Origin of the sequence: Geminocystis sp. M7585_C2015_104, from assembly GCA_015295805.1 — a bacterium.
Lineage (GTDB): Bacteria > Cyanobacteriota > Cyanobacteriia > Cyanobacteriales > Cyanobacteriaceae > DVEF01.
Genome location: DVEF01000052.1, coordinates 1 through 57,671, shown reverse-complemented (window position 1 = coordinate 57,671; position 57,671 = coordinate 1). Strand labels below are relative to the sequence as shown.

Annotated in this window: 45 protein-coding genes, 2 tRNA genes and 1 pseudogene (1 of these 48 running past the window's edge); 20 read left to right on the top strand and 28 right to left on the bottom strand. The window is 44.0% G+C overall.

Annotated elements, in window-relative coordinates; genetic code table 11:
• The 3 genes in view from IGQ44_05965 to IGQ44_05955 are tightly spaced (at most 18 nt apart) and all read left to right on the top strand, a layout consistent with a single transcriptional unit that may run on beyond the window.
• Positions 1-81, top strand: the 3' portion of a protein-coding gene (locus tag IGQ44_05965; protein ID HIK37516.1) for a HEAT repeat domain-containing protein. Its footprint begins 549 nt before the window's first position; only the last 81 of its 630 coding nucleotides appear in the window; its start codon lies beyond the left edge, outside the window; it ends in the stop codon at positions 79-81.
• Positions 82-90: 9 nt separating this feature from the next.
• Positions 91-1,371, top strand: coding sequence for a HEAT repeat domain-containing protein (locus IGQ44_05960; protein HIK37515.1), 1,281 nt, complete (start codon positions 91-93; stop codon positions 1,369-1,371).
• 18 nt (positions 1,372-1,389) lie between these two features.
• Positions 1,390-1,965 (top strand): phycobilisome protein, encoded by a 576-nt coding sequence (locus IGQ44_05955; GenBank protein HIK37514.1) that lies wholly within the window; start codon positions 1,390-1,392, stop codon positions 1,963-1,965.
• 77 nt (positions 1,966-2,042) lie between these two features.
• On the opposite strand, the gene IGQ44_05950 is transcribed toward IGQ44_05955, so the two are convergent.
• The 6 genes from IGQ44_05950 to IGQ44_05925 form a co-directional block, all read right to left on the bottom strand.
• Entirely contained in the window at positions 2,043-3,791 is a 1,749-nt protein-coding gene (locus IGQ44_05950; protein ID HIK37513.1) for a diflavin flavoprotein, read from the bottom strand.
• Positions 3,792-6,123: 2,332 nt separating this feature from the next.
• Positions 6,124-6,783 (bottom strand): Na(+)/H(+) antiporter subunit B, encoded by a 660-nt coding sequence (locus IGQ44_05945; protein HIK37512.1) that lies wholly within the window; start codon positions 6,781-6,783, stop codon positions 6,124-6,126.
• Complete coding sequence (locus tag IGQ44_05940; GenBank protein HIK37511.1) at positions 6,719-7,291, bottom strand: DUF4040 domain-containing protein; 573 nt, start codon at positions 7,289-7,291, stop codon at positions 6,719-6,721. The genes IGQ44_05945 and IGQ44_05940 overlap by 65 nt, the downstream gene beginning before the upstream one ends.
• On the bottom strand, positions 7,284-7,571 hold the full coding sequence (locus IGQ44_05935) for a monovalent cation/H(+) antiporter subunit G (GenBank protein HIK37510.1): 288 nt from the start codon (positions 7,569-7,571) through the stop codon (positions 7,284-7,286). Before IGQ44_05935 ends, IGQ44_05940 begins: the two co-directional genes overlap by 8 nt.
• A 122-nt stretch (positions 7,572-7,693) precedes the next feature.
• Complete coding sequence (locus IGQ44_05930) at positions 7,694-7,942, bottom strand: hypothetical protein (GenBank protein HIK37509.1); 249 nt, start codon at positions 7,940-7,942, stop codon at positions 7,694-7,696.
• Entirely contained in the window at positions 7,939-8,337 is a 399-nt protein-coding gene (locus IGQ44_05925) for a cation:proton antiporter (GenBank protein ID HIK37508.1), read from the bottom strand. The genes IGQ44_05930 and IGQ44_05925 overlap by 4 nt, the downstream gene beginning before the upstream one ends.
• A gap of 19 nt (positions 8,338-8,356) precedes the next feature.
• Between IGQ44_05925 and IGQ44_05920 the strand changes: the two genes are divergently transcribed.
• Together IGQ44_05920 and gshA are read left to right on the top strand one after the other, a co-directional pair.
• Positions 8,357-8,500 carry a hypothetical protein gene (locus IGQ44_05920; protein ID HIK37507.1) on the top strand — a complete coding sequence of 48 codons (144 nt, stop codon included), beginning with the start codon at positions 8,357-8,359 and terminating at the stop codon, positions 8,498-8,500.
• Positions 8,478-9,632, top strand: a complete 1,155-nt coding sequence (gshA, locus tag IGQ44_05915) for a glutamate--cysteine ligase (protein HIK37506.1) — start codon at positions 8,478-8,480, stop codon at positions 9,630-9,632. Before IGQ44_05920 ends, gshA begins: the two co-directional genes overlap by 23 nt.
• A 551-nt stretch (positions 9,633-10,183) precedes the next feature.
• Here the strand turns inward: gshA and IGQ44_05910 are convergent.
• Positions 10,184-11,521, bottom strand: a complete 1,338-nt coding sequence (locus IGQ44_05910; GenBank protein HIK37505.1) for a TRAP transporter large permease subunit — start codon at positions 11,519-11,521, stop codon at positions 10,184-10,186.
• 6 nt (positions 11,522-11,527) lie between these two features.
• Positions 11,528-12,199, bottom strand: a complete 672-nt coding sequence (locus IGQ44_05905) for a HEAT repeat domain-containing protein (protein ID HIK37504.1) — start codon at positions 12,197-12,199, stop codon at positions 11,528-11,530.
• A gap of 93 nt (positions 12,200-12,292) precedes the next feature.
• Here IGQ44_05905 and IGQ44_05900 point away from each other — a divergent pair, with 93 nt between their 5' ends.
• From IGQ44_05900 to IGQ44_05880, 5 genes and pseudogenes are all read left to right on the top strand, one after another.
• Complete coding sequence (locus tag IGQ44_05900) at positions 12,293-12,511, top strand: acetyltransferase (protein ID HIK37503.1); 219 nt, start codon at positions 12,293-12,295, stop codon at positions 12,509-12,511.
• A gap of 1,079 nt (positions 12,512-13,590) precedes the next feature.
• A complete protein-coding gene (gene mreD / locus IGQ44_05895) occupies positions 13,591-14,151 on the top strand; it encodes a rod shape-determining protein MreD (GenBank protein ID HIK37502.1) in 561 nt (186 codons plus the stop codon).
• A gap of 77 nt (positions 14,152-14,228) precedes the next feature.
• The gene (locus IGQ44_05890) at positions 14,229-14,513 is read left to right on the top strand and encodes a hypothetical protein (protein HIK37501.1); all 285 of its coding nucleotides are present in this window, start codon (positions 14,229-14,231) and stop codon (positions 14,511-14,513) included.
• 128 nt (positions 14,514-14,641) lie between these two features.
• Positions 14,642-17,839, top strand: coding sequence for a valine--tRNA ligase (locus IGQ44_05885; protein HIK37500.1), 3,198 nt, complete (start codon positions 14,642-14,644; stop codon positions 17,837-17,839).
• A 61-nt stretch (positions 17,840-17,900) separates the two neighbouring features.
• Positions 17,901-18,326, top strand: a pseudogene (locus tag IGQ44_05880) (hypothetical protein).
• A gap of 2,290 nt (positions 18,327-20,616) precedes the next feature.
• On the opposite strand, the gene IGQ44_05875 reads toward IGQ44_05880, so the two are convergent.
• Positions 20,617-20,787 carry a hypothetical protein gene (locus IGQ44_05875; GenBank protein ID HIK37499.1) on the bottom strand — a complete coding sequence of 57 codons (171 nt, stop codon included), beginning with the start codon at positions 20,785-20,787 and terminating at the stop codon, positions 20,617-20,619.
• Positions 20,788-21,389: 602 nt separating this feature from the next.
• Between IGQ44_05875 and IGQ44_05870 the strand changes: the two genes are divergently transcribed.
• Both IGQ44_05870 and IGQ44_05865 read left to right on the top strand, forming a co-directional pair.
• Positions 21,390-21,608, top strand: coding sequence for a hypothetical protein (locus IGQ44_05870; protein HIK37498.1), 219 nt, complete (start codon positions 21,390-21,392; stop codon positions 21,606-21,608).
• Positions 21,609-23,302: 1,694 nt separating this feature from the next.
• Positions 23,303-25,738 carry a glycosyltransferase family 39 protein gene (locus IGQ44_05865; GenBank protein ID HIK37497.1) on the top strand — a complete coding sequence of 812 codons (2,436 nt, stop codon included), beginning with the start codon at positions 23,303-23,305 and terminating at the stop codon, positions 25,736-25,738.
• 209 nt (positions 25,739-25,947) lie between these two features.
• Here the strand turns inward: IGQ44_05865 and IGQ44_05860 are convergent, their stop codons facing one another.
• The 3 genes from IGQ44_05860 to IGQ44_05850 all read right to left on the bottom strand — a co-directional run bounded on the left by IGQ44_05860 (position 25,948) and on the right by IGQ44_05850 (position 29,134).
• Complete coding sequence (locus tag IGQ44_05860) at positions 25,948-26,685, bottom strand: hypothetical protein (protein HIK37496.1); 738 nt, start codon at positions 26,683-26,685, stop codon at positions 25,948-25,950.
• Positions 26,686-27,054: 369 nt separating this feature from the next.
• A complete protein-coding gene (locus IGQ44_05855; protein ID HIK37495.1) occupies positions 27,055-27,873 on the bottom strand; it encodes a pentapeptide repeat-containing protein in 819 nt (272 codons plus the stop codon).
• A 28-nt stretch (positions 27,874-27,901) separates the two neighbouring features.
• Complete coding sequence (locus IGQ44_05850; GenBank protein ID HIK37494.1) at positions 27,902-29,134, bottom strand: hypothetical protein; 1,233 nt, start codon at positions 29,132-29,134, stop codon at positions 27,902-27,904.
• A gap of 62 nt (positions 29,135-29,196) precedes the next feature.
• On the opposite strand from IGQ44_05850, the gene plsY reads away from it, so the two are divergent.
• Positions 29,197-29,841: a glycerol-3-phosphate 1-O-acyltransferase PlsY gene (gene plsY / locus IGQ44_05845; GenBank protein HIK37493.1), complete on the top strand. Its 645-nt coding sequence runs from the start codon at positions 29,197-29,199 to the stop codon at positions 29,839-29,841.
• Here plsY and IGQ44_05840 read toward each other — a convergent pair.
• The 7 genes from IGQ44_05840 to IGQ44_05810 form a co-directional block, all read right to left on the bottom strand.
• Complete coding sequence (locus IGQ44_05840) at positions 29,838-30,344, bottom strand: hypothetical protein (protein HIK37492.1); 507 nt, start codon at positions 30,342-30,344, stop codon at positions 29,838-29,840. The genes plsY and IGQ44_05840 overlap by 4 nt on opposite strands.
• Before the next feature lie 31 nt (positions 30,345-30,375).
• Positions 30,376-32,268 (bottom strand): S9 family peptidase, encoded by a 1,893-nt coding sequence (locus IGQ44_05835; GenBank protein HIK37491.1) that lies wholly within the window; start codon positions 32,266-32,268, stop codon positions 30,376-30,378.
• 815 nt (positions 32,269-33,083) lie between these two features.
• Positions 33,084-33,157 (bottom strand) — tRNA-Met (locus IGQ44_05830).
• A 56-nt stretch (positions 33,158-33,213) separates the two neighbouring features.
• Positions 33,214-34,329: a Gfo/Idh/MocA family oxidoreductase gene (locus IGQ44_05825; protein ID HIK37490.1), complete on the bottom strand. Its 1,116-nt coding sequence runs from the start codon at positions 34,327-34,329 to the stop codon at positions 33,214-33,216.
• Positions 34,330-34,345: 16 nt separating this feature from the next.
• Positions 34,346-35,350 carry a c-type cytochrome biogenesis protein CcsB gene (gene ccsB, locus IGQ44_05820; protein ID HIK37489.1) on the bottom strand — a complete coding sequence of 335 codons (1,005 nt, stop codon included), beginning with the start codon at positions 35,348-35,350 and terminating at the stop codon, positions 34,346-34,348.
• Between the two features lie 31 nt (positions 35,351-35,381).
• A complete protein-coding gene (thiO, locus tag IGQ44_05815) occupies positions 35,382-37,289 on the bottom strand; it encodes a glycine oxidase ThiO (GenBank protein HIK37488.1) in 1,908 nt (635 codons plus the stop codon).
• A gap of 155 nt (positions 37,290-37,444) precedes the next feature.
• Positions 37,445-37,609: a hypothetical protein gene (locus IGQ44_05810; GenBank protein ID HIK37487.1), complete on the bottom strand. Its 165-nt coding sequence runs from the start codon at positions 37,607-37,609 to the stop codon at positions 37,445-37,447.
• Between the two features lie 411 nt (positions 37,610-38,020).
• Between IGQ44_05810 and leuB the strand changes: the two genes are divergently transcribed.
• From leuB to IGQ44_05795, 3 genes are all read left to right on the top strand, one after another.
• A complete protein-coding gene (gene leuB / locus IGQ44_05805) occupies positions 38,021-39,103 on the top strand; it encodes a 3-isopropylmalate dehydrogenase (GenBank protein ID HIK37486.1) in 1,083 nt (360 codons plus the stop codon).
• Positions 39,104-39,288: 185 nt separating this feature from the next.
• Positions 39,289-41,313 carry a magnesium chelatase ATPase subunit D gene (gene bchD / locus IGQ44_05800; GenBank protein HIK37485.1) on the top strand — a complete coding sequence of 675 codons (2,025 nt, stop codon included), beginning with the start codon at positions 39,289-39,291 and terminating at the stop codon, positions 41,311-41,313.
• Positions 41,314-41,642: 329 nt separating this feature from the next.
• On the top strand, positions 41,643-43,445 hold the full coding sequence (locus IGQ44_05795; protein ID HIK37484.1) for an ABC transporter ATP-binding protein: 1,803 nt from the start codon (positions 41,643-41,645) through the stop codon (positions 43,443-43,445).
• A 704-nt stretch (positions 43,446-44,149) separates the two neighbouring features.
• Here IGQ44_05795 and IGQ44_05790 read toward each other — a convergent pair.
• Positions 44,150-44,506, bottom strand: a complete 357-nt coding sequence (locus IGQ44_05790; GenBank protein ID HIK37483.1) for a hypothetical protein — start codon at positions 44,504-44,506, stop codon at positions 44,150-44,152.
• A gap of 952 nt (positions 44,507-45,458) precedes the next feature.
• Positions 45,459-45,531 (bottom strand) — tRNA-Phe (locus IGQ44_05785).
• Positions 45,532-45,655: 124 nt separating this feature from the next.
• Here IGQ44_05785 and glyQ point away from each other — a divergent pair.
• Both glyQ and IGQ44_05775 read left to right on the top strand, forming a co-directional pair.
• The gene (gene glyQ, locus IGQ44_05780; protein ID HIK37482.1) at positions 45,656-46,564 is read left to right on the top strand and encodes a glycine--tRNA ligase subunit alpha; all 909 of its coding nucleotides are present in this window, start codon (positions 45,656-45,658) and stop codon (positions 46,562-46,564) included.
• A 37-nt stretch (positions 46,565-46,601) separates the two neighbouring features.
• Positions 46,602-47,726: a histidinol-phosphate transaminase gene (locus IGQ44_05775; protein ID HIK37481.1), complete on the top strand. Its 1,125-nt coding sequence runs from the start codon at positions 46,602-46,604 to the stop codon at positions 47,724-47,726.
• A gap of 2 nt (positions 47,727-47,728) precedes the next feature.
• On the opposite strand, the gene IGQ44_05770 is transcribed toward IGQ44_05775, so the two are convergent.
• A complete protein-coding gene (locus IGQ44_05770) occupies positions 47,729-48,490 on the bottom strand; it encodes a phosphoadenylyl-sulfate reductase (protein HIK37480.1) in 762 nt (253 codons plus the stop codon).
• Positions 48,491-48,645: 155 nt separating this feature from the next.
• On the opposite strand from IGQ44_05770, the gene IGQ44_05765 reads away from it, so the two are divergent.
• The gene (locus tag IGQ44_05765) at positions 48,646-50,043 is read left to right on the top strand and encodes an NAD-dependent malic enzyme (protein ID HIK37479.1); all 1,398 of its coding nucleotides are present in this window, start codon (positions 48,646-48,648) and stop codon (positions 50,041-50,043) included.
• Here the strand turns inward: IGQ44_05765 and IGQ44_05760 are convergent, their stop codons facing one another.
• The 3 genes from IGQ44_05760 to IGQ44_05750 all read right to left on the bottom strand — a co-directional run bounded on the left by IGQ44_05760 (position 50,044) and on the right by IGQ44_05750 (position 53,183).
• The gene (locus IGQ44_05760; GenBank protein ID HIK37478.1) at positions 50,044-50,799 is read right to left on the bottom strand and encodes an SDR family NAD(P)-dependent oxidoreductase; all 756 of its coding nucleotides are present in this window, start codon (positions 50,797-50,799) and stop codon (positions 50,044-50,046) included.
• Between the two features lie 4 nt (positions 50,800-50,803).
• Positions 50,804-52,114: a histidinol dehydrogenase gene (hisD, locus tag IGQ44_05755; protein HIK37477.1), complete on the bottom strand. Its 1,311-nt coding sequence runs from the start codon at positions 52,112-52,114 to the stop codon at positions 50,804-50,806.
• 157 nt (positions 52,115-52,271) lie between these two features.
• Positions 52,272-53,183: an alpha/beta hydrolase gene (locus IGQ44_05750; GenBank protein HIK37476.1), complete on the bottom strand. Its 912-nt coding sequence runs from the start codon at positions 53,181-53,183 to the stop codon at positions 52,272-52,274.
• 253 nt (positions 53,184-53,436) lie between these two features.
• Here IGQ44_05750 and IGQ44_05745 point away from each other — a divergent pair, with 253 nt between their 5' ends.
• Positions 53,437-53,793, top strand: a complete 357-nt coding sequence (locus IGQ44_05745; GenBank protein ID HIK37475.1) for an ATP-binding protein — start codon at positions 53,437-53,439, stop codon at positions 53,791-53,793.
• An 11-nt stretch (positions 53,794-53,804) separates the two neighbouring features.
• Here IGQ44_05745 and IGQ44_05740 read toward each other — a convergent pair whose 3' ends face one another.
• From IGQ44_05740 to pheS, 3 genes are all read right to left on the bottom strand, one after another.
• Positions 53,805-55,133 (bottom strand): hypothetical protein, encoded by a 1,329-nt coding sequence (locus IGQ44_05740; GenBank protein HIK37474.1) that lies wholly within the window; start codon positions 55,131-55,133, stop codon positions 53,805-53,807.
• A gap of 108 nt (positions 55,134-55,241) precedes the next feature.
• Entirely contained in the window at positions 55,242-56,180 is a 939-nt protein-coding gene (locus IGQ44_05735; GenBank protein ID HIK37473.1) for a glycosyltransferase, read from the bottom strand.
• Positions 56,181-56,303: 123 nt separating this feature from the next.
• A complete protein-coding gene (gene pheS / locus IGQ44_05730) occupies positions 56,304-57,305 on the bottom strand; it encodes a phenylalanine--tRNA ligase subunit alpha (GenBank protein ID HIK37472.1) in 1,002 nt (333 codons plus the stop codon).
• Positions 57,306-57,671 lie beyond the last annotated feature (366 nt).

Below are 57,671 nucleotides of genomic sequence, written 5' to 3'. Positions count from 1 at the left end.
GAGGCTGCTAAGAGTGCTACCTCTCGTTTAGAACAGGTTATCAAATTCAAGGAGGTTAACGACGCTCGTTTTAATCGTTAGGGTGGCATTATGGATAAGCGTTTCAGCGTACTATTCAATATTACTGAGGAAGCTGCCCTCCGCCTCTTACAAACCCCCCTGGAGAAATTAGATGACCCCAGTGCCAGGTATGCTGCTGCCTGTCACCTAGTACACTTCAAAAGTCCTCGGACTATCCGGGCGCTAATAGAGGCCATTGAAAATTGTGATGACCAATTGTACAACAGGATTACCAAGAGAAAGGCCATAGAAACCCTGGGGAGGTTTAAGGCGGAAGAGGCATTGCCCGTCATTCGCAAGTGTCTGGCAGACGATGACTGTTACACGGTGGAAAACGCCGTATGGGCAATAGGGGAAATAGGGACCACCGACGACTCCTTGTTGGAGGAAATTACTGCCCTTTTGGCCAAACCTGGTCAAAATTATCGGGTAATCATCCAAACCCTAGCCCGTTTGCAGTATGAGCCAGCAGCCGACTCTATTCGTCCCTTTCTTGCCTACAATGACGACTGTGTGGTAAGTGCGGCCATTAGTGCCCTTGCCCGTCTAGAAGGGGATTATAGTCAAGTTTCCAGACTGTTGGACTTTCTCCAGTCTCCCAATGTGAATGTCAGACGGGGGGTTATTCAGGACTTGATGGACTTAAATTATTATCCCGCCATACCGGCCATTGCTTCTTGTCCAGTTTCCATTGTCTTCCGGTTGCGGGGTATTCGTCATCTTGGGGAAAATGCCATCCGTGGAGGGGTGAAATCCTTCTCAGAAGTCGAGCCCTATTTAGATCAGGTGATCTATGATGATCCCAACACCCTGGAACTGGTACATGAATATGATGCCCCTCCTAGTGTCGATTTCCTCATCCAGGAATTGTATCACACCGACTTTGGCCGCTGTTATCTTGCCGTCAAGACTCTCCAACAATACCACCGTCAGGGGTTAGGGGAGATTCTAATGGACACTTGGCAACGGGAGGCTCATAACGACTATGGAGCCCATTATCATGTTATCAGATTGTGGGGGAGACTTAAATACCAACCCGCTTTTGACTTGTTGGTAGAAGCCTTGGAAAACACTGCCCCTCAATTTCAAAAATCCCGTGCTGCTGCTGCCTTGGCCCTAGCCAATTTTGGTGGCTATAATGTCCTCCATTTACTCAGAAAAAATATACACACAGATATTTTCGATTTAAAATACGCTTGTTTGTTAGCACTTTCTCAGCTGGGTGACTGGGAGACTATATCTCAATTTCGTGACGACCCTGACCTCTTAATTAGAGAAAAAGCTAAGAGCATTTTCCAGAAAAAATCTTAAACATTTACGGAAATTATTATGTTAACAGAAAGAGCAAAAGAACTAATACCAAAAGCCAGAATTTTTAGTTTGGAAACTGTGAAAAATATCTATCCGGAGAGGGTGATTAGTATATTCCAAGAAGCAGACGATGAGGGGAAATACCTCAGCGATTCTGATATGGAAGAAATAGCAAATCTGGTGCCTTTTCTCAGGGAAAGTCTGGAAAATAGCAAAACAATCCGAGACAAGGCCCAGGAAATTGTAGAGGGAGCCAGAAAGGAAGTATTAAAAGCTTTTCCGGAAATTACCGGCCCAGGTGGGGAACTTTATCCCCCCAATAGGGCAGAAGCCTGTTGGCGCGACCTCTGGCATTTTCTCCGCTGTATAAGTTACGCCATCGCGGGGAAAATTGAACAATTCACCAGCGATTTTGGTTTAGCAAATATGGAGTTGCTTTATCAAGAATTAAAAGTCCCCCTGCCGGCAATGGTATTGGGACTGGAGAAGGTGAAAACCTATAGTTTGTACTATTTTTCTGAGGAACAAAAATCGTTCCTTTCCCCCTATTTTGACCATTTAATTGAACGCCTAAAACAGTTTAAATCAGGGTGAGGGTATTGGGGAATAGGGATTAGAGACTAGGGAATGTTGGAGCCCTTAGGGACCCCCTATCCCCTACCCCCCACACCCTAGTAGTGGGCGCCGGATTTGCGGTGATGCACGGCAGTAATGCCGGATTCTGACAGGACTTTCCCTTTGTGGGCAAGGGCATATAATACCCAATGATCCCCACACTCTAGACGATTCTTCACCTCACATTCTAAATAGGCTAGGGCAGACTTCAAGATGGGACAACCGTTACTACCTTCCTCCCAGTCTATGCCAACAAAACGATCTTCCCCGGGGGCGAAGGGTTTTAAAAAGTGTTTCATCAGGTCGGCATGTTCCCCCTCTTGTAGTATATTTAAAACAAAATGAGCCCCAATGGGTAAGAGGGATTCAATGGCCCTCTCTTTGGCCACTGCCACGGTTATGCCGGGAGGATTAAAACTGGCCTGAGAAACCCAGGAAGCTACCATGGCCCCCTTCAAATCCCCCCTCTTGGTGGTGACTATACAAAGGGAGCCAACAATCCTTCCCAGGGCTTGAGATGCCCTTGGGGTGGTGGTTTCTTCTATGCCCTTGTCCTTGGCCTTTAGGGATTTCTTGTATTTTCTCAAAGCCTGGGCAAAGTCAGTGCCAGCCTCTTCACAGGTTTTTAACACTTCCTCTGTGGGCTTAAATTTTACCCGAATAGTCTCAAAACCGAAACGATAACCCCCATCCCTCAATTTCGATTCTAGCAAATCAATAGCCTCCCCACTCCAACCATAGGAGCCAAACACCCCCACCAGTTTATTTCCCTCGGCAGTGGTTAGGGCTATCCCCAGGGCCTTTTGGATTTGGGAGGGGGCATGTCCACCTAGGGTGGGGGAGCCAAATATAAATCCATCACATTGGGCTATGGCTGTCTTAATCTCTTCATCACTGGCATACTCGGCATTGATAGACTCAACCCTTACCCCCGCCTTGGTTATTCCCCGGGCAATGGCAGAGGCTATCTGGGCCGTATTACCGTAGGCTGAGGCGTAAATCAGGGCTACATTTAACTCCTGACCCTGCTGTTTGGCTAACCACTGCCTGTATGAATGGACTAACTCCCTTAGACCATATTTTACCAGAGGACCATGGGCTGGGGCGTAGATGGTGGCAGGGAAATTCTGAATTTTTTCCAGTGCCTTACTGACTTGGGTTGCACAAGGAGCAATCACACAGTCAAAATAATAACGTCTATCTTCTAGATAAATCTGCCAACCTTCATCTAACACCTGTTCACCACAAACGTGTGCTCCGAATAATTTGTCGGTGTAGAGGATTTGCGTCTTGCTGTCATAAGTAAGTAATTCGTCGGGGTAACGGGGGTTGGGGGTGGGGAAGAGTACTAACTGATGCCCCTTCCCTAGGTCTAGACTATAGTCACCCTTTACTGCTACTATGTCCAAGGGCTTATTAGCAATAGTGTCCGGATAACTGTGGTTAAAAATCTCTTGTAGGGATTTTGCCCCTGTGTTAGAGACGATAATAGTTATCTGTGGCGCTTGTTGTAGTAATCGGTTTATGGTGACTGCCCTATTGGGGTTGACATGTCCTAGAATAAGATAGTCTATCCTACCTAGGTCTATCCTCTCGGCCAAGGCTGACATGTAAATTTCCGTGAATGACTCTCCCGGCGGGTCAATTACGGCAATTTTATCCCCCTCCAACAAGAAGGAATTGGCTGTGGTGCCCCTACACAACCCATATTCTACTTCAAACTTTAATCGTTCCCATGTCCTCGAACGTAATACTTTTGTCTCTGGCGCTATGGTATAAACTTGGACATCCCTCCCCTGTGTCATAATTTTTCCCCTCCTATCGTTTCATTTTTTTCTATTATCCAATAACACCTCTTCACTATCAAGGCCTATTAATTTACAAAATTAAATTGCAGATATTTTACATATTGATAAATAGAAATACCAGGGAATTCATGTCCGGCCCTCATACTAACAGATTAAATATTATCATGGGCTATATGGTTTTGCTTTAACAATAAAAATAGCAACTTGAAATATTTAACCTTATTAATGGATTTATAGGTTTCCTTTCAACTATAGTAACAATAAATTTAGATGTATTATCTTGTGTTGGTAACTCACAGGTTTACACAAACATTTACAAACAATTATCCCCCCAAATTACAAATACTTATCCTCCCTCAGTAACTCCTTGTGTCATTTGGTTTGTAGTGCCACCATTTCCTGTATTTGCCGGGCCAAGTATTTGTTTTCCACAAGTTGTATGCTATGCCTCTTTTTTTAGACAACAATTAGAATCCTCGGTATTCCCTGCCTAACTTCCTCACAAGGTTGTCCTTTTTGTTTTATAAAATTGTCTTCTTCTTTCTGCTGCTTCAATGAACAATAATTTAGAATATTCCCCCATACCTTTCACCTCCTATATTATTGCTTTTTCCAGAGAACTTATACTTTTAAATATATTTATTAATTTCCATTTATGTATTAAATTTAAGCATAATATTCTTCCATTAGCTCCGTTATTATAGAGTCTTATGGGATAAATAATATCCATTTTAATTTCACAATAATTATCAGAGCGCTGTTTTATTTGCGTCAAATTATATTTCAATATTACCCATTTTGCTGGCAGCTTTACCCATTGAACATATTTATTGTCAAAACGTTTTACTTATATTTTTCTCTCCTTTATTGGCGAAATAGCAAGCATCTATTCCCCCTAGGTAATATAGAGCTTTCTTTCGTTTTGAGTAATTATCACTGTGGGCAGAAATTGAAAATATTCATCCATTGTTGATTGCCAGTATTGTTTGTTTTCTAGAGAGTGTAAATCGAGATATTGGTTAATAACTAGTTGGCTGTTGCACCTTTATTTGTCTCGTCTTTTGGTTGTTTTTAGTAACTATTATTTGCCCTTAGGGAAGTATAAATCCAAAATACTCTTATCTGGCCGATTGTACACCTCTTACTCTTTCATTAAATCTCCCTTTTAAGACATAACAGTGTGGCAATGATTGCCATCCCCATTTTACTTCTTTTTTGTTGTTAAAAAGCAATTTATATTATGGTATTTATGCTAGCTTTTGTGGATGAATTCTCTTCAGATTCCCCTCTAAAACATTCTCCATACCTCCCGGAATTCAGTATATTTTACAGTCTTTATTGGAGACTATTAGTGTTTTTCTGAAACGTGGATGCCCAGCAACTAACGCTTTACTTACACTTTTACACGGGATTTTATAACCGTCGACTGACATTTCTATTGTATGTATATCTTGACTTCTTCATGCTATAACTTCTTGCTTTCGTGTTGGAATTCAAAAAACTTTCCCGTCTTTTATTGTTATCTGAGTGTTATACACCCGTTTATCTATCATAACTGTATTTTTTGAGTCAGTAATATCTAGTAGTTATTGTAACCGAAGAGTTAAAATCAGTTCAACAACTAGGAGAAAACCCTAAAAAAACAGAGCCATTATTATTTAGAATAGTTTTCTCAATAGGGGCTACACACCTGTTTGATCACAGGAGGGATATGGTTGGAATTGTTGGCCTCTAAAAGTTGACGAAACGGCCATCATATTCCAAGCATTGTTATTAATAATTTTGCTTCCTCGCCAAAGCAATAATTGATAAAGCAACAACTGATTAGGAGAAGATAACAAGGGGACTGAGGATAAAATAAGCTTTAAAGTTGAGCGGTATTATATGGGAAAATAGACATTGATTGTCAAATTTAAAAGGGCAACCGCCGCCACGTATAGTAGTCTGTGCAAGGGTAATCACAAGACCATATAATTCCCCCACAACCTCCTTTACTAGAAAGAATCATTTGGGCAAGGGGGTATTGTGTTTCCTCAACAGCCAAGTGTTTTGATAAAAGAAATTTGACAAAGAAAAAAGCAAAGAATTAAAGAAAAATCCTAGGCATCCCGGAATTACCCCATAAAAAGTTAGTTATTTTGTTATAATGTCATGTCAGTAGGCAAGGCAGGGAGACAAATTACAATTACAAAATACAGTTCATGGCAATTATGACAAAAAGGGGGAAGTCACTAATTGGTAGTGTTGTAAAAACCCCCCACAGTAGTTGAAATCCCAAAAGATAGGCCAGAGGATGAATTAAAGAAAGAAAAATCATTAACTGGCAGTTTTATAATAATCCCCTGTAGCGGATAAAAAGTAAAATGGCGGCCCATGAGCCCAAGGCTACCTTTAAGGCTACTATGATATTCAGTAAAGGAATCATACCACCACTGAGAAGACTGCCAAATTCGCCACGGGGTAATTCTAGTCCCATAAGATTGACTATTGCTAGGATTATAAAGGCCAATACGGACAATTTTTCTACTGTTTCTGCCTGCCAGCGTTTATAAATCTTTTCCATCCACTGGGAAGAGGAAGTTATAGCAATCAAACCAATGGCTGTGCCCCCTGCAACCCCTGCCGCAAATCCCCCCCCGGGGCTTAAGTGTCCTCTTATTGAAAGTTCAATGGTTACAAGTGCTACAATGGTTGCCCCCAGTCTTGCTAGGGTTATTGAAGGTTTATCTGTAAATTGGTGTACTACGAGAGTAGGTTTTTCATTGGCTAATAGGTGTTTAACTCCCACAATAGCGATGGTGAATACAATCACCTCAAAGATAGTATCGTAGAGACGATTGGCGAAAATAATCCCAGACACAGCATTAGGTATTCCTGTGTCTTTGACTATCATTTCCACAAATGATTCTTCCCCTTGTGCCATTTCATTTGGTAGTAATAGAATTTTTATCATTAAGGCTACTGCTGCCATTACGTACAAAATTTTTATCATATTCTCCTCCTAGAATTAAATATTCTGTTTTTATCTCCCTGCCAATTAACTCAAGTATTCCCTTTGTTCTGACATGGAGTATGTATTTTTTTTCGGGACTATATATTAAAAACCCATGGATTTGTTTTTGGCAAAATGCCTCCTGTAATGTCTCTTCATCTGGGGAGTATACTAATTCTAAACGAAGATGTATTTTCTTGATTATTTTCCTAGTTTCCTCGAGGATGTTTTTAAATTCTTCCCCATATTCCCCCTTAACAACTCCCAGACGGATTACAAAAGAGGAACGGACGGCTACTATATATAAAATAATCCCCAAGAGTGTGCCCACTAGTGCCTCTGTCAAGGCCACATCAGCTGCCCCCAAAACAATATAACTTAAAACTGCAATTGCCCCTAAAATTCCCCTTACCACCAGGGCCTGATAAGGGTTTTCTTGTAATAATTGGAGAAGAGAAGCGATGGGCAACAAGGCTACAACCAAATAAACATAAAGCTCATCCATCTAGTTTTTTACCTCCCTGTTCATTACTACAATAAGCTAAAACGTAACCCAACATTGTATTCCACAGAGCCAGAGAAATTATTGCCAAAATTAGCAGGGATAATTTATGCCCCCCTTGCAGTGCCAGCCCTATTACTATCAAAATTGAACCTAGGGTATCCGATACAGAGATACCGTGTAGTTTATACAACACTGACCTTTTCTCTAGGATAGTTATGGTACCCCATGTCCAGAATATTAAGCCCAAAATTAATAGAAAGTAACTGGCATTTGTCATCATTTTCCCTCCTGTAAAACCGCTGGTAATTCTACCTAAAAGCCTGTTAAGATTTTTCCTCATTTAATCTCCCCTGATTGCCCTTAAGTTATAAGCCACATTGCCTTTCATTTATTTCTCCCTATTTAACTACTAATTTTCCTTAGAAGATGGGCCAAAAGCATTAATCCCCCGTTACCAACAGTTAGGATTAAAACCCCCACCACTGTCATCATCTCATCATCCCTAAAAGTAGCAATTGCCAAAGTCATAACAGCCGCCTTGGTGGAGACACTGCTGGCTGCCAACATCCTCTGCCAAATGTCTTCTTCCCTTGCCGTCTGATAGATAGGAATTAAGAGCAGTAGCAGCATGCAGATTATAATATACCTCATTTTTGTTTCTCATCAATAAGGGGTTGAATTCTCCGAATTTTATGGACTTCATACCAGCCCTCTTTGTGGTATTTTATCACCACAGTTTTTGGGGTAAAAGTGATGAAAAATATGTCTAAGAATATCAGAAAATCTGGTCTACCAGGCCTAACCTTTTCCAGTTGCAAGCCCTCATAACGATGGGGGAAAATCATCATTTCTATTGCCTCCTTATAAGCCTGAGGGAGTATTAAAATACTCTTGGTGAAAACCGGCAACCACTCCCTCACAGGAAAACAGATACGTGGTTTAGGCAAAACAAAAGCAACAGCCATACCGATCATAATATTAGCGGGGCTAAAATCAGAAGTTAGAAGAAACCAGATTCCTAAACGAAAAAAAAGATGTAAAATCATGGGGTAGGGGAGAAGTAAGATGGGTTGTTTAGTACCCCATGATAACCTGCGGCAGGGAGAAATGGGGGAAGACAAAAAATCTTGTCAGGGAGACAGAGTTTACGGGATAATAGAGGGTAGCAGTAGAAAAAAGGAAAGATGTGCTACTATCAAAAGGATCTGAGGTAGAGGTATATACGGGAACTAGGGAAGGAGAAATTGTAGGACTTTCCCATAGAATAGTACAAGACTTGCGGGGATTTGTAAGAGAACCAGACAGTCGTAATGTGGAATATACTACTGCCCCTCTTTGTAATTATGATAAACTCCTGTGTGCCCTGCTGCGCCCGCGTCAGCAATTAAGGCGGTATCTGGAGACACTGGGGGACTATACCATAGTGCCAGGAAGTACACTCTCCTTGGGGGATAGTAGCACATTTTTCCGGTCAGATCCCCAAAATCCCTATCACGAGTATATAGAAAAAACCTACCACACCAACATTGTAACTGCCAGTGTCCATATTAACATAGGCATTAGTAACACAGAGAAACTTATCCAGGCATATCGTCTTATTCGCTGTGAAGCACCACTTTTGCTGGCTTTAAGTGCGTCTTCCCCCTTTCTAGACAATAGGGTTACGGGTTACCATTCCACCCGCTGGCATCTGTTTCCCCACACACCCAAACATGTGCCCCTGTTTCACAATCATAGCCATTTTATCCAATGGATGGAAAAACAACTCAGTTGCGGCACTATGCAGAATGTGAGACACCTGTGGTGTTCCGTGAGACCAAATGGGGATAATCGCCCTTATAGTTTAAATCGTCTAGAATTAAGGATATGTGATTTAGTGCTTAATCCCCTCCACCTATTAGCCATCACTGCCCTTTTGGAAGCCAGAATCACCCAGGTTTTGGCCGACGACACCCTTGATCCTTTAAAACGGAGTACTATTAGTCAAGGGGATTTAGAAACAGAATTGTTGAAAATCATTCGTCACAACGAGGAAGCCGCCAGCCGAGATAGTTTAGAGGCAAAACTATACCACTGGCAAGATGGCAGGGAGATTATCGCTCGTCACTGGCTAGAAAACCTCCTGGCAGAGTTGTATCCCCTGGCAAAACAATTGGGATTTGCCTGTTTTCTTAGCCCCGTCTATAACATCCTACGGGATGGAAACCAGGCTCAACAGTGGCTGCGACAGTATCAACAGGGCATGTCCATTAGGGAAATCATACAACAAGCCATCGATGCCGTCTATCAGGAGGAGAAGGAATTGGAGGACAAACTCTGCCAGACCATCGTCACCGCCTGAAGCTCTATTCTTCCCCTCCTTCTTCTCTCCTAACTACTTTTCAACCGGGCGGCTCTTTTGTATTGAGCTATACCATAAAAACACATGGGGAGGGCACCATTCTATTCTAGGCTAGCACGAAGAACAGATATTTAGACGCCCCCCGGGGGTATGTTAGGCGTATTTCTTGAAGAAACTGTAACATTTGTTTATACTCGGAAAAGTAATAGCAACTGAGAAGTGACAGAGATAGAAAAATTTTTTTCACCCCTGCAGTTATTGGAGAGTAGAAACTCTAATTGTTATAACTTCCCACAGTAGAAGAAAACATCTCACCCTTTTTCTCAAATCCCCTGTACTATTGTACTTCGTATGTTCTAAAAATCAGACGGGAAAGGGCCATTCTCTACGATGGTAGCACCAACATTGTATTTTCAGATGCCCCCCGGGGGGATATTTGGGCTTAATCTTGAAGAAATTGTAATAATCCTTAGTAATCGGAAACAAAAAAATTCTACCAATGGCATTTTGGACTATTTTAAGGTGGAAAAGTTGGGGCACTTGACTGCTTATTAAGTAGTAGCAGAGATGGAGGGTAAAAAAGTTGCCAATGGCGGGAAGATAATAATCAAAATTAAAACTAGTAATTGTAGGAGTATGAAGGGGATGACACCAAGATATATATCCTGAGTAGTAACTTCCTTAGGGGCGACTCCTCTTAGGTAAAATAAGGCAAAACCAAAGGGAGGCGTGAGGAAGGATGTCTGCAAGTTAGCGCCTAAAAGGACTCCGTACCATAATAAATCTATTCCCATAGTTTTGGCAACAGGGGCAAATAAGGGGACAACAATAAAGGCAATTTCAAAGAAGTCAATAAAAAAGCCTAGGAGAAAAATAACAGTCATGTTTACCGTCAAAAAACCCCATTTTCCCCCCGGCAAATTCACCAATAAGTCCTCAATAAATCTATCGCCACCTATGCCCCTGAATACCAGACTGAAGACGGTTGAGCCCAGGAGAATAAATAAAACTATAGTGGTGATTACCATGGTAGATTCACAAGCTTTTCGGAGGGTTTGCCAATTCAAACGGCCAGCCCTACCTGCTAATGCCATGGCTCCAATGGCTCCCAACGCCCCAGCTTCCGTCGGGGTTGCCACGCCAAAAAATATGCTTCCCAAAACGAGAAAAATCAGTAAAACCGGCGGCACTAGGGCTTCGCTAACTCTAATCCACAACTGTTTCCCATCTATCTTCCTCACCTCTGCAGGTAAGGCGGGGGCAATATCCGGACGTAACCAGGCAACCATCAACACGTGAATGGCAAAGGCAGCCGCCATCAACAATCCTGGGATTACTGAGGCAATGAATAAGTCTCCCACCGGTATACCTAATTGGTCTGCCAATACCACTAACACTACACTGGGGGGTATAATTTGCCCAAGGGTGCCACTGGCGGCAATCACTCCTGTGGCTAATCGCTTGTCGTAACCATACCGCAGCATTATTGGCAGGGAAATCAACCCCATTGCCACTACTGTTGCCGCTACTACCCCCGTGGTAGCCGCCAACAACGCCCCCACCACTACCACTGCCAGGGCTAATCCCCCTCGCAGACGCCCAAATAATATCCCCATTGTTTCTAATAGTCTTTCGGCAATCCCCGTGTTTTCCAGTATTGCCCCCAAAAAGATAAAGTAGGGGATAGCCAAAAGGGTATAATTTGACATAATCCCAAAGATGCGGGAGGGAATAGCCGCTAACAGCATTGGGTCAAAAATCCCCAAACCCCAGCCTATTAGGGCAAAAATCAGCCCTACCCCTCCCAAGGAAAATGCCACAGGATAGCCGGTAGCAAGAAATAATAACGCCCCGGCAAACATTAATAATCCCAACCAGTCAACAGACATAGACTTTCAACCATCCCCCATTTTAAATTCCTTTTCTAACGCCGCCGCCACCACACGATGATCTGAATCCTGTTTTAATTTATTTAGAGCCTCAGTGGCACGGGGGTTATTGTATCTACTGAGGGCGATAGCCACTTTAGCACGAATTCGCCAAGACTCGTCATCCACTAGCTGCAGTAATTGTTGTAGTGCCTCCTCTTCCTTCTCCGTCCCTGCTAATGCCCCTAGACAACTCACACATGTCTCCTTTACCGTATAGTCATCCCCTCGTATCCCACAAATACATACATCTAACAACTCATTAGGGCAGTTTAATTCCATCATTGCCCCTAGTATACTCAGACGCACCAGCCAACTGTCATCCTGATGGAAAGCCTGTTGTAGGTGGGGTATTGATACTTCCCCAAATAGGGAAAGGGAATTAGAGGCTTCTGCCCTTACATTGGTGTCTCTGTCGAATTTTAACATTTCCAATAGGGTAGCGAAAGACTCTGCCGTCTTTTGTCTCCCTAATCCCATGGCTACTAACGAGCGTACCAAAAATTGTTCATCCTCCTTTGCCTTTAACAAAAGTGGCACTGCTACCTCTGGAGTATAATTTTGTAATGCCGTCACTGCCCTTATTCTCTCTTGTATATCCTCAGAATTTAGTTGTAATTCAATCTTTTCAAGATCCATATCCCCTCCAGCTTAAAGTTTTTTTAAGTTTACTTTACGCCACACCAGTCCCTTTGGCAAGATATGAGGTTGAATTTACACTGTGGATTTGCCATGAATGAAGTTGTCAATCAACCTGTCAGCCAAGCTGAAATTGAAGCTGTAATTGTAGAGTTAGAACAGTATCGTCAAAGACTGATCAATGATATTATCAATATGGGCAAGAAGATTAAGTTGTCTCACAAGAAGGTGGAGCAGAATATCAACGAACATCCTGAGATTAATAAAATCGACCAGATTTTAAAACAACTTCGTGCCCAAATAGGCAGTTAATAAAACTCTTATAATTATCCCCTTCCACATCCTCCCAGCCAGTTAGAAATTTATCCCGTCTCCCCTCCTCTTTGTTATTTCATAATAGGTGGCCCAGGGGCCTGTAATTATAAGTACCTACCCCCAGGCACATGGTGACTCTTTTCCAGCAAGTGGGGCTTGTGGAAAAATTTCCGACTTCCCCCTCTCCAATTAATGAGATTTTTTTCGCTAGACAGAAAGAAACTACTACCAGGAGAAAAAACGCCCCAACCCAGACTTAAATTGCCAGAATCTCCTGAAATAATACTCAGGCAAGAACGGCAATGAGGGGATATGGTAGAATAAATAAGGGAACAAAAGGTCCTAAAACACCTACTTATGCAAATATTACCCACAATTTGCGGAGAAAGTGCCATGAGAATTGGGTATATGTAAAATGCGAGGGGATAGCCTGAATGCCCACCACCAAAAAACCAGGGAAAAGGGAGTTGAAGAATAGCAGCAGTTAGGCAGTAAAAAAAACATATATTCAGTGTAGTTTAAACCCTTTTTTGTACTAAATTTCCCAGAAAAATATAATCACTCCCAAACCAACTGGCAACCAGGGTTAAAGCAGCTTCCTTTCTCCCCTCCCCCCTTTTTTTTCCGGGCAATCAGTGCACTCCCTCCTGTGGCTGGTATAACACCAGTTGTTGTCTCAGGAAAAGGGAATTTGCCATAATATCATCATGAAAATAAGGTAACCCACAGAGACTCACTAGTAACAAAACTCCCAGAAACCTCCGAGGAGTTATAGGCCAAAGAGGTTGTCCCACAGGCGAAGTTTAATGGCAAAAAACCCCTGCCCATTTCTACTTGGCCAAAATGACATAAGACTGGTATAATCTGGGGGAAAAGTTAGGGAGGCAATTATTAGTCTTCCCGCAGCCAAAAAAAAGACTAAATCCCACATCTAAACCCCCAGCAGCCTCCTGTGATGAACGAATAAATATGGCGGCAAAACAGACACAAACCCCCCTCTGCAGGAGTCAGTGCCCTAAAACCCTTTCTCTCATTCGTGGCACAATCAATAACTATTTACCCCTTTCTGTTGGTATATGTACTTGAGAAAAAATACTCCCCCCTCCTTTTGGCGAGACACCCCCTGGGGAAGACGACTGGTTGTTGTCATATCAGTCATTTTCTGTTGTATCCTATTGATGGTGCGTATCCCGGGATTAGAATTAGTGGGAGTTACTCCTAACTGGCTATTGATTTGGCTGGTAACATGGAGTGTCAAACGCAACTTGTGGCATAGTATAATTGCCGCCGTTAATTTGGGTTTGCTATGGGATAGTCTTACTGGTGTCTTCCCTTCCCACCTGTTGGGATTGTTGGCTGTGGCGTTGTTAACTACTAATGTCTATAGGGATGAATATGTGAAGGAAGATGCCATTTCCATAATGTTAATCGTCTTCGGCATGGTGATTATTAATGAGACTGTTATCGCCCTACAGTACAGCCTTCTTTCTTCTATCCCCCAACTAGACATCTGGCTTAACTACCAAAAAAACTCCCTCGCCTCTGCTGTTGTTAGTAGTTTGTGGGCACCACTTGTATACTTCCCGCTAAGCCCTCTGCTTCATCCCCCCACAAGTCGCAAACCTCGTCTTCCCTAATTCCAACCAGTCTGATTGTTAAACAGGGGAAAATGGGTAACAATATAATTGGGGAAAGACTAATCGTCAGTATTATAATGAGTGATAAGAGTAACTTTGGAACTGGATTCATCCTCGGCACTATTGTTGGTGGTATACTAGGAGGTGTTATCGGCAGTATTGTTGCCAGCAAGAGTCAGTCTACCAACGCCAACACCGGTGACTTTGTGCGCAAAAAACAGTCTGACAAACCCCTAGATGAATCCCGGGAGGGGGATACTCGTCTAACCCTGGAGGAGAAGATTAACCAACTCAATCGTGCCATCGACGAAATAAAATTAGACTTGTTGGCCAACAGTCAAAGACAAAAGGAAGAAAACTAAGCTATAGTCTGTAAATATGCCCCTTTTACACCCCCCCTGGCGAAACGACAAAATTTGTTATCCTCTAACTTGATAATCAAACAGGATTCCCCACTGTCAGTTAATTTTGAGAAGACTAAGCCCATTGTATGACTATGCCCGAGTTTATTTTACCCCCTCAATATGACCCCCACAAGACGGAAGCCAAGTGGCAGGAATTTTGGTTATCCCGTGAAGTCTTTAAAGCTAACCCCCATGCCGGCGACGAAGTCTATTCCATCGTCATACCTCCGCCAAACGTCACAGGTAACTTACACATGGGGCATGCTTTTAATATATCCCTCATTGACACCCTCGTGCGTTATCACCGCATGAAGGGAAAAAATACTCTTTGTCTCCCCGGCACCGACCATGCTAGTATAGCCGTACAAACCCTCATCGAAAAACAACTAAAGGCAGAAGGCAAAACCCGCTACGACTTAGGTAGGGAAAAATTTTTGGAAAGGGCATGGCAGTGGAAACAACAGTCAGGTGATACCATCGTTAAGCAACTGAAAAGACTGGGTTTATCCGCAGACTGGAGTAGGGAAAAATTCACCCTCGATGAAGACTTGTCTTTTGCTGTCAAAACTGCCTTTATCCGTCTGTATGAAGAAGGCTTGATCTACCGGGGTAAATACATGGTAAACTGGTGTCCGGAATCCCAGTCTGCTGTCTCTGACTTGGAGGTAGAAAACAAAGAAGTCGACGGCTTTCTCTGGCACATCCGTTACCCACTCACTGATGGTAGTGGCTATATCCAGGTTGCTACCACTCGCCCAGAAACCATGTTGGGGGATACCGCCGTTGCCGTCAATCCCCATGATACCCGTTATCAGTCTCTAATTGGCAAAAGTGTTACCCTCCCCCTCGTCGGCCGCGAAATCCCCATCATTGCTGATGACTTCGTTGACCCCAATTTTGGCACTGGCTGTGTTAAAGTAACTCCAGCTCATGATCCTAACGACTTTCAAATAGGTCAACGTCACAATCTCCCCATGATCAACATTCTAAACAAAGATGGTTCCATTAATCAAGAGGGGGGGGAATTTGCAGGACAAGACAGGTTTGTGGCTAGACAGAATATAGTAAAACGTCTGGAGGCGGAGGGGTATCTGGTAAAAGTAGAACCCTATCGTCATAGTGTACCATATAGTGACCGGGGGAAAGTGCCTGTTGAGCCTCTTGTCTCCACCCAATGGTTTGTGAAAATAAAACCCCTGGCAGAGAAGGCTTTGTATGAATTAGAAAATAACCAATCCCCCCGTTTTATACCAGAAAGATGGGCCAAAGTCTATCGGGATTGGTTGCTCAGAATACAAGACTGGTGTATCTCCCGTCAACTTTGGTGGGGACATCAAATCCCCGCTTGGTATGTGGTTAGCAAAACTAATGGGGAAATTACTGATGACACCCCCTTCGTGGTGGCTTTCGACGAAGAAGAGGCTAAGAAGAAGGCCACTGCCATCTATGGAAATGATATAATCCTACAACAGGATCCTGATGTGTTGGATACCTGGTTTTCCTCCGCATTGTGGCCATTTTCTACCCTGGGATGGCCAAAGAATACCGAGGATTTCTCTGTCTACTTCCCTACCACCACCATGGTAACAGGGTTTGACATCATCTTCTTCTGGGTGGCAAGAATGACTATGATGTCTTGTCACTTTACCGGCAAAATCCCCTTCCGGGATGTCTATATCCATGGCTTGGTTAGGGATGAAAATGGCAAGAAAATGTCTAAATCTGCCAATAATGGTATTGACCCTCTACTGCTGTGCGACAAATATGGTACAGATGCTTTAAGATATACCCTGATAAGAGAAGTAGCCGGTGCGGGACAAGATATATCTTTACAGTACGATCGTAAAACGGATGAATCGAAATCAGTAGAGGCATCTAGGAATTTTGCCAACAAGCTGTGGAATGCTGCAAGATTTGTCTTGATGAATTTGGATGGGCAAACCCCGGCACAATTGGGTTATCCTAGTTTAACCGAACTGGAATTGAGTGATCGTTGGATTCTATCTCGATTTAACCGGGTGGTAAAACAAACCACTGACTACTTGGAAAATTATGGTTTAGGGGAGGCGGCCAAGGGGTTGTATGATTTCATCTGGGGGGATTTTTGTGATTGGTATATTGAGTTAGTAAAACCCCGTCTACAACAAGATGCCAATCCTACCTCTCGTAAAGTAGCACAACAAACCCTTGCCTATGTATTGGAGGGGATATTAAAACTGCTGCATCCTTTTATGCCTCACATCACTGAAGAGATTTGGCATACCCTTACCCAAAAACAAGACGACAGTTTAGCCTTACAGTCTTTCCCCGTGGTGGATGAGTTGATTACAATAACCAAGAATAATTCTTTCTTTACAGTTGCCAGGGATAATAAAACCTCTTTTGCCGATGACACTCCTCCCCACTCCAAGTCTTTATACCTTAAGTCGGTTGTTGGTTTATTAAATCAAATTCCCAAAACACTGGCAGAATACCAACAACCCCTATTAGTAGTCATTCTGCTGGTTGTCTTGCTAGTCGTCTTCCGACTTGCTGCAGCAGTGGTTTCTGCCGTTGACAGTATACCCCTTTTCCCCTCTTTCTTCCGTCTGGTTGGTTTGTTTTACATTCTCCAGTTTTCCTATAACAGTCTTCTCTTTGCCGACAAGAGAAAGGCTACTGTTGCCTCTTTTGCCAGTTTTCTGAAACAGATACCCAGCCGGCGTCAATCTCACCCCAGAATGAAAGAGACGATTACTTCCACAAAGCAACCAGAAATATCATCTCCTCCCTCCCTTATTCCCAACAGTCTCATTGACGAGGATTTGGAAAGTGAATTTCAATTGCTATTTGAAACTATTAGAGTAATACGTAATCTTCGGGCGGAGGCGGAAATCAAACCGGCGGTTAAAGTAAACGTTATACTTCAGTCGGAAAACCCTAGGGAGAGGGAAATCCTCCAGAAAACCCACCTGTTTATCCGGGATTTAGCCAAGGTGGAAAACATCCGCATTGTCTCCCGTTTGGAGGAAGAGGATACTGCTAAAACCATTGCCTCTGTTGTTGGTACAATTCAAGTCTTGATACCCCTACAGGGGGTTATAGATGTAGAAAAATTCACCGCCAAGTTGGAGAAAAAACTGGCTAAAATTGAATCGGAAATAAATTCCTTACAGGGGCGTCTTAATAATCCCAATTTTACAGAAAAGGCGCCGACGTTGGTAGTTGAAACTACACGTCACGCCTTGGAGGAAAGCCAAAAACAAAGGGAGATTCTTCGAAAACGTCTACAGCTTTTGAAATAGTGTTTATGGCGGGTAACGGCTATTTGTCGTTACTCCCACCTGTGGGGGGTTGCCTATGACGATGTTATATTTGGCTGAAGTGGTGAAAAACAAAGAAACGGGAAAGTTACAATTACATCTTTTAGCAGTGGAGGAGTCTCGTTTACAATGGACCTTATGTGATAACAAGTATCTTCCCCTAGAAAAGGATGATAATTTTACTGAGGGTTTGTTGTTACTGGTGGAGTTGAATAGGGATTATCAGATTTTGCGTTGTCAGTCGGCAAGAGACTGGGTTTTGAGTATCTTGAAGGAGTTTCTAGTGGAAGGCCATTGTAATCATAACATTAACATTCCAGAGGAACAAGCCCGTCTGGAAAAATGGCGACAGGAGTTGACTTCCCAAAGTCAGGATTTAACTAGGATGCGTTTGGAAATTGAGACTAGAAGGGAGGAGTTGCAACAATTAGAACAAAGTTTATTATGGGAGAAGGAGAGACTTAAATCCCTCCTACAGTCTCAATCTCAGTCTCAATCTCAGTCTCAGTCTCAATCCACCTCTTTTTCTCCCCCTCCTCCCCCTTCATCTTCCCCCCAATCCTCTTGTTAAGCTGCCACTGACTGTAAACAACTTCTCTAAACAACTACCCCCATCAACTACTGATTGTTTTCTTTCTCATTCCCCACCCCTTGGTGGCTTTTACACCCCGCCTTTTCGTCTTTCCTTACTCCCTCCAATTTATCTCACTTTTTGTATTTTCTCTTTCTACCCCAGTCTGATTAATCTGGTTGCCTTCCCCAATTCATATCTCATATAAACTGGCCGTTTGTATTTAAAAAATTACTTTTTTTACCTCTTTTCTCCCAGTTACTCTATTACTCTATGTGAGTCAAAAGCCTAGATTTATATTCTCTCTTTTTGTCTTCTTAAGTCTGATTATCTTGCCCCATCTTTAACTGTCTATATTGTTTATTACCATCTCTTCCCCAGCTGACCAGTCAATTTATAGTTTCTCTTGTCATCTTTTTTGAGTATAATTGACACGTCTAAACTAGCCGTCTGGGTTTGCAACCACTCTAATTTCCTTCCCGTCAGTCTAATCCCTCTCCCCTCCCAGTTATGTCATATAAACTATTGTCCGAATTTAAAACTACTCTAGTTATCTTTATTCCTCGCCAATAGGGTTATCCCATACATATCCGGTGGTTTGGGTTGACACCTTCTTCTGCTGATTGTATTTCCACATTTTTCTGTATTCATTTTCTACTTCGGTTTTATTGCTGGTAGTGTATGCGTCTATGTCAGTCTTTTTCTCCCCTAGTTACCCTTCAACCGGCTATATGGATTGATAACCATTTCTTTTATTCTTTTTAGCCTAGTAAAATTATATGACTCAGTTGTCTTGGTTTATAAGCTCTTGTTTTACCCCATATACTTTTCTCCCACTCAAATTTAAGTTGTTTGTATTATTCTTTTTTTCCTAAGCCAATCAATTTATTGATAGTCGTATCCTCTTGTCTAAACTGATACTTATCCTTTATATCTTCCCAAAGCCAGTCGTCTGAATTTAAAACCACCCCCGCTAACTATTCCAATCTGGTTTAAGCCTAATTGTCTAGTTTCATAAATCAGCTGCCTAAATTAGTATTTTCCCTTCTTGTTTTCTCTAGTGTTGTCACTCCACCCCATATCCTTCTGTGTGGAATAGTTATACCCTTTTGTCTAGACTTGTATTCCCCCTTTGTATATTCCCCCAGTCTAACCACCCCACCTACACTGGCTATAAATAACAACGACTGTTTTTGCCTGCCTCCACTGCCATTGTCTTATTAGACGTCTGAATTAGCATCATACCTTTCCTTATATTAGTCAGCCGTCTAGATTTACATTGTTTCTTCCACATGTATCTGTCTACCCCACTTGATTGCCTTTGTTTTTTGACTGTCTTTTTTTATACCGCTTCTCACTCTATTTATACTCTTTAAGTCTTGTTACCTTCCTACGGCTGTTGCTTTTTCCAAAGGAAGTCACTTCCTATAAATCAGCCGTTTTGCTGTAAACCTATTCTTATTTCTCTAAACCGACTACCTTAGCTGGTATAGCTGACATTTGATTGTCTGTATTCTATCTTTTTTCTGTCTTGCCCAACCATCTATATTTTCCGTGTAGATGTATACCTCTGTTGTTGTTTCCTCTCAGTCTGATTATTTATCCTGTAAACCGGCAGCCTGCCTTTACAATTACTCCTGTTTATCTATTTTATCTATCCTCTTATGGTTGGTTTCTAGAAATCAGTCTCCTAGACTTATAACTACTCCCGTTACCTCCTTTCATGTATTCACTCCTGATAAACCTGTAGTCTGGATTAACACTAATTTTCTTGTTATATACTCCCAAGGCGGTTACTCCATTTTATATAATACAACCACCCCTCTTACCTCCCTTTTCATCCAGTTGCTTTCCACAAATCAACCCCTTGGATTGACACTTCCTCTTGCCATCTTCCCCTGTCTCATGTAAACCAACCATCTAGACTCCCAATTCTCTTCAATATACCCTTCCCCCTTTTGACCACTCGATTCGACAAATTATACTTTATTTATTCCTCTTTTTTGCCCCACTTTGATAGTCTATTTGAGCTTATATTTAATCCTATTAATACTCTAATCCAGTTGTTTATACGACTCATTGGTTTACATTGATGACTCTTCCTAATCCCCAGTTTGATTATCTATATAAAAATCCCTTTTTCCACAACGCCTAAGTCTATTTAAGCAGATTTGTAGGTTGTTTGGAATTAACAGTTGCCTTTCTGACTTTTCTCAATCCACTCACCCTCTGGATTCATATCCCCTTTCTCCCCGCGGCAGTCTGGCGGCTTGACTAGTTGTTTTGTTATACTCCTTTTTTTACCTACCCTATTGGGGTTATTCCACCCAGCTAATTTCTTCTGGATTGACACTATCACCTGCTATTTCCTGTCAATCACTTATGGTCACTTCTGTTGTTATCTCTCCCCAGTCTATTTCCTCTACTTATCTCATTATTTCTATTCCCCTCCCAAATCCAGTTGCCACTTTTAAATAATTCTGCCTTCTGGATTTATATTTTTTTGGCTTATTCAGGCTAGTTAGTTTATTGGCACTATTACTTCATATTCTCCTATTGAATACAATTATCCTCCAATACCACTTTTGGATTTATACTTACCTTTTCTATATTTAGAGGGGTTTATATTGAGAAGGGAAATTTCAATCCAGAGGCTGTGGTAAGGAAAACAAAGGGAGAATAGACATGGTTGGGTAGACAAAAAGAGAGATTATTAATTCAGATAGTTGGTTAATGGGAAGACAGAAGGGAAGTTTCTATTCAGATGGTCAATAATGGGTTATGGGGGAGTAGAATAAAGGGGTAAATGTTAGTGCGGTTGTAGAAAAGCAGAAAAGCAGAAAAGCAGAAAAGCAGAAAAGTAAAAAGGGGGTGTTTATTGTGGGGGAAAACAAAGAGGAAGGAGTGTATACCTAAGACAGTTGGTTAAAGGGAGATAGAAATGTTAGTTTAGTTGGTGGCTTGATTTTGGATTCAATAGAGGGAAAGAATACATATCTAGCCACTGGTGGGGGGATAGAAGGAGTAATTGTCAACCCAGACATAGGAGTATACAAGGAGAAAATATCCATCAGACAGTCATGGGTGAGAGGATGGGAAAAGAAGGGGAGGATATTAATCCAGATAAATGAGGGGAGAAGAAGGAAAAAAAGAGGATGCAGACAACAGGCTTACGTGTGACTGGGGGTGACGACTTGATGGCGGGATTAGTTGGATTAGATGAAACAACTCGATAAAAAAAAAGTATCAACAATGATAGAGGTATGAATTAACTGGATTGGAGAAGGCTAAGAGGATAATTGTATATATGAGACAACCAGACTAGAAGAATACAAAAATAGTCATTGTCAACCTGAACAGCTAGTCTATCACATGGAGTCATTAGATGGTGTGAATATAGGGAGTTAGTATGTTGATGGGATAGGATAAAACAGAAGAAGAAAGGTAACTAAGGGGAAGGGGAAGGAGTAAATCCAGATAGTCAATTGAAATGGGATGAGGGGGAGATAGATTTCCATACAGTAGACTGGGTTAAAAGAGGGGGAAAAGGGTAATTGTAGACAATACGAGACAACTAAATTGTAAAAAGACAATAGTCAGTTATTGAATACAGTAGACTGGCATAATGCAACCAGAGGGAGATGAGTAATAGAAGTGTTTGTAAATCCATATGGTTAGTTTGTGTGGGATGGATAGACTGGCAGAGTAGTTAAATTGGGGATAATGACAAGGAATGACAAGAGGGAGTATGTATGTGAGGAAATTGACTTATATTCTGCCTGTTAACTTTCCTTCTGTTAAACCCCTTTAAGTGTTTATCTTCTTCTCATATTTTCCTCCTTGTTGGGGTTTCTGAATTAATACTGCCTCTTTTCTACTTTTGCCTTAACCCTTTTTGCCTATCTGGGGGATTCCATTTTTTGCGCCAGTTTTATTGCCGGATGTTGTCTGACAAGACATGCTTTTTTCCACACACCCCCGACGGCAGCAGGGTGTCTAGTGGCATATACTTTCTCCCCTAGACATGTTTGATTGCCACCGGGGGGAGGAGATATAGTTTTTTCTCTAAAAAGACTTGACTTATCCCATGTCTAAACAGTATAGACTTTTTTCCAGATACCCCTAACAACTATAAGTTGTCTGATAGGGTATACCCCCTTCCGTTGCCTCCCTGACTTTTAGCTGTCTTGTCTAACAGTATATACTCTCTTCCCAGACAGTCTTGATGGCTACTAGTTGTTTAATAGCTCCATTACAGGGTATGCTGTTTACTCTGTATATTGGCTACTAGCTGTCTAACAGTATACATCTTATTCTCATGGACACCCTTGATTTGTTATTAACTTCTCCTTCCCAGACACTCCTGACAGCGACTAGGCATCTAAATGGATTTGACTGCTATCAAGTGTCTGGCAGTATACTCCTCCGGATACTCCTGGCGGCGGCAAGGTGTCTTCAGGTGATATACACTGGCAGCTGACTGGGTGTCATATACCCTTGACGGCGGCTGGGTGTCTAGTAGTGTATACCTTTTATCCCAGACGTCTTCGATTACTGCTAGCCGTCTAACAGTATATACTTTTCTTCCTAGACATTCCTGATGGCTACTAAGTGTCTAACAAGATATGTTGCTTCCCACAGACACCCTTCATTACCACCTGGTGTCTGACGGTATATACTCTTTTTCCAAAAATACTCTATTGATGCCAGGTGTCTAGTAGGATATGTCTTTTTCCAGACGTCTTTGATGGCTACTGGATGTTTTAGATATTTGACTGAATATGCCTGCCTTTATCAACATGAAATTTCCCTTCTCTTTCCCCCCCAACCTTAGGACTTTTGTGTGTCTTGTAGGCATATGGGGATTTAGTTTTTTGTTTGATCAAGTCTGGTTTGCCTTGGATAATAGCATACCAGCATGGGATCAGTCAGAATATCTTAATGGTGTCATGTTGTATCAGGAGGCATTGAAAAACCCCCGCTGGCTGGATGGGGATTGGTGGCGCGATTTTTGGCTTCTTTCTAAAAAAGTGCCCCCTGGTATGTATATTATCACGGCATTTTTCTTTTTTGTATTTGGGGCAAGTGTTGATACTGGCAGTCTGGTATTATCACTTTTCAATTTTGTCTTATTGGTGAGTCTCTTTTTTTTGGGTAAATTGTTTTTCAACCAAAGAGTGGCTTTATTTGCCTGCATCCTCTCCCAACTTATCCCCGGTTTATACTATTACCGACGCGAGTTTTTACTAGATTTCCCTCTAGCATCTCTTGTCACTTTTGCCTTTACCTCCCTCAGTTACTGGTATTTCTCTGTGGGGAATTCTGCCTTTTGGGGTATTATTCTCGGCATCTCCCTTGGCTTATGCTTGTTGCTGAAACAGACTTCTCTTTTCTTCCTCCTCTTCCCCATGATTTATGTTTTTCTTTCCACTATAATCTGCAAACTTTGGCTTAAACTGTGCCAATTTACTGTTAGTTTACTTGTGGCAGCTGTATTTTTTTGTCCCTGGTATCGCACCAATTGGTTGACTATTTTTACCGCCGGCAAAAGGGCCACCATTGACTCAGCAATTGTCGAAAATGAGCCACCATTAAACACCTTAAAAGCCTGGACCTTGTATGCTGAAAGTATACCGTATATTCTCTCATCATTTCTATTTATAATTTCCCTTGGCTTTGGAGCATACTGGCTTTTAAAATGCCTCATCAACTCTAGAAATATTATTAGTATTACCACTGGATATTGTAACAAAAAACAGGGAATGGTTTTTGGATGGATGTTGATGTTTTTCCTGGGTGGCTACCTTCTATCCTCCCTAAATGTCAACAAGGACATACGTTACATATTACCCCTGTTACCCGCAGGATGTCTGGTAATTTCAGCGTTGATATATAGTTACAAAGGCCGGGGTAAACTGACTATTAGGATTTTAACAACTGTTGTATTAATCGTGTTAATGACTCTAAATAGTTTCCCCATAGGATGGAGTTTTGTTACTGCTAAATTGAGTCCAAAAATGCAACGTTTCCCCTACAGAGGCAAACCTTGGGCGACTCGAGAAGTGGTTGAAACTGTTATAAACCACAACCCTTATTTGAAAACAAATATAGGTGTTTTGCCTTCCACTCCTGAGGTCAATCAGTATAACATATCTTTCTATGGGGCTATTTCCGGCTTTCGGGTTTTTGGGAGGGAGGTGGGCGTGAAGAAAAAATATATTTCCGAAGACATTAAATCCCTGGATTGGTTCCTTACTAAGACTGGTTATCAAGGCCCAATTTCTGATAGTCAAAGGGAAATGATTAAAAAAGTAGAAAAAAGCGAAAAATTTCGGGTGGTAAATACCTGGAATCTGCCGGATGGAAGTGAGTTAAGATTGTTTCACAGTATTGAACCAAAAAATGAGGTAAAAATGTTGGATACTAGGGGAAGCCAGCTAAGACTAGAAGGAGTATTATTGCCAAGAGAGTTTGGAAAAGGGGAGGTTATTCCTGTTAATTATCAGTGGGTTGGCAGTTGGGATAAACTTATAAATGGCATCCTGATTATAGACTGGGTTTCCGTAGATAATCCCGAAAAAAAATGGATACATGATCACAGGTTAGGTTGTGGGGAGTTATATGATAAAAATAGCCGCAATTTGCCTCCTGGTCAAGACTTCTCTTTGACAGAAAATATGGCAATGTATATCCCCGAAAATATGCCGGAAGGGGATTATACCCTAAGGGTTACCTATTTACACCAGAAGACTGGAGAAACACACCCCGTTGCTATCCCGGAAATTAAAGTTAGCATAAAGCAGAATTCAACTACTATCCCCCACGACAGAGAGTTGGACTTAGTCAGTCAGTTAAGACTTTTGGCAGCCATTTTGCCTAGGGGTATTGACGAGTTTGGCCATCTTTTCAGTGAAATAGGTAGAATTAATCAATATGACCCTATCCAAGATTACCTGTCTGTGGCAGAAAAGACAATAACATACCGTCTTTCCCGGGAAAATAATCTGGATTATCTCTACACTCTTCTTCTCTCCCAAGTATTACAACAAAAAGTCAATCAAGCTATAAAAACCGCCTTTTTGTTGGTAAAGGAAAATCCCGATAACCCCTACAACCATGCCTATTTAAGTTTCCTCTACCTATACGATTGGCGTGGAAAACAAGGGGAGAAGGCTATTGACAAGGCGATAGCAATTCAACCAGGGGTAAAAGAGTTTTGGTATCTAAAGGCAATTAGCAATTTTATGCAGGGGGATTTTATCGGCTTATGGTGGACTTTCCATCAATTTAAAACTCTTCTACCCTCATGATTAATAATAGGGGTTTCGAGACAACTTTTTAAACAATGGCCGGCGGAGTTAACAATAATTGCCGGGCACAATTTTAGGAAATGCCTAGAAAAGTACTACCTTAGTATGTTGCTGCAAAAATAAACGGAAAAAACAGAAAGTTTCTCTACTCCGCCGAGGGATTTGGGAATTATACTGTCCTCTATTTTTGTCTATCTGTCAAGGGGATTTTATTCTCCTTCACCCCAGCTTGAAACCGAATCTATGAGTATTCCCAATTCTTCCTTGCCAAGCTGAATGTCGGGAAGGATATTGTTTACTATATATAACAGTATTTTGCTATTCAAAAAGAGAATGTTGTTTCCCAAAACCCCCATCCAACTCTCACCCATTTTTGTGCTATGCCAGATTTTTTTTAAGACAAAATATCCCAACAATAGGGGCAAGTTGTTCTCTAGAGTCGCAGAAGTAGAATTGTAAATTCTAGAGGTTATAGTCATTATTTTACCATGTAGTTCATCTTTCAAAACTATTGTAAATAATGCTCCCCCATCGTAAAAGTATAAGTCTAAACCCTGCCAACTTTTCCAGGGGATAAACTCGTATTCTTCTCGTTGGTTTTCCAATATTAATCCATGAAGAGTAAACAGTAAAAATGTTTCCAATTCCTTCTCCCCAAATTCAAAAATAAAATCCCCGGAAATGTTTACCAGAAAATGGGAGCCGAAAAACAGCACAGCAGGAGGATTATGCTGAAAATGCTTTATAACATCAACAGCGGAAATAACCTTACCTTTACGAGTATAAACTAGGGGATTTATGGGAAATTTAACCCCATCTAATAGGAAAAGAGGTATTAGGTTTTCTTTGTGTAAAAACAGAAGGAATTTGAGTAACACCAGAGGAGACTCTTTACTGTTAGGCAAAATGAAGGGGGGGTAGATATCTAAACCAGATGGGTGTAGCATAATACAAAAGGTAAACTGTTTGAGCTCACTATATACATCCGGCAAAGGGAATCAATTTATGCATTATGCAATGAGTTTTTGCAGGGGGAAATTTACTTTCTAGAGTTTAAGTCTGTAATATTATAATGTCTCCAGAAAATAGCCCAATTCACGTAGTAGATTTCCGGCAAAAAAATTATTGAGGGAATCAAACTTATGGAAAAGGAAGTCAATTTATGTAGACTGTGAGGGGGAGTATTGTATTATCGTCAAACAGGTTTTCCAGTAATGGGGAGTCAACTTAGCTGGTGTATGGTATAACAAAACAGGCATTCCAGTGAAAGGGGGGATAGTGGGGGGAAGACTTACAGTCATGAGCCCTCGCTTGTATTATTTGAATATTAAATCAGTGATATTGGCGCCTTCAAAATTAGTCTGGCTGATATTAGCACGAATGAGACTAGCCTTTGTTAAATTAGCACGAGTTAAATTAGACCACAAAAGGTTGGCTTCTTCAAGATTTGCCTCGGAAAAATCCGCCATTCTTAGACTACACCAAGCCATGTGCGCGCCATAAAAATTGGCACGACGAAATACCCCGCCAGCAAAATTGGCGCCTGCCAGACTGGCATGGCTGAAGTTGGCGCCTTCTGCCTTTACTCCCACAGCATTCACCCCATTTAGTTGACAGAGGGACAAGTTAGCTCCCTCTAGGTTAGTATTGATCAAGATGGCATTAGTAAGGTTGCTACCCTGTAAATTGGCGCCTTGTAAATTGGCATCTGTCAGATTGGCACGACTGAGGAGACAATTAATCATCGTGGCATTGCTAAAATTAGCCTTTTTTAGAATTGCATCGTGTAACAAGGTGCACACTAGCCTGGTATTACTAAAGTTAGCCTCACTCAGATTAGCATTCCTCAAACTGGCATCGCTTAAGTTACTACCCTCAAAATCACTTCCCACCAGTTGAGACTGAATTAGGTTTATCCCCTGTAAGTCTCCCTTTACAACTGCCTTAGTCAAATTTGCTTCTTTTAGGTTGGCCTCAATCAATTTACAGTCGACGAAAGTTACACCACTCAAATCTGCTTCTTTCAGATTAATTCTCTGAAGATCAATATTACCCATAAATTGCCCCCTTAGCTCAATCTTCTGAAAGTCTGTCTCCCCCCTGTTATATCTTTCTATCAATTCTTGTACATCCATTGTCTTTGGAAGCTAGTTACAAGTGGTCCTAAGAATCACTATGTTGACATAAAATGGTGGCAATTTTTTGGGAGGCACCGCCCTGTCCGAGTCTTTTTTTGCCATTGGCAGCAATCATTTCCCACAAGTCTGGTGCTGACAATAATTGTAATATTTTTTCCCTCACTTGTTGGGGATTATCTACCAATTGGAGAGAGATACCCAAAAGTCGACGCTGATTACGGGCAAATTGCAAGTTGTATTGCGGACCTCGGCCAGGGAAGGCAATTACGGGTTTGCCCAAACCCACAAATTGTTCAGTGGCAGTGCCAGCCATTGCTATCGCCATGTCACAATATTGTAGACACTGAGTGTAACTGTTTTGACTTACCACCAGTTGTCTACCTCTCTTAGTAAAAACTATTTTGTCGTCAGGGTTAAGCGGTACATTTACTGTTTTTTCGTCTTCCGACCATTGAAATCCCTTAAGAATATCAGTAAAATCCTTTAGGGGTAAATAGGGGGCAATAGCCGCAACAAATAGTAAGTCTACGGGGAAGTCGGGGAGGAGGGAGTCGATGGCCAGGAGAATTAAACGCCAATTATGGAGGGATTCGGGAAATCTAGAGCCGGGTAATAGTAGAATTTTAAGGAGATTGTCGTCATAATGGGGTATTGTTGTATCTAGACCATCCATCATAGGGTTACCACAGTCATACACCCTAATTCCATAGCGACGAAGGGAAGAGGCAGTGAAGGAATCACGGGGAAACGCCCCCATACAACGGGGATGCTTCAAAAGGCAACGCTCCCAGGGGTAGTAAACAGAGTCAAACCACCTCTCCCAGCAAGGGGTTTCTTCTAACCACCCCTCCTCGTCTTTGAGGTAATACTCGGATTTGGCTGTACCAACAAAGTAGTACTTAGCACCACTAAGCCAGGCAAATAGAAGAGGAAGAATGTCACCGACGGCCAGGATTATACCCCCTGGGTGTTTTTGTACCCATTTCCTGGTGGCCCTATACTGGGATATAATCAAGGCTAATAATCCCTGACGGATGTCTTGCCACAAGTGCTTTTTATCCATGTAGATGAATCCCCCGGAAGGCATAGACTTAACCCTAGCAATGAGGGGGATATGGGCTTGTCCATAGGCAAAACCCTCTCCAACCATCGCCAACCCCCACACCCGGGCGTCAGGGGAGATTTTTTGCAGGGCCTGGATTATTCTTATGGCAATGGCATCTTCACCATGCCCGTTACTTATAACCAGTAACTCCATGGGAGATAGAAGTGGAACAATAGGATATAATCAGAGGAAGTGCGCCCTTAGTATTCTAGCCCATGACTGTTTCTTTTTTGCTTTGTCTACTGCTGTTTCTGGTGGCCTATCTTTTGGGTAGCATCCCTACCGGTTATCTTATTGCCCGTTGGTTGAAAGGCATTGACATCCGACAATACGGCTCGGGTTCTACTGGTGCTACAAATGTACTTAGGAATTTGGGCAAATGGCCGGCATTAGTAGTATTTGTAGTAGACGTAATGAAAGGAGTCTTGGCGGTATTAGCCGTTAGGTTATTGTATCGGTTTTACCCAGAATCCATTCCCTCCTCTTGGCAAGACTGGTTAACTGTCACATGTGCCTTACTAGCTGTAGTGGGGCATAGTAAGTCCATTTGGTTGAATTTCACGGGGGGTAAGTCGGTAGCCACTGGCTTTGGGATTCTGTTGTCCATCAATCCCCTGTTGGGGTTAGGCTCGTTTTCTGTTTTCCTGGTAGTGGTAGCTATTTCCCGTATAGTTTCCCTAAGTTCCATTGCTGCCGCCATTGCTGTTAATATCCTTACTTGGATTGTTATACCCTCCCCCCCCTATGTAACTTTTGCCTTACTCGCCGGTGTGTATGTTATCCTTAGACACCGTAGTAACATAGAGAGGATTTTAGCAGGTACAGAGCCTAGAATTGGAGAGTCTCACCCGGTGCATTAAGGCTTTTCGCTGGGGAAAAGGGCATCTGGGAAATCTTGGGCTTTAATACAGGTTTCCATAGCCGTCATGGGGTTGCTACCACTGATTGCAAGGCCAATTACGCATTCTGCCTGCCTTTTGGGCAACAGACTCCTCTGACAGGTTTTTAGTGCTAGTTGTAATGGTGTTTCTCCCCCTTTTGCACTCTCCCTTATCTGTAGCACTTTTTTATCTATATCAACTACACAATTGGCCATTTCTAGAGGGCGTCTAACCTGATAACAGCTGGTTAGGGCGGTTTCTGGGGGGATACCGGTAGCTACGATTTTAGACACACAACCAGAGAATTCTTGGGGGGATAGGGAGGTGGCACATCCCACTTGAGCTTTTTCACCTGTCACCCCGCTTTCTTGCAGTTGTCGCATACATACCCGGAATGGATTTTCTCCCTCTGCCTTTACTGGCAGTGTTGGTGGCAGAAACGTTAATAACACAAATGTAGCACGCACTAATAGTCCACTCATTTTCCCATCAGTGCCATTATTACAGTTATTCTTATCTTACTCCTGTTGGCCGCAACCCGAATACCCTCATATAGAAAAAGTACTCACTGTCTAGGGCTTTTTTGATATTTTCTGCTTTTCTGAAACCATGTTGTTCGTCGGGGAAGGTGATATACTCAGTGTCAATCCCCTTTTGTTTCAATGCCTGATACATTCTCTCTGCTTGAGAGGGGGGTACAATTTTATCTTCTAAACCCTGAAAGAAAATGACAGGACAGGATAGTCTGTCTATGTGGTATAAGGGGGATCTAGCCCTGTAGACTTCTTTGGCTTCGGGATAGTTGCCTATCAGCTTATCCAGATAGTGAGACTCGAATTTGTGGGTATCCTGGGCTAGGATTTCTAAATCGCTTACCCCGTAGTAGCTGGCGCCCGCTTTGAATGTGTCATGGAATGTTAGGGCGGCAAGGGTGGTGTAACCCCCTGCACTACTACCAGAAATGGCCAGTTTGTTGCCGTCTACCAATCCCTTTTCTACCAGATACTTGGCGGCATTGACACAGTCTTCCACATCTGTTATACCCCATTGCCCGTATAGTCTTTCCCTATATTGTCGCCCATACCCCGTGCTACCTCCATAGTTAACGTCTACCAGGGCAAAACCGCGACTAGTCCAGTATTGTATTCTTAGATTATAGGCGGGGGAGGTCATAGCTGTGGGTCCACCATGGCTTTTTACCAACAGGGGGGGTTTTGTGCCTTCGGGGGCTTGAAAGTCTTTGTTCCTTGGGGGATAATACCAAGCATGGGCAGTCTTACCGTTACTGGTGGGGAATTCTATTGCTTGGGGGGTAGAGATATATCCTTCGTCTATGTCCAGGTTGCTAGACTGTTTTAGTATATGGTACTCCCCTTGTGCCAAGTTCATTTTAACAACTGCTGATGGTTGATGGGGGGCACTGCCGATGAATAGTATTTCCTTATCCTTTACTCTTAGGTAATTAATGGTGGTAAAGGGGAGACTAATGGGGTAGAATTGCTGTCTAGACAGGTCGATTTTTGCCAGATACCAACATCCCCTTTGAGTATAGGCACAAATAATCTCCTCTTGGTGACTAAACCCATATACGGATTCCCCAAATACCCAGTGAGGGTAGCCGATTTCTGCTTCCAGGGGGTAAACTGCTTTGACTGTCTCTCCTTGCCAACGGTAAAGATTCCACCACTGGCTACGGTCACTGCTAAAGTATAATACACCCTGGGGGCTAAATTCTGGTTGACATATAGACTCGTTGTCTCCACCGGCGATTACCCTGATGTTTTCAATCTCTCCTTGCCCATTGAATTCTCCTTGGCATAAAAAGGTACTATCCCAGGGCATATGGGGGTGATTCCATTGTAGCCAAGCCAATTTACTACCATCTGGGGAAACACGGGGGGAGGAGTAAAAATCTGCGCCCCTACTCAGGGTGGTAATTTTTCCTGTATCCAGACTAATAGCCACTATGGTATTCTCCGGTGGGGAGGAAAAATGGGCTTCTGCTACACATATTAACCTATTGCGGAGGGTATCCACACAAAAGTCGGCATAGCGCAATTTATTTTCTGGGGTTAAGGGTTGTGGTTTTTCCCCTATTTTTTGTACATACACCCTTTGGTCTTGAAAATTGGTAAAATAGACAGTGTCCTTATATACTACAAATGCCCCTCCACCGTATTCATGTACTCGACTGCGCACATTGAAGGGGAATGGTGTCACGTCTTCTGTTGTGCCGTCGGGGGAGTATTTTACAATGACATTTCTGCCTCCTTCTAAGGGGCGACTTTCCAACCAGTATATATTCTCCCCATGGAAAGATGGGCTACTTAAACCAACAGTCCCTGCTACAATCAAATCGGAGGTTATGGGTGAGGACCACGTCCCATATTCTGCCAATTCTACCATTATTTCTCTCTTTTTTCTTCTCCCAATGTTGTCCTGGTAGTGCCGCGATTATATTCTACCATTTTATCTAAATTTTTTGACTAGGTTTTCCCTACTGTCCCTTACGTTTTCTTCCAGTTTCGTCTGCTTTTTTTGTTGGGTTTATTTTATTAAACAACACAAACAACGCTATTGGGGGATTCAGAGGGTTTTTGCCGTGATTGTACTACTTTTAGCTTCTTTTCCGCCTTAGCTTGCCGGCTTTCACCTCTTAGCTTCTTCTCTTCTAAAAATTTTACTCTTGGATTTTTAGAATTTTTGAACTTCTCGCCTTTTCTACTTGAACAACTAGAATTGTTTTTTACTTACCACAAATCTTTCAGGGGGAACTAAAAGTGTACAATTGGTCCAACAATAAAAACCAGAATTTTTATAGAATTCTATATGGGGGGTTAGAAATGCTGAAACAAGGGGAGTGATTATATTCATCATATTTTTTTTTGGGCCTTTTTTTGGGCAAGATGAAATAAAAGGAAGCCTCTTTGTTTTCCCTTTATCCCCCTGCTGACAATTGTCCACCTGTAACACCGTTGGAATCTTCTGGCCCTCCTGGGGTTACAAATCTCACATCCTCCCCGACAGAATCCCCCCCATGCCCGTGCCCTTAGACTCCTTCTAAAAACACCCAATAACAACAGCCATAAAAGTCCCTCCGCCCCCCGACAATCCCCTAAATGATGCGCCACAGACGGGGACAGTGGTGATGATTTAGCGATTTAAAATTATGTTGCAATAACGTTAGACAGGCGGAGCTGTTGAAGAAGGGAAACTGGCCATTGCGGGAGATGGATTTGAACCATCGACCTTCGGGTTATGAGCCCGACGAGCTACCTGACTGCTCTATCCCGCGGCGCGTTTACAATTATAACGGATCTGAGGTTGGGTTGACAAGGGGTGGGCGACATTTTACTCCCTGCCAGAGAGAAAATCTTCTAGGGAGGGCACTTTTAGTCTAGCCTTTTGATTGTGAGACTGGTGAGTTAAATCCATAAGCAGTTGGGAGTAAACGCCTTCTTTGAGGGTGGGGGGGAAAGACTGATGATTGTCAATGTTTTTTACCAACTGGTCAATAACTTTGATGACAGGGGCAATTCTACCATCCTCGTAGGTTTTAGAGAAGGCGAGGGAGGGGGGCAATGGTATCTCAGTTAGAGGTTGGTTATTCTGGGAGGCAAAAAGTTTAAACCCGTGAATGTAGTCTTTAAGATTACTACTACCTAGAACCAGTGTGCCCTTGTCGCCGTATATTTCAACCCAGTGGCCCCTTCCTTGATATGTTACTGAACTGAGGTTGACTTGTACAGGGGTGCCGGATTTTAATTCCAAGGTTATAAGACAGATATCGTCGGCGGTGACAGGCTTGTACTGGTTGTTGGCCAACGGATCTGGTCTTTTTTTGATAGCATTGCCTAAATAGGCGCTAATAGTGGCAATTTCCCCAAATAGCCAGTATATATAATCAAAGGCATGAGAACCAATGGCTCCTAGTACCCCTCCCCCCTTCTCCTTAACAGAATACCAGTCCCAAGGCCTTTGTGGGTTAGCACGGGAAGGAACTAACCAATCCACCTTCACCATTCTAATATCCCCCACATACCCCATTTCCAGGTATTGGTGGAGCAACTGCCAATGGGGCACAAATCGGAATTCAAAGTCTACCACTGCGGCTTTGCCCTTGCTGTTGGCTATGTGGTATATCTCCCGTGTTTCATAGGCATTCAGGTTAACTGGCTTTTCTAAAAAAAGGTGCTTGTCATGGTGGAGGGCGGTTTTGGCTATCTCATAACGGAGGAAGGGAGGGGTGGCAATGCTTACTATGTCCACCTCTGGACAGCCGCAGATAGCTTCAATGTCATCAAAGGCGTAGGGGATATTGTGTTTGGCGGCTATTTGTCTGGCTACCTCTAGGCTACGATTGTACACAGCCACCACCCTAGTGCGGGGGTGCTCATTGAAGGCCGGAATATGCACCTGTTGTCCAAATCCTGTGCCTATGATGGCTACTTTCAACTGCTTGCCCATTTTCCTTTTCCCCTGCCTAGAAAAACCAACCGTAGGAGTGTAATCCCCTTCCTAGCAGATTTACTCCTAAGTAACAAATCCAAACTACAAAAAAACCACAGGAAGCGATGATAGCGGGTTTTTTCCCCTGCCATCCCCTAGTAATACGGGCGTGTAGATAGGCGGCAAACACCAACCATGTGATTAAGGCCCAGGTTTCTTTTGGGTCCCAACTCCAGTATGACCCCCATGCTTCATTGGCCCATACCGCCCCGGAAATAATGCCAATGGTTAGTAGGGGGAATCCTAAACCGATAATGCGATAACTGATATTGTCCAAAGTCTCCGCCAGGCTCAACCTCTCGGGGGATAGTGTTTCTGTTTTCTCTCTTAATACTACTTTGGTGACAGGGCCATTTCCCGTGACTTCTTCTGTGTTTTCTAACGTTACAGAATGGGGGCTAGATTTTTTTTTAACACTTCTGTAAGCACCTGTCCCTACTGAGCTGCCTCTCAGGGGCACTTCCTTGCCGTGGGTGAGGATGAGAAAGGTGAGGGCCAGAAGGGAGCCTACCATTAAGGCAGCATAGCTCAACATCATAACACTTACATGCATCATCAGCCAATTGGATTTAAGGGCAGGCACTAACGGCTGACTGTTTTGCATTTCTGGGGGTAAAGACAGGGTGGCAAAGGCGGTGATGGCCATTCCCACTGGTGCTGTCACCACTCCTGGCAATAGACTATATTCTTTGGCCAACATCCTCTCTGCCATTAGGTGTACTGCAGTTAAACCCCATGCCAGGAAGAAAAGAGACTCATATAGGTTGCTGATGGGGAAATAACCTCCTTCTATCCACCGGGCCAGTAGTAAAAAGGCTATGGTAATATTGGCGACGGTGGTGGTAATACTACCCAGTTTTGGCAACAGTTGCAGAGGGGGGAAGGCCACCCCTGTCCAGTAACACAACATGGAGATAAAAAGTAGTACAAAAGAGAGATTGTCCAGGAAGTTTTGTAGCTGTACTAGGTTTAAGTCCATTGTTTTTGCTGTATTATGGCGTTTGTGTTACTTATTTTACCAGACCGGTAGTGGGGGAACTGGCCTGGGCATAGGATTTGACTGGGATACGTCCTGCCTTATAGGCCAGTCTGCCGGATTCGGTGGCCAGACGGAAGGCTTTTGCCATTTTCACCGGGTTGTCTGCACAGGCTATGGCGGTGTTTATGAGAAGGGCGTCTGCCCCCATTTCCATACCCAAAGCGGCATCACTGGGGGTGCCTATTCCCGCATCTATAATTACTGGCACTTTAGACTGTTCAATAATTATTCTGATGTTGTCTAGATTCCTAATTCCCTGTCCTGAACCTATGGGGGATCCTAGCGGCATAACCGTAACACATCCCACTTCTTCCAACCGTTTACAGAGAAGGGGATCGGCGTTAACATAGGGTAGGACGGCAAAACCCTCTTTTACCAGTTGTTCTGCTGCTTGTAGTGTGCCAATAGGATCTGGTAGTAGATATTTCGGGTCAGCGATGACTTCCAATTTGACAAAGTTGTTGTCTTCCTGTCCTAGCATTTTGGCCATTTCTCTCCCCAGACGGGCCACTCTTACTGCCTCTTCTGCTGTATTACAACCCGCTGTATTTGGTAACATCCAAATTTTAGACCAGTCCAAGGCTTCTGCTAGGCCTTCATGTCCCTTTTCCCTTGCTTGGACTCTCCTCACCGCCACGGTAACGATTTCACAGCCACTGGCTTCCACACTTTTCTGCATCAATTCAATACTTTTGTATTTTCCAGTACCCGTTAAAAGGCGAGAGCGAAACTTCCTCCCGGCAATAACCAGATAGTCTTCTTCTTCCTCTTCTTGCCGACAGTTGGCACTATTGGCGACAGGGGTGGCATAGGTTATGGGGGAGTGGAAACGTCTATAACTGAAGTGTTTTAGTAGCTCGGGTTGTTGACCAGTAGCAACCAATTCGGCAATAAGTTGGGCGGTAACAGGTGCCAGGAGGATGCCATTACGGTGGTGCCCTGTGGCCAGGATTAAGTTGGCCGCGTCACCATAGCCTAGAATAGGCATACTGTCGGGGGTATTAGGGCGATACCCATACCATGTTGCCAACAGTTCCCATTGGGCTAGGGGTGGGTATAACTGTATAGCTCTTTGTAAAAGTTCGTTAACCCCCTGAGCGGTATTGCCTTCTTGCCAGGTGTTGACGGAGGTAGCGCCTATTATGAGGGTACCATCTTGTTTTGGCACTAGATAGGTGTTTTCGCCAAAAATAACCCTGCTAAGGGGTTGAGAGGGGGGCATCTTTAGACTTAACATTTCCCCTTTGACAGGGGTTACCGGCAGAGGTAGCAGTTTTCCTGACCAGACGCCACCAGCTACAATGTAGGTATCAGCGGCAAATATCCCGGATTTGGTGAGAATACTTTTGATTTTCCCCCCTTCTCTACTAAAGGCTACGGCTTCTACCCCCTTTTTGATGTCCACCCCCAGGGACTGAGCCGCCTGATGCAGGACTTTGCCAAGACGACGGGGTGCCACCTGTCCTTCTTCTGGATACCACCAAGCCCCTACTATCTCCTTGCTCAGCCCCGGTTGATAAAACTCCAGGGCACATCTATCCAACCATATACTGTGACTGCTTTCCACTGGTTTGTGGGGGTGGTGTTTTACTGGGGCTATAATACCACAGGGGTTATATTCTGCACTCTCCCCACCAAGATGTTCTAGTTTTCTAATCCATTCGGGGTACAGGTTAAGGCTAGTTAGGGCCAATTCTAACATAGCTCCCGTTAGCCCTTCTGCCCTTGGAGCCAACATCCCCGCGGCGGCGTTTGTGGCTGCCTCTTCATAGTTTCTGCTTAAAACCGTTACACCAATGCCCTTTAGTCGCAACTCAATGGCAATGGCAAGGCCTATTATTCCCCCACCTACTACAATAACTTCGTTGCTAGCTTTCATAGACTTAATTTCCCTGTTGTTATTGATTTTATCAGAAACCGACAGGGGATATAGGGGGATAGCATGTAGGGATTTATCTTGTCTCTACTTACTGCAGTGTGTCTCACAACTAAAACCCCATGTACAAGCCCCCAACGAGTAGTCTGTTGTTGCCATCAAATCTGTGGCTGGTGCCCCGTCGGCGGTTTGGGTTGTTTAACCCGGGCCCCCTGATGGGATAACGACTCAGGGGATGGGCCGTTGTCGGCCGGTTGCAATCCTGCACTGGGACAATACCAGTCAATGCTGCCAATCCCAACACCACTTTTTTTCCAGTCCATGGCTTCCCACGGGGGTACTGGGCTCCTTACTAGAGGCCCTACATCCTCTATATGTTCCCTTGCCTCTATTTTTCTGTCCTTCCAAACCGATATACCAGTGTGTCTTCACAATCCAATTTGGACGGAAAGACACCATTCTTCTGGCTAGCACGAAGAATAGATTCTCAGATGCCCCCCTTTTAAAAAAAATTGTAACACTATTTATATATTTAGAGCTACACAATAAACACGGAAACGGACCATTCTCCCCTAGGGTAGCACGAAGAATGGATTTTCAGATGCCCCCCCGGGGGATTTTGAGGGGTTATTGTGAAGATATTGTAATAGTCCTTATTGGATTGAAACATATTTTTGGGGTGTGGGGTTTGCCAGTATTATGTTATGGTTGTTCAAAATTAGTGGGATGGACTGATGAAGAGAAGGTACACTATAACCCTACTGCCGGGAGATGGGATTGGACCAGAAATCATGGCCGTGGCAGTGGAGGTGTTGAAGGCAGTGGCAAACAAGTGCGATTTGGAGTTTAACTTCCAGGAGGCGTTAATTGGTGGTGCAGCTATTGATGCTACGGGAAACCCTCTCCCCCCCCAAACCATTGAGATGTGTCGCAAGTCCGATGCCGTATTACTGGCAGCCATTGGCGGTTACAAATGGGATAACTTGCCCCGGGAAAAACGCCCAGAAACCGGCCTGTTGGGAATCCGTGCTGCCTTGGGATTATTTGCCAACCTTCGCCCGGCTACTGTCTTCCCTCAACTCATTGACGCCTCCCCCCTAAAAAGAGAAGTGGTAGAAGGGGTTGACATCATGGTGGTAAGGGAATTGACTGGCGGGATCTATTTTGGTCAACCTAAGGGCATTTTTACCACCGAAACCGGCGAAAAACGTGGTGTTAATACCATGGCCTACACTGAGTCGGAAATTGACCGAATCGCTAAAGTAGCTTTTGAGATTGCCAGCAAACGTCGTAATAAACTCTGTTCAGTGGATAAGGCCAATGTGTTAGACGTATCCCAACTGTGGCGAGATAGGGTTACAGCTATGGCGGAAAAATACCCTCAAGTGGAACTAACCCACATGTATGTGGACAACGCCGCCATGCAGTTAATCCGTCATCCCCGACAATTCGACACTATACTCACTAGCAACCTCTTTGGGGACATTCTCTCCGATGAGGCGGCTATGCTCACCGGCAGTATCGGTATGTTGCCCTCCGCTAGTCTAGGGAGCAATCCCCCGGGCCTATTTGAACCTGTCCATGGCTCTGCCCCTGACATCGCTGGACAAGACAAGGCTAACCCCCTTGCCCAAGTCCTCAGTGCCGCTATGATGCTTCGCTATGGCCTTCAAGAAGATTCTGCCGCCTCCCTCATGGAACAGGCCGTATCCACTGTCCTCTCTCAAGGCTATCGCACTGCCGATATTATGTCTCCTGGTTGTCGTCTCGTCGGCTGTAAACAAATGGGCGATGCCCTTCTCCAGGCCCTTGGTTAACTACCTGGTTTCCCCCCTTCTTGTCAACAATCATTTTCACTAAACCTCAGGCCAGACAAAAGGCGGGCCTATAGTTTTAGGCCCGAAGACCCCATCCTCTCCCCCATCCTAGCAGGCCTGCCCTCCCATTGTCAAGGGAATGTTGGCATAAGATAATAGGAGGGAATAGACGGAAGAAGAAAAACATGGTGTCATCAACGGCAACGGCAAAAAACGCAAACCTGAATCTGAATTTCCCCTTCACGGCGGTGGTGGGGCATGAGAGATTAAAAACGGCCTTGCTAATAGCGGCGGTAGACCCAGGAATAGGGGGAGTGGCTATCGCAGGAAGGAGGGGAACTGCCAAATCCGTATTGGCTAGGGGTATCCACTCCCTACTGCCACCCATCGAGGTGATTAAGGGTAATCCCTTCAATTGTAGCCCCCACAAGCCGGAAGAATGGGATGATGATACCTGGCAGCAGTATGGCCATGTAAGCCCAGAAGAAATACCTACTGAGGTGATACAAGCGCCCTTCGTCCAAATACCCCTGGGAATCACGGAAGACCGTCTGTTAGGCTCGATAGATGTGGAAGAGTCGGTGAAAAAGGGCTATCCTGTATTCCAACCGGGATTGTTGGCAAAGGCTCATCGGGGAGTGTTATACGTAGATGAGATAAATCTGCTGGATGACCAAATCGCTAACCAACTATTAACTGTCCTAACAGAGGGGAAAAACCAACTGGAAAGGGAGGGCATTAGCTTCTGTCACCCCTGCAAGCCTATCCTTATCGCTACCTACAACCCGGAAGAAGGCCCCCTGCGTCCACATCTTCTCGATAGAATAGCAATCTGGGAAGTGGCAGATGACAGTCTACCCCTCGAGGAAAGGGTAAAGGCAGTCTTAAGGGCAATTGACTATTCCACCAATCCCCAACAATTCCTAGCTCAATACCAAGAGGAACTGGAAAATCTGAAGACTGATATAATCCTAGCACGGGAATGGCTTAAAGATGTCCTCATTTCCCGAGAACAATTACAATACCTGGTTCAAGAGGCTATCAGAGGACAAGTAGAAGGACATCGGGCGGAAATTTTTGCCGTTAAGGTGGCAAAAGCAGCTGCCGCCTTGGCTGGACGTGATGTCGTCAATGCCGACGATTTGCGTCTGGCCGTGGAATTGGTTATAGTACCTCGTAGTACAGTAATACAAAATCCCCTAGAACAACCCCCTACCCCGCCGCCACCTCCCCCACCTCAGGGAGAAGACGACAACCAGCAGGAGGAGGACAAGAATCGAGAAGATGAGAATGAATCTCAACAAGCCCCAAGTATACCCCAGGAGTTTATCTTTGATGTGGAAGGGGTAATCCTAGACCCTAAAATACTACAGTTTGCCCAACAGTTACAAAGACAAGGGAAGTCGGGCAGCCGCAATATCATCCTCACCGATGACAGAGGACGCTATGTCAAACCAATTCTGCCCAAGGGGAAGGTGAAAAGAATCGCTGTAGATGCAACTTTAAGAGCCGCTGCCCCCTACCAAAAAAGCCGTCGTCTGCGCCATCCAGGCCGCCGTGTAATCATCGAAGAGCAGGATTTGAGGGCAAAACGTCTCGCTCGCAAAGCCGGGGCTCTGATTATATTTGTAGTGGACGCGTCCGGATCTATGGCTCTAAACCGCATGCAGTCAGCAAAAGGGGCAGTCATGCGTCTGTTGACCTCCGCCTATGAAAACCGGGATCAAGTGGCTCTCATCTCCTTCCGTGGGGAAAAGGCAGAAGTGTTGCTGCCACCGACACGCTCTATTACAATGGCTCGTTCCCGTCTGGAAACCCTGCCTTGTGGAGGGGGTTCTCCCTTATCCCATGCCCTCACCCAGGCAGTACATGTAGGCCTAAATGCGAAAATGTCCGGTGACATCGGCCAGGTGGTAATCGTCGCCATCACCGACGGCCGTGGTAATGTCCCCTTGGCACGCTCTTTGGGGGAGACTATCCCTGAAGGTGAAAAACCGGATATTAAGGCGGAATTACTGGAAATTGCCTCTAAAATTCGCGCCCTCGGCTTCAAACTCTTGGTTATCGACACGGAGAAGAAATTTGTCTCCACCGGCTTCGGCAAGGAAATCGCTAAACACGCCGGCGGAAACTACTATCAACTACCTCAAGCTACTGACCAGGCCATCGCCAACATGGCCAAAAATGCAATCTCTTCCCTCTCAGGGTAGGGACAAGCCCCCATACCCCCCTTGCTTTTTTCTCCTTTTTCTGTAACAATGGAGGCTATAATGGTGGCCCTTGCCGTCCATATCTGGGGGGCTTGCTTTTTTTAGTTTTTTTGCTATCATGGTGGCCAATGGTGGGTGTGTGCTAAGGCCAGAGGATTATAGGCCTTATAATAACAATTTGGGGGGGACGGTATGGCGCAGTCCGTTAGTTGTCTCTACCCCTTATAGGTGGGCCCATGTGGCGTTGTAAAATTCCTAGAATAGAATTCCTATATGGGGTTATAGGGTGAGTAGCCCCTCATTGTTGTAAGGAGAGGGAAAGAAAACAAATGACTGTCCTCCAGGTGAACAACTTGCGGGTGGCTTTCCCAAAAAGGGGTGGGGAAGGGGATTTGGCTTTGAAGGGAATTAGTTTTTCCCTCAAAAAAGGGGAAATACTGGGAATAGTAGGGGAGTCCGGGTCAGGAAAATCAGTTACAGCATTGGCTATAATGGGGTTGCTGCCCCCCAACGCCAAAGTGACAGGGGAGATTTTATTTTACCAGTCAGAGTCAGAGGAAAACCCACCACTGAATTTACTTAATCTACCCCCCCGCAAAAGAAGGGAGCTAAATGGTGGTAAGATTGCTATTATCTTTCAAGAGCCCATGAGCTCCCTGAACCCAGTATACAACATTGGGTTTCAAATCACAGAGGCAATTTTGTTTCACCAGTCGGTTAGTGTCAGGGAAGCAAAAAGACAAGCAATTAGTCTGTTACAAGAAGTCCAACTATTGCCTAGTGATGAGGAATTGGCGGTGGAATTTTTAAGCCAACCCCACAAAACGCCTCCTACCCCTAAACAGGTTCAAAGATACATCAATCAGAGAAAACGTGCTATACTGGCCAGGTATCCCCATGAAATGAGTGGTGGTCAGTTACAAAGGGTGATGATAGCAATGGCAATTGCCTGTCATCCCCAAATCCTCATTGCCGATGAACCTACTACAGCGCTTGATGTTACAGTTCAAGCTACGATTTTGTCTTTGTTAAAGGAATTGTGTAGGCGACGGCAGATGTCTTTGATTTTTATCACCCATGATTTAGCCGTCGTTGCTAATATGGCAGACAGTCTCGCTGTGATGCGTGGGGGGGAAATAGTAGAATATGGTAATAGCAGGGAGATTCTTTTCCATCCCACTCATCCCTATACTAAGGGGTTATTAGCCTGTCGTCCCCGTTTAAACGAAACTCGTGTTTACCTCCCCACCGTTGATGATTTTTTGGCAAACAGGAATACTGTGTCTTTTTACTCCACAGCTGATGTTAAACCTAAGGAAGTAAAATTGAGCCAGCCTCTCTTGGTTGTAGAGAATTTGAGGGTAGGCTATAGGAAAAAGCATACCCCTTTTTGGCAGAAAGAGTATTTTTGGGCAGTGGATGGTGTAAGTTTTCAACTATTTCCCGGGGAGACTCTCGGTTTGGTGGGGGAGTCTGGTTGTGGTAAGTCTACCCTGGCAAGAAGTATCTTACGTCTTATTCCCTCTGTGGAGGGAAAAATTGAGTTTTTAGGAGTCGATTTGACAGCTATACCGCCTGCAAGTAAGACTTGTCGTCGACTTAGACGGGAAATGCAGGTTATTTTTCAGAATCCCTACAATTCTCTCAACCCGCGGATGACTATTGGTGATACAATAATCGAACCAATGATAATTCATCGTGTCGGTGGTAATAGTCAAAAACGAAAAGAGCGGGTAAGATACTTATTGGAGAGAGTGGGTTTAAACCCCGACTGGTATAACCGTTATCCCCATCAGCTGTCGGGTGGCGAGAGGCAGAGGGTTTGTATCGCTAGGGCATTAGCCTTAAATCCCCAGTTGATTATCTGTGATGAGTGTGTCTCTGCCTTAGATGTTTCCATTCAAGCACAGGTTTTGAATCTTCTTAAACAATTGCAGGTGGAATTCGGCTTGACATATATCTTTATCTCCCATGATTTGAGCGTGGTAAAATTCCTCAGTGATAGAATCATGGTCATGAATAGGGGTAAAATAGAGGAAATCTCTACAGCTGACCAAATTGTTAACAATCCACAAAAACAATACACCCGTCAACTAATAGCCTCCATCCCACAATTTCCAGAAGCGGCTTAATACCACTTCCTCTTTATTCTTCACACCCCCGAGAATATCTTTCTTTTCACCCACACTATTGCCACTTCCAGACACATCCCAGTATGCCTGCATTTGCTAGAATTTACCTTATTGTCACTAACTAGTTTCCCCATTTCCTCCTTTTGTATATGGCAGCATTGGCTAAGTTGTGGTAGTCTTTATCAGAGATTTTTACCCCCCTCACTTTCTTTTATTCTCTCCAGCCTCTGCCTCTTGGGGTGGTATTTTTACCATCAGCATGCCATCCACAATAACTTCGTTGCTAGGCTTCATAGACTTAATTTCCCCGTTGTTATTAATTTTATCAGAAACCGACAGAGGATATAGGATATAGGGGGATAGGATTTAGGGATTTATCTACCTAAATCCCGCCACCAAATGGGATAGGGTTGCCTTGGGGAGGTAGTGGTGTGAGGTGATAGTGGCAGTTGTCAGAAGCCTATACATCAGCATAGATAAACTTAAGACATTTTTTTGCCCACAAAATCCCTCTAACTGTAATCCAACCCACAACTTGTCTATTTTCACCCACGTCTGTAATCACAGTTGCCGGCAGAGGGAGATTTTTTTCTCTGGAGGCATTTCTGTGAACACCTATATTTTTCTCTTATATTGCCCTTTCTCTACCTTCCCCATATCGTTGCTTGATTATATCTCTATTTGTCTTTTCTACCAGCCTTTGGTTATTTTTTTTCCTTCAGTAAAGCTTCCAAGATTTTCGTCTGCTTTTCCTCAATATCCTCCAGCTTCTTTATTATAGTTTTCATTAATTCTCCCTGTATTTCCTCCTTTGCTGATATTTCTCCTATTCTTTCTACCACTTGTTTATCACCCTTTTCCCCGTCAAAATATAACCCCAAAAGCCAAAAGGGCAGTTTTATTATTCTCCACAATAAATTTATAATAATCCTGGGTATTTGCTGAAGCAAATAGCTTATTAAATAGACAAGGATAATGAGAAGAATTATCCCCATAACGGGATGACTTAAAAAAAAACTCACAATGGGGTGTTGGTTTAGCCACTCTTCCCAGAAAATCATTTTCCTTTTTCGACAGCTTTACTCCCCAACTTGAGATTATAAAGCCTTCTCTGACGACGAGACAACAGATTTCCCTTTCCCTCAGCGTGGTTTCCGCCTTTTTCCAACTTTTGTTTTTTTCCCGTCCTGAAACCCGAGGCAATAGCCTGTTATATTGGCATCCTGGTTTTGCACCTGTCTGGCATACCGCCACTCAGGTTTTTTAAAAAAATTTTTCAATTATATGGTTTAAAAGTTGAGACGATAGGGGGTATCCTTGGCAAATAGAAGGCGAATAAAATACCCCCGATTTGTAGTGTAGTTAAGGGAACGAGAGGAGATAGATTTCAAGGGAAAAGCGGGGCGGGTGAGATTTTGCCTTGTCTTTTTCCCTCCCAAAGGCCCCTAGGTGTGCCTCCACAGCGTGCCTTCACAAACAAAATGATAATATTTATTAACAGTCTCGGTTGAAAATGGGGGTATTAATGAAGAAATTAGCATTGAAGAAAAAAATGGCAAAGAGGAAACAAAGGAGGAGGGAAGGGGAAGAGAGGATTGTGTAAGAATACCCCATGCATGGCTAAAAGGGAAAAAACCGCCATGGCCCCTTTTTTGCTTCTAATGGACACCCGCCCTCTTGACAAGGTGTAAACTTCATGCTAGGGAATCACTGGCGGGGGACATTTGCCTGGCGGGGTAAGTGTCGGAAACCATATACACAATATCACACACAACATAGCCCCTATGCCCCAAGGGTTGTGTTTCAACAATTCAACAAACAGCTGTCGAATCCCCTAACCCGCCCCCCTTATTGGACCATTATTAGAAATATAATACCCCCCTCGGCGAATCTCTATATGTAGCGTTACAGTCTAGTGCAATGCCGAAACCCCGCCTATAGACTACCTCTTCAGTCAAAGGTCAGAGGGTCGAATCCCCTGGTACAATACAAAAAATGATACGAGATGAAAAATGGCGGGAGGCGGAATCGAACCGCCGACACGAGGATTTTCAGTCCTCTGCTCTACCAACTGAGCTATCCTGCCTAACCATGACATTTAGGGATTATAACACATTTTCCCGACACTGACAAGGGGGGGGGAGGCGGATTGATTTTGCCCCTGAGGGATAGTATAATCGGAACTGCCCCGCTGTTATCTTATTGAGTTCATGACTATTACTTTTCAGGAGCTCGTAGCCTGTTTGAATGATTTTTGGAGTAGGAGGAATTGTCTGATAGCCCAACCCTATGATACGGAAAAAGGGGCGGCCACTATGAGCCCTCATACTTTCCTAAGGGCCATTGGGCCTGAACCCTGGGCTGTAGCATACATAGAACCTTGTAGAAGACCGACTGATGGCCGTTACGGGGAGAATCCTAATAGGGTACAACACTATTACCAGTATCAGGTGTTGATTAAGCCTTCTCCAGACAATATTCAGGACATTTACCTGGAATCGTTGAAGGCGTTGGGTATCCATCCTGAGGAGCATGATATTCGATTTGTGGAGGATAACTGGGAGTCTCCCACTTTGGGCGCCTGGGGGGTGGGTTGGGAAGTATGGCTGGACGGGATGGAGATTACTCAGTTTACCTACTTCCAGCAGTGTGGGGGGGTTGACTGTAAGCCGGTATCCATAGAAATCACCTATGGTTTAGAAAGACTGGCTATGTATTTGCAAGATGTAGACAGCATTTATGACATTAAGTGGAATGATAAAATCACTTATGGTGACCTTTTTCTTCAGGCGGAGATTGAACAGTGCACTTACAATTTTGAGGCTTCCAATCCCGACTTGTTGTTCAAACTTTTTGCTTTGTATGAGGAGGAGGCAAAGCAGCTGATAGAAAAGAATCTTGTTGTTCCCAGTTTAGACTATATACTCAAGTGCTCTCACTGTTTTAATTTGTTGGATGCAAGGGGGGTTATTTCTGTTGCCGAAAGGACTCGTTATATTGCCCGTATTCGTCATTTGGCACGCCAGGTTGCCGAGTTGTATTTGGCCCAAAGAGAGTCTTTAAATTTTCCTCTTCTAAACCGTGATAAGGTCACTGTTTCTTCTTCAGTTGTTTGTTAGGAATGCCACTGTTGGGAATCCCCAATGATGATAAAATATGAGAGAATATAAACTGTCATTTTTGAGAGACGATTTGTTTTCCCTTTCCGCCTATGCTCCCAGTCAAACCGCCAGAGATTCGGTGCGTTTAGATGCTAATGAGAGCCCCTATGATTTGCCCCAGGAATTAAAAGAAAAATTAGCAGAGTACTATGAGGATTATATTGAGACTAATCGTTATCCTGACGGCGGTCATTTAACCCTAAAAAATCTTCTGGCAGAGTATGTAAATGAGGGGAATAGTAATCCCGGATTATTTGATGCTAATAACATTTCTGTAGGCAATGGCTCTGATGAATTAATCCGCTCGGTTTTGATTGCCACCTGTTTGAACAACAGGGGATCTGTTTTAGTGGCCAATCCCACCTTTTCCATGTATGCTATTCTGGCCAAAAGTCTAGGAATAAATGTGGTTTTTGTTGAGAGAAATGAGGAGGATTTTTCTATAAATTTGGACAGGGCAAATAGAGCCGTTTATGGGGGGGATTATCCACCAGTAAGGGTGGTTTTTGTGGTGCATCCCAACTCTCCAACTGGCAATTGTTTAACAGGGGAGGAAATCAAGTGGCTGAAAGGGCTACCCGAGGATATTCTGGTAGTAGTAGACGAGGCTTATTACGAGTTTAGTGGACAAAGTCTGGTGTCACAACTACCATTCCACCCCAACTGGTTAATATTACGTACCTTTTCCAAAGCCTTCCGTCTGGCGTCTCACCGGGTGGGATATGCCATCGCTCATCCTGAAGTCATCGCGGTGTTGGAAAAAATTAGACTTCCCTATAATCTACCTGCATTTTCCCAATTGGCCGCTCAGTTGGTGATGGAAAATCGTCATTTGCTACTTCCATCGGTGAGGGAAATAATAGGGGAGAGAGAAAGAGTATACCAAATTCTGACTAGTCATGGGGAGTATAAACAGTTTAGGGTATGGCCTAGTTGTGCTAATTTCCTATATCTCCGTTGGCAGGGAGAGGATAACCCAGAAAAACACCAACTAGTCATGGAACGGCTAAAAAGGGATAAAATCCATATTAGACACACTGGTGGCGGCTTGAGGATTTCTATTGGCCATCAAAGGGAGAATGACGCCTTTTTGCAGGCCCTATCTAAATTACACCTGTAGGACTACAACTGACTAGAATCGAGACTTTGAGCCTCCTCAAAGCTGGTGGGCAAGTGTAGACCGCATTCTTGTTTGATACCATGAAAACGGGTATCTCTCTCATGGGCATCAGTGGGGCTGAGGGGACGACTGGAATGCCAATCCCCCACTGTAACATATCCCCTCTCAAAGTAGGGATGGTAGGGTAGATCGTGCTTCTTCAGATACTCGTAGACATCCTTAGAAGTCCAGCGGAGGATGGGTAGAATCTTATAACGCTCACCCTGTTTGTTGACGAAATTGAGGGTTTGTCTGAATTCCGTTTGGCTTTGTCTTAAACCTGCCAACCAGGCTTTGGCGTTCAACTCCCTCAAGGCCCGCTGCATGGGCTCTATTTTTCTAATACGATCGTAGAGATTGAGGGATTCTAGGTCTTTCTTCTCCCATAGTCTACCATAGAGGGCCTCCATCCGTGCAGGGCTCAACTCGGACTGGTATACCTTCAGATTGAGGTTGAGTCTCTTGGTTAATTCCTCGGCAAACAGATAGGTTTCCTTGGGTAAATAACCAGTGTCTATCCAGATAACGGGGATGTCTGGTATGATTTGGGTGACAAGGTGCAACATCACCGCCGATTGAATACCAAAACTGGTGCTCAACACCAGGTGTTTGCCAAATTCTTCCTTTGCCCAGATGACTATCTCACTGGCGGTGGCGTTGGCGAGTTTTTGGTTGATGGCGTCTAAGTCCAATTGGCAGTTGTTGGTTTCAGATATTTGATACACAGGCTTTTCCTTGTGTTTGCTCGTAATCCGATGGAAAAAACTCTTCGAGGAGGGTTCCTCTGAATATTATATAACATACAGTCCATTTGCTCCGGAGGGGGCATATAGTTGTAAAATTCAAGAGACGTGTTGCTAACAAAAAGGGGGAATAGAAGATGACTGATTGGAATCTAAGTCCTAGTCCCAGTTTTAGTTTAACAGTTCGCTTGGAGTTAAAAAACCGCACTGGGGCATTAGCGGAGGTAACCAAGGCAATAGCGGAGGCGGGGGGCAATTTAGGACAAATATCCCTAATTGAGAGAAACCTGAAAACCGTCAAAAGGGAGTTACAAATTGACGCCTCTAGTACTGAACACGCCGAACAGATCGTTAGGGCCATTAAAGCCTTGAAGGATGTAGAGGTTTTGCATGTAAGCGATCGCACCTTTGACCTTCATAGAGGGGGCAAAATTCATATTCAAAATCGCATCCCCATCAACTCCAGTGCCGACTTGGCCATGGCTTATACCCCAGGGGTGGGACGCATCTGTAAGGCTATTGAGGAGGCTCCTGAAAAGGTATTCTCCCTTACCATCAAGGGTAATAGTGTTGCTATTGTGACTGACGGTAGTGCGGTATTAGGACTGGGGAATTTAGGGCCAGAGGCGGCGTTGCCAGTAATGGAAGGCAAGGCCATGTTGTTCAAACAGTTTGCGGATATTGACGCTTTTCCCATATGTCTTGCTACCCAGGATGCGGAAGAGATTATCCGAACGGTGAAAAATATTATCCCTGCCTTTGGGGGTGTAAATTTGGAGGATATTGCCGCGCCGAAGTGTTTTGAGATTGAAAGAAAGCTGCAAGAGGAGTTAGATGTGCCCATCTTCCACGACGATCAACATGGTACTGCCATTGTGACCATGGCGGCATTGATTAATTCCCTTAAACTGGTAGACAAAGAGATGACGAAGGTGAAGGTGGTAATCAACGGTGCTGGTGCTGCTGGCATCGCCATTGCCCGTCTCCTGCAACAGGCTCACTGTGAGAATATTATCCTATGTGATTCTAGAGGGATTGTCAGCAAAGGGCGCCCAGATTTGAATGAAGAAAAACGCCTATTTGCCGTGGCTCAGGAGGGCACCCTAGCAGACGCCTTGGTAGGGGCAGATGTATTCATTGGTGTTAGCACTGCTGGGGTTCTAACCCCGGAGATGGTTAAAACCATGGCAGCGCAGCCAATAGTGTTTGCCATGGCCAACCCCATCCCCGAGATTCAACCGGAATTAATCCGAGACATAGCGGCAGTGGTGGCTACTGGCAGGAGTGATTATCCTAACCAGATTAACAACGTCTTGGCTTTTCCGGGGGTGTTCAGAGGGGCATTGGATTGTCGTGCCATTGCCTTTACCACCGACATGTATTTGCAGGCGGCTAAGGCCATTGCTGGACTTGTGCCACCCAGTGTTTTAGACAAGGAACATATTATCCCCTCTGTTTTTGACCCGCGTGTGGTACCCACTGTGGCGGCTGCCGTGCAACAAGCGGCAAGGGAGACAGGGGTGGCAAGAATCTAGTCACCAGGGGATAATACTACCATCCCAGCTTAGAAAGTGACCATTGGCGGAGGGGGTGAGTTTTTCGATGACAGACAGTAGTTGTTTGGTGCACAATTCCACGGAAAACAGTTTTTCCGGAGGCACACTGTGTTGAAAGGGTGCAGATAGACGGGTATTAGTGGTGCCCGGGTGGAGGGCGACGACGATGGTGTTTTGAGTCACTCGGTTGTATTCTATGGCAATATTTTTGACCAGCATATTCAGGGCAGCCTTGGAGGCGCGATAGCCATACCATCCCCCCAGCCTATTGTCCTCAATACTCCCCACCTTGGCGGATAGGACGGCAAAAACGGTTCTTTCGGGGTGTTTAAACAGGGGGAGTAGATGCTTTGCCCACAACACAGTAGGGATGGTATTCACCTCAAAATAGCGCATGAGGTTTTGGGGGTTGATATGTTTTAGACTTTTTTCCGGCTGCAGCTTTTCCTCATGGAGGATACCCACGCAGTTTATTACCAAGTGAAGTTTATCTACTTTTGTTTTTATTAATGCTACAGAGTTTTTTATATCTTCTTCCCTGGTGACGTCTACCGGTATCAGATTCAACTTTTCCGGGAATTGTTGCAACAGTTGGGACAAATTGGAAGGTGTAACAGAAAAGGAGCGATGGGTGGCAAATAACAGCCCAGTATCCTCTCTAGGGAGTAGTTGGGAGACAAAACCCGAGCCAATGCCCCCACTGGCTCCGATAATCAAAATATTCTTGTCATACATGTTTCTAATTGCCCGTTTCTAAGGGTTTGAGCCTGTATCTCACAGAGTCTGCATGGGAGGGCAGTCCCTCTGCCGTAGCCAAGTCTATAATTGCCTTGGACACCTTTTGGAGGGCTACGGGACTATATTCTATAACAGTTGAATACTTCATAAAAGTTTCAACCCCCAGGGCGGAGGCATAACGGGCGGCACCAGAGGTGGGGAGGGTGTGGTTGGGGCCAGCCAGATAGTCCCCCACCGCCTCAGGGGAGGAACTGCCCATGAATATTGCCCCCGCGTGACGAATATGTTCCAACAGTTCCCAAGGGGATTCTACTTCCAGTTGGAGATGTTCAGGGGCAAACAGGTTGGACAATTCAGCAGCTTGTTGTAAACTTTCTGTAACAATTATCACCCCGTAGTGGGCAATGGCCTTTTCCGTGAGGGTGCGACGGGGGTGGTGTTCCAATTGTTTTTCCACCTCTGACTGGACTTGTTGAGCCAGGTTGGGGGAGGTAGTTATGAGAATTGCGGCCGCCATGGGGTCATGTTCCGCTTGTGCCAGTAAATCTGCCGCCACATACACCGGATTAGCAGTATGGTCTGCAATTACCAGTACTTCACTGGGTCCTGCCAAGGAGTCAATGCCCACCCGGCCATAGACTTCCTTTTTAGCCAGGGTGACATAGATGTTACCTGGGCCAGTAATCACATCCACCCGGGGAATAGTTTCGGTGCCATAGGCCAGGGCGGCAATGGCCTGAGCGCCGCCTACTCGGTATATTTCTGTCACTCCCGCCTCACTTGCAGCCACCAAGACGGCAGGATTGATTTTACCATCTGTACCAGGGGGTGTTACCATAACAATCCTAGGCACTTGTGCTACCTTAGCCGGGATAGCGTTCATTAGGACGGTACTGGGATAAGAGGCTCTACCCCCGGGCACGTATAATCCCGCCCTATCCACGGGGGTATAACGTCGTCCTAGTACCACATTATCCTCGGCAAATTGCACCCAGGACTTTGGCACCCTTTGTTGGTGAAAGGCTTCAATTCTCTTGGCTGCCAGTTTGATGGCTTGGAGCAAGTCGGGGGAGATTTGTTGATAAGCGGCATCTATTTCCGAACCACTTACCTTTAATTTCTCGGGGGGGATTAGTTGTCCGTCAAATTTTTGGGTATAAGCCAGAACAGCCCGATCGCCTTCTTTTCTCACTGTAGCGATAATTTCTCTTACCAAAGCCCATTTTTCTTCTATGTGCTCATGATAATTGCGATCGCTAATCCTTTGTAATTCTTGTCGTGCTTCCCCGTAGTCCGTGATTATCCGCAACATTTAGATTCTGTTGAACTCAGTAGATCTTGAACTATTTGTTTTATCATAGCAGTGTTCTGGGGGGCTTTGGTGGGGGTTTGCTCAGTTCTCTCTTTTTAAACTCCATTTTTTCCCTTTTCTTTTTTTATTTTTCGCCCCACACTACTCTGATTTTTTGTTATGCTTTCCCCCAGTTTTCCTGGTAGAAATTTATAACTTCTTTGGCAAAATCTTCTGCAGACTCGTAGGGGAGCACATTTTTCCCTCTTATTATTCTCCCCCCGGCGTTTTTCATATTTTGTGTGTACATCTTTAGCTTCTCCTCCGGACTTTCCTGAAGGGCATTCTTACTTATTATTGTAGCATTTTCCCCTATTAAAATCCAGGTTTTTTTCTCAATCTGCTTGATTAAATATTCGTAATTTTTCCGCCAGAAACCAGCCAGAAAAGAGAAGACTGCATAACGTTTTTTATCGTTTTTGGCGCCCTGCTCTAACATAGAAATCCACTGGTCATCAACGGTTTCTGGGATAGCGAATAGTTGTTTTTCGGAAAAGGACTTTATAAAGCCTCTCGTCTTGGCATATTGATAAAAAAGAAAACCAAAAGGACTGTCAAAAAATAGATTCCAAACCAATTTGCTAATTCTTGGGTTTCCCGCAGTGGTGATGACATTCCAAGCGGGGGGGCCGGAGAGGATTAGCCCCTCAACTTGCTCACACTTTAAATCCCCGGCACAAAGATAAATAGCAATAGGAAAAGAGCCCCCTTGTACAACCAAAATAACTGGTTTTTTGACAACATTTTTAATAAAATAATTGAGCTGAGAAGCCCAATCCTTGGGGTCATAAGCAGCACGAGGCAAGTCACTATTCCCACAGCCTAACAAGTCTGGATTATAAATGGGAAAAGAGCAGGAGTATTCTTGTAGTTTCTGGATAAATTTTCTCCAGAACACACCGGACAATCCTACGCCTATCGGATGAATCAAAACCAAGGCGTGACTGGAAGAGGAATCAGGATTATAACAGGTATAAGCACACTTATAATTGAGCCAGTTATAGAATAGAGAGGGGGAATTGTAAGTCATATTGGTACTAGGGGTAGGGGTTTACAATTATAAACCCTCACTCATAACCTGTACAACAATCACAAGCCAATAAACGGGGACAGGTACTGGGATAGTAGGGGGGATGATTCTATCATAAATTGGTGTAAATTAGAAGTAGACACTAACAGGAGCAATAGGGGATTGGCTGGCTTTGAAGGTTCGTTACAAGGCTTTCTTCGAGGTTAGGAGTGATTTAAATTGTCTGGAGGAGGTTTTGTCTCAATTTGACAAAATGAGGCAAAACTGGATTGATCAGAGAGACTGGCTGGAGTGTCAACTAGCATTAGCTGAGGGGTTTACCAATGCGGTGAAACACGCTCATAAGGATAAACCCGCCGACACGCCAATAGAGATAGAAATAGACTTAAACCAAGAGGAAATTACCATCAGTATATGGGATTGTGGTTCCCCTTTTGATCTTAAATCCATTAGAATAAGGCAGGAGTCGGAGGAGGAGTGGAGGGATAGTGGGAGAGGCATTGAGATTTTAAAGAAAATAGCAGACGATTTGAGTTATGAGCGTCTCCCAGACAGTCGCAACCGTTTAAAAATCAGGAAAAAATTGTCAACTGTCGACTCGTCTCCCTAAAAAACCCCCCTTTATTCCCCCTCTTCCTTGTCTTCTTTTTCTTCTTTATCTTCTAAGAGATTGTCCAAGTCCAAATCCTCCTCTGAGTGTCCATTGTTATCATTTTGGCCCTCACCTACATCAAAGGAAAACTCAAACTCGTCATTATCGTCCGACTCTTCTTCTAATATCAAATCGGGGGGTATTTCTCCTGCAGACGAACTAGACGAACTAGTAGACGATTCGGGGGATTGTTCAAAGTCAAAATATAATTCCTCCTCATCAGCAGTTTCCTCTAGTAGTAATTCATCGTCTTGGGAAGAAGTAGAGGGTTGGGATGCGGAAGGCCAGTCGTCAGATTCGTCTTCGGTGGGGGGAGTTGTTGCTTGCTGGGAAAAAATGTCTTCCTCATCCAATTCATCCTCCAGCCTTTCCTCAGCCGCCGTGGCAGATACCCCTGATTCTGGGGTAAATAATTCAAACTCGCTTTCACTCTCTGCTTCGCCAAAATCCAATAATTCCTCTGCTTCCTGCTGAGGAGGAGACTCAAATTCTTCAAAAGCAGACTCTTCTACCTGGGGTGGGGGTGTAGGAGACTCAAATTCTTCAAAAGCAGACTCTTCTGCCTGTGTGGGTGTAGGAAGAGATTCGAGGGAGAAATCGGAGGCTGACTCTTCACTAGCTTCTATAGCAAAACTGGGGGCATCTTCCTCCGCTGTTTCCTCTAGTATCTCTTCTGTAGCCTGAGATGCATATTGTTCCTCATCCATCGGCGGCGGTGTTGGTGGCATTGTAGCAATTTCTTCTACAGGAGGGTTACTAGAGGCAGCAATGGTTTCCCTTAGGTTTTGAATTTGTAGCTCGTATTCTTCCCTCTCTGCTTGGAAGGATTCTTGTAGTTGGGTGATTTGTAGTTGGAATTGTTCTTGTTGTATTTGCAGTTGTTGTTGTAATTGTGCTATGGTATTCTCCAAAAAAGCACAACGGTTATTACTTTCAGTCAACTGATTGTGGGCGTTGGCAAGTTGGGCTTCTAATTCGGCAATACGACTCTGTAATTGAGGGAGCTGCTCTATTTGTGATTCCAAATATGTTTTATTGGCTTGCAATTCACTAAGCTGACTCTGATATTCTTCTAGTTGCCTTTGGACTTCAGCTAATTGTTGATTGGCCTCGGCGGCGTATTCTTCCCGTAAAGAGGCGATTAATTCTTGTTTTCGGGCTTCAAAATTTTGTTCAGCCTCATTTAGGGCTTTTTGTTTTTCCGCCTCTACCTCCTGCAAAGACTTTTTCTCCCTGTTGATAAACCATAATATGGCGGCGCCCAGCACAAAACCAATAATAAAACCGACTACTATCATTAAGGTTTCCTCCCTATTGTTTTATCTATGTTTGTTATTTGAGTTTGCTTATTTTCGTCTAAGAGTATTATAGGGACAAATTCTGTTTGCTTATTTTTTTTTGCAGTTTCAGTGTTTTACCTGAATAATTTTATAATTACGATATACTTCACAGACTTGATACCAGTTGAGGAAGATTCTGGCAATCTCTAAAGCCAGTTGTGGTTTACCAATGTGGATAAGCCATTGGAGGAGGGGTTTAAGGGTATTTTCGTTGAGTAGGCCGCCAAAAGAGAGAAACCCCCACAAAAGGAGGTGAAACCAAGTCATCTGAATCATAAGGCGTACTTCAAGGGTGGGATGTTTTTGGTAGAATAGTACTGCCATTTTGCCCCTTTGTTTTTCTTTTTCGATCAACCGGGGAATTTGTTGGAGAGTAAAGGGGGGATGCCAATGATAACCAACTGCTGAAGGACATTTAATCAATTTCAAGCCTAGCTTCTTTAATCTTACCCCCAATTCCAAGTCTTCCCAACCATATTCCCTGAAGCTGGTATCGAACAAACCTGCCTGGATTAGCCACTTCTTGGCAATTGCTACATTGCCGGTAGCAAAATAGGCGGCAGAAAAGTCTGTAATTTTAAAAGGTTCACTGGTAGGATTATCAAAGTTGCAGGTGTTTATAACCAAGCCATAGGTGAAAATGCGATCGTGTCCTAGTTTTTTCTGGGCGGAAAGGAGGGTTTGAGCATGACTCTGGAGAAAAGAGGGGGTTACCACCAAGTCACTATCTATAAAAACAATCCAATCCCCTTTAGCATTTACCACACCTAGGTTTCTGGCTGCAGCAGGCCCCAGATGATTCTGACACAAAAGACGCACATGTGGCAACGAGGCTTTTTGGGCGTTTAACCAGGATACTGTCTCGTCAGTGGACCCATCGTCTACCACTATTATTTCATATCCAGTAATCAAGTCCGGGTCGAAATCCTGATTCTCTAGGGCTTGGATACATTTTTTGAGGATTTTAAGGCGGTTGTATGTAGGTATAATCACACTTAGAAACACAGACTCCCCCCTTATGGCAGTTAATCCTGGAAAGAATGATAGAAGAAAATGGGACCGTTGCCAGGGGGAAGCTATGGGAAGCAAAATGGCGGAAATAATGATAAATCCGCAAACTAGTAGACTCTAGAATTGTCGCAGGAAACGGAGGTCACTTTGATAGAGGCGACGAATATCATCTATTTTGTGGAGTATCATAGCAAAACGCTCTACCCCCAATCCTGCAGCAAAACCGGTGTATTTTTCCGGGTCGTATCCTACCGCCTTTAACACATTAGGATCTACCATACCACAACCGAGGACCTCAAGCCATTTCCCTTGCCATTGTACATCTACTTCCGCAGAAGGTTCAGTAAACGGGAAATAACTGGCGCGAAAGACGGTAGGCAAATCCTCCCCAAACATCCTCCTGAGGAACTCTTTAATAGTACCCTTCAAGTCGGTAAAGGTCAACCCTTCCCCCACTGCTAAGATTTCTACCTGGTGAAATACCGCCGAATGGGTGGCATCTACTGTATCCCTTCTGTACACTCTCCCCGGTGCTACAATTCTAATGGGGGGTTTATGCTTCTCCATGTAGCGTATTTGTACTGAAGATGTGTGGGTGCGTAACAAAGTCCCATCCTCAAAATAGAAGGTGTCTTGCATATCCCTTGCCGGGTGGTCTTCGGGAGTGTTTAGGGCCGTAAAATTGTAATAGTCCGTTTCTATTTGAGGCCCCTCCGCTACTGTGTACCCCATCCCTACAAATATGTCTACAATCCGGTCTATTGTACTTTGGATGGGGTGTATTCTTCCCAGTCGTCTCCCTACCCCCGGCATTGTCACATCCAGGGTTTCTTCCTTTATTTTCTTTTCTATTTCCCTCTCTTGGATTTTCTCCTGTTGTTTTTTCAGTTTCTCTTGTATTCTCTCCTTTATTTCATTGGCTATTGCCCCCAAAAGAGGCCTCTGAGGCGGCGACAGTCTGCCCATTTCTTTCATTATCACCGATATTTTCCCCTTTTTCCCCAGGTAGCTTACCCTTATCCCCTCTAACTTCGATAAGCTATCTGCTTCTTCTATTTCACTCTCTGCCCTTTCTCCTAGACTCTTCAATTGACTTTCTAATTCCCTTATTTCTGTCATATATCTTTCTTCCTCTTCTCTCTTCCCACTTATAGACCATTATTTCTTACAACTGCTCCTTGCGCAATTTCTTTCCCCTCTTTTTGACAATTATTCTTGTTTATTTTCTTCTCAGCCCCAGTGTCCTGGCGGTCTCCACACCCGCCGTCCAACCCCTCTCTCTCACTTTAACAAAGAAAAAATGCTATTGTCAAGAAACTCTGGGAAATGAGGTATTGAATTAAAATGGGAGAAAAAAAAACAAGGGCAGGAGAGGAAAAAGAGAACATGAGTGTAAACACCAGACTAATTGAGTCAATAGAGGATTTGAATTATCGGGTAACGGTGGGGGATGTGGCGGGGAGATTGGGGTTGGATTTAAGGGTA

What these genes read in the sequence shown, in the direction of transcription:
- IGQ44_05940 (HIK37511.1), bottom strand. Translation starts at nt 7,291, where the DNA reads ATGGATGAGCTTTATGTTTATTTGGTTGTAGCCTTGTTGCCCATCGCT.
- IGQ44_05795 (HIK37484.1), top strand. Translation starts at nt 41,643, where the DNA reads ATGACTGTCCTCCAGGTGAACAACTTGCGGGTGGCTTTCCCAAAAAGG.
- pheS (HIK37472.1), bottom strand. Translation starts at nt 57,305, where the DNA reads ATGACAGAAATAAGGGAATTAGAAAGTCAATTGAAGAGTCTAGGAGAA.
- IGQ44_05775 (HIK37481.1), top strand. Translation starts at nt 46,602, where the DNA reads ATGAGAGAATATAAACTGTCATTTTTGAGAGACGATTTGTTTTCCCTT.
- IGQ44_05905 (HIK37504.1), bottom strand. Translation starts at nt 12,199, where the DNA reads ATGGATCTTGAAAAGATTGAATTACAACTAAATTCTGAGGATATACAA.
- IGQ44_05930 (HIK37509.1), bottom strand. Translation starts at nt 7,942, where the DNA reads ATGAGGTATATTATAATCTGCATGCTGCTACTGCTCTTAATTCCTATC.
- IGQ44_05745 (HIK37475.1), top strand. Translation starts at nt 53,437, where the DNA reads ATGAGGCAAAACTGGATTGATCAGAGAGACTGGCTGGAGTGTCAACTA.
- IGQ44_05935 (HIK37510.1), bottom strand. Translation starts at nt 7,571, where the DNA reads ATGATGACAAATGCCAGTTACTTTCTATTAATTTTGGGCTTAATATTC.
- IGQ44_05955 (HIK37514.1), top strand. Translation starts at nt 1,390, where the DNA reads ATGTTAACAGAAAGAGCAAAAGAACTAATACCAAAAGCCAGAATTTTT.
- ccsB (HIK37489.1), bottom strand. Translation starts at nt 35,350, where the DNA reads ATGGACTTAAACCTAGTACAGCTACAAAACTTCCTGGACAATCTCTCT.
- IGQ44_05860 (HIK37496.1), bottom strand. Translation starts at nt 26,685, where the DNA reads ATGCTACACCCATCTGGTTTAGATATCTACCCCCCCTTCATTTTGCCT.
- thiO (HIK37488.1), bottom strand. Translation starts at nt 37,289, where the DNA reads ATGAAAGCTAGCAACGAAGTTATTGTAGTAGGTGGGGGAATAATAGGC.
- plsY (HIK37493.1), top strand. Translation starts at nt 29,197, where the DNA reads ATGACTGTTTCTTTTTTGCTTTGTCTACTGCTGTTTCTGGTGGCCTAT.
- mreD (HIK37502.1), top strand. Translation starts at nt 13,591, where the DNA reads ATGTACTTGAGAAAAAATACTCCCCCCTCCTTTTGGCGAGACACCCCC.
- IGQ44_05835 (HIK37491.1), bottom strand. Translation starts at nt 32,268, where the DNA reads ATGGTAGAATTGGCAGAATATGGGACGTGGTCCTCACCCATAACCTCC.
- IGQ44_05920 (HIK37507.1), top strand. Translation starts at nt 8,357, where the DNA reads ATGGGTTGTTTAGTACCCCATGATAACCTGCGGCAGGGAGAAATGGGG.
- IGQ44_05885 (HIK37500.1), top strand. Translation starts at nt 14,642, where the DNA reads ATGACTATGCCCGAGTTTATTTTACCCCCTCAATATGACCCCCACAAG.
- IGQ44_05960 (HIK37515.1), top strand. Translation starts at nt 91, where the DNA reads ATGGATAAGCGTTTCAGCGTACTATTCAATATTACTGAGGAAGCTGCC.
- IGQ44_05840 (HIK37492.1), bottom strand. Translation starts at nt 30,344, where the DNA reads ATGAGTGGACTATTAGTGCGTGCTACATTTGTGTTATTAACGTTTCTG.
- IGQ44_05855 (HIK37495.1), bottom strand. Translation starts at nt 27,873, where the DNA reads ATGGATGTACAAGAATTGATAGAAAGATATAACAGGGGGGAGACAGAC.
- IGQ44_05765 (HIK37479.1), top strand. Translation starts at nt 48,646, where the DNA reads ATGACTGATTGGAATCTAAGTCCTAGTCCCAGTTTTAGTTTAACAGTT.
- leuB (HIK37486.1), top strand. Translation starts at nt 38,021, where the DNA reads ATGAAGAGAAGGTACACTATAACCCTACTGCCGGGAGATGGGATTGGA.
- bchD (HIK37485.1), top strand. Translation starts at nt 39,289, where the DNA reads ATGGTGTCATCAACGGCAACGGCAAAAAACGCAAACCTGAATCTGAAT.
- IGQ44_05925 (HIK37508.1), bottom strand. Translation starts at nt 8,337, where the DNA reads ATGATTTTACATCTTTTTTTTCGTTTAGGAATCTGGTTTCTTCTAACT.
- IGQ44_05790 (HIK37483.1), bottom strand. Translation starts at nt 44,506, where the DNA reads ATGATTTTCTGGGAAGAGTGGCTAAACCAACACCCCATTGTGAGTTTT.
- IGQ44_05900 (HIK37503.1), top strand. Translation starts at nt 12,293, where the DNA reads ATGAATGAAGTTGTCAATCAACCTGTCAGCCAAGCTGAAATTGAAGCT.
- IGQ44_05810 (HIK37487.1), bottom strand. Translation starts at nt 37,609, where the DNA reads ATGGACTGGAAAAAAAGTGGTGTTGGGATTGGCAGCATTGACTGGTAT.
- IGQ44_05760 (HIK37478.1), bottom strand. Translation starts at nt 50,799, where the DNA reads ATGTATGACAAGAATATTTTGATTATCGGAGCCAGTGGGGGCATTGGC.
- IGQ44_05950 (HIK37513.1), bottom strand. Translation starts at nt 3,791, where the DNA reads ATGACACAGGGGAGGGATGTCCAAGTTTATACCATAGCGCCAGAGACA.
- IGQ44_05750 (HIK37476.1), bottom strand. Translation starts at nt 53,183, where the DNA reads ATGACTTACAATTCCCCCTCTCTATTCTATAACTGGCTCAATTATAAG.
- hisD (HIK37477.1), bottom strand. Translation starts at nt 52,114, where the DNA reads ATGTTGCGGATAATCACGGACTACGGGGAAGCACGACAAGAATTACAA.
- IGQ44_05740 (HIK37474.1), bottom strand. Translation starts at nt 55,133, where the DNA reads ATGATAGTAGTCGGTTTTATTATTGGTTTTGTGCTGGGCGCCGCCATA.
- IGQ44_05825 (HIK37490.1), bottom strand. Translation starts at nt 34,329, where the DNA reads ATGGGCAAGCAGTTGAAAGTAGCCATCATAGGCACAGGATTTGGACAA.
- IGQ44_05910 (HIK37505.1), bottom strand. Translation starts at nt 11,521, where the DNA reads ATGTCTGTTGACTGGTTGGGATTATTAATGTTTGCCGGGGCGTTATTA.
- glyQ (HIK37482.1), top strand. Translation starts at nt 45,656, where the DNA reads ATGACTATTACTTTTCAGGAGCTCGTAGCCTGTTTGAATGATTTTTGG.
- IGQ44_05890 (HIK37501.1), top strand. Translation starts at nt 14,229, where the DNA reads ATGAGTGATAAGAGTAACTTTGGAACTGGATTCATCCTCGGCACTATT.
- IGQ44_05850 (HIK37494.1), bottom strand. Translation starts at nt 29,134, where the DNA reads ATGGAGTTACTGGTTATAAGTAACGGGCATGGTGAAGATGCCATTGCC.